Annotated in this window: 57 protein-coding genes and 1 tRNA gene (1 of these 58 only partly in view); 28 read left to right on the top strand and 30 right to left on the bottom strand. The window is 58.8% G+C overall.

What is annotated here, in order from left to right; translation table 11 throughout:
• The 4 genes from pncA to ACN0X0_RS13430 all read left to right on the top strand — a co-directional run.
• Positions 1-302: the 3' portion of a bifunctional nicotinamidase/pyrazinamidase gene (gene pncA / locus ACN0X0_RS13445; RefSeq protein WP_417279566.1), read on the top strand. Its footprint begins 298 nt before the window's first position; only the last 302 of its 600 coding nucleotides appear in the window; its start codon lies off the left edge, out of view; the stop codon is at positions 300-302.
• Between the two features lie 4 nt (positions 303-306).
• Positions 307-1,566 (top strand): SulP family inorganic anion transporter, encoded by a 1,260-nt coding sequence (locus tag ACN0X0_RS13440; RefSeq protein WP_417279565.1) that lies wholly within the window; start codon positions 307-309, stop codon positions 1,564-1,566.
• A 107-nt stretch (positions 1,567-1,673) separates the two neighbouring features.
• Entirely contained in the window at positions 1,674-2,966 is a 1,293-nt protein-coding gene (gene pncB / locus ACN0X0_RS13435) for a nicotinate phosphoribosyltransferase (RefSeq protein ID WP_417279564.1), read from the top strand.
• 81 nt (positions 2,967-3,047) lie between these two features.
• Positions 3,048-4,751, top strand: coding sequence for a hypothetical protein (locus tag ACN0X0_RS13430; protein ID WP_417279563.1), 1,704 nt, complete (start codon positions 3,048-3,050; stop codon positions 4,749-4,751).
• On the opposite strand, the gene arfB is transcribed toward ACN0X0_RS13430, so the two are convergent.
• The 6 genes from arfB to ACN0X0_RS13400 all read right to left on the bottom strand — a co-directional run bounded on the left by arfB (position 4,737) and on the right by ACN0X0_RS13400 (position 9,873).
• Positions 4,737-5,159, bottom strand: coding sequence for an alternative ribosome rescue aminoacyl-tRNA hydrolase ArfB (arfB, locus tag ACN0X0_RS13425; RefSeq protein ID WP_417279562.1), 423 nt, complete (start codon positions 5,157-5,159; stop codon positions 4,737-4,739). The two genes, ACN0X0_RS13430 and arfB, sit on opposite strands and share 15 nt — an antisense overlap.
• 243 nt (positions 5,160-5,402) lie before the next feature.
• Positions 5,403-6,044, bottom strand: a complete 642-nt coding sequence (locus tag ACN0X0_RS13420; RefSeq protein ID WP_417279561.1) for a queuosine precursor transporter — start codon at positions 6,042-6,044, stop codon at positions 5,403-5,405.
• Positions 6,045-6,136: 92 nt separating this feature from the next.
• Positions 6,137-7,015, bottom strand: a complete 879-nt coding sequence (locus tag ACN0X0_RS13415) for an esterase-like activity of phytase family protein (RefSeq protein ID WP_417279560.1) — start codon at positions 7,013-7,015, stop codon at positions 6,137-6,139.
• Positions 6,988-7,890 carry a penicillin-insensitive murein endopeptidase gene (mepA, locus tag ACN0X0_RS13410; RefSeq protein WP_417263383.1) on the bottom strand — a complete coding sequence of 301 codons (903 nt, stop codon included), beginning with the start codon at positions 7,888-7,890 and terminating at the stop codon, positions 6,988-6,990. Before mepA ends, ACN0X0_RS13415 begins: the two co-directional genes overlap by 28 nt.
• Positions 7,883-9,265, bottom strand: a complete 1,383-nt coding sequence (locus ACN0X0_RS13405) for an MFS transporter (RefSeq protein ID WP_417279559.1) — start codon at positions 9,263-9,265, stop codon at positions 7,883-7,885. The genes mepA and ACN0X0_RS13405 overlap by 8 nt, the downstream gene beginning before the upstream one ends.
• A 74-nt stretch (positions 9,266-9,339) precedes the next feature.
• Positions 9,340-9,873 carry an acyl-CoA thioesterase gene (locus tag ACN0X0_RS13400; RefSeq protein WP_417263381.1) on the bottom strand — a complete coding sequence of 178 codons (534 nt, stop codon included), beginning with the start codon at positions 9,871-9,873 and terminating at the stop codon, positions 9,340-9,342.
• Between the two features lie 129 nt (positions 9,874-10,002).
• On the opposite strand from ACN0X0_RS13400, the gene ACN0X0_RS13395 reads away from it, so the two are divergent.
• Both ACN0X0_RS13395 and recQ read left to right on the top strand, forming a co-directional pair.
• Positions 10,003-10,293, top strand: a complete 291-nt coding sequence (locus ACN0X0_RS13395; RefSeq protein ID WP_417263380.1) for a YggT family protein — start codon at positions 10,003-10,005, stop codon at positions 10,291-10,293.
• A 67-nt stretch (positions 10,294-10,360) separates the two neighbouring features.
• Entirely contained in the window at positions 10,361-12,400 is a 2,040-nt protein-coding gene (recQ, locus tag ACN0X0_RS13390; protein ID WP_417279558.1) for a DNA helicase RecQ, read from the top strand.
• 5 nt (positions 12,401-12,405) lie between these two features.
• Here recQ and ACN0X0_RS13385 read toward each other — a convergent pair whose 3' ends face one another.
• From ACN0X0_RS13385 to ACN0X0_RS13355, 7 genes are all read right to left on the bottom strand, one after another.
• Positions 12,406-14,571, bottom strand: a complete 2,166-nt coding sequence (locus tag ACN0X0_RS13385; protein ID WP_417279557.1) for an ATP-binding protein — start codon at positions 14,569-14,571, stop codon at positions 12,406-12,408.
• Between the two features lie 123 nt (positions 14,572-14,694).
• Complete coding sequence (locus ACN0X0_RS13380; RefSeq protein WP_417279556.1) at positions 14,695-15,870, bottom strand: acetyl-CoA C-acyltransferase family protein; 1,176 nt, start codon at positions 15,868-15,870, stop codon at positions 14,695-14,697.
• A 97-nt stretch (positions 15,871-15,967) separates the two neighbouring features.
• A complete protein-coding gene (locus ACN0X0_RS13375; RefSeq protein WP_417279555.1) occupies positions 15,968-16,714 on the bottom strand; it encodes a metallophosphoesterase in 747 nt (248 codons plus the stop codon).
• A gap of 56 nt (positions 16,715-16,770) precedes the next feature.
• A complete protein-coding gene (gene fghA / locus ACN0X0_RS13370; protein ID WP_417279554.1) occupies positions 16,771-17,610 on the bottom strand; it encodes an S-formylglutathione hydrolase in 840 nt (279 codons plus the stop codon).
• Between the two features lie 11 nt (positions 17,611-17,621).
• The gene (locus ACN0X0_RS13365; RefSeq protein ID WP_417263374.1) at positions 17,622-18,752 is read right to left on the bottom strand and encodes an S-(hydroxymethyl)glutathione dehydrogenase/class III alcohol dehydrogenase; all 1,131 of its coding nucleotides are present in this window, start codon (positions 18,750-18,752) and stop codon (positions 17,622-17,624) included.
• Positions 18,753-18,937: 185 nt separating this feature from the next.
• Positions 18,938-20,530, bottom strand: coding sequence for a phosphoglycerate dehydrogenase (gene serA / locus ACN0X0_RS13360; RefSeq protein ID WP_417279553.1), 1,593 nt, complete (start codon positions 20,528-20,530; stop codon positions 18,938-18,940).
• A 105-nt stretch (positions 20,531-20,635) separates the two neighbouring features.
• Complete coding sequence (locus ACN0X0_RS13355) at positions 20,636-21,778, bottom strand: phosphoserine transaminase (RefSeq protein ID WP_417263372.1); 1,143 nt, start codon at positions 21,776-21,778, stop codon at positions 20,636-20,638.
• A 254-nt stretch (positions 21,779-22,032) separates the two neighbouring features.
• Between ACN0X0_RS13355 and serB the strand changes: the two genes are divergently transcribed.
• The 6 genes from serB (at position 22,033) to ACN0X0_RS13325 (ending at position 26,422) form a co-directional block, all read left to right on the top strand.
• Positions 22,033-22,911, top strand: coding sequence for a phosphoserine phosphatase SerB (gene serB / locus ACN0X0_RS13350; RefSeq protein WP_417263371.1), 879 nt, complete (start codon positions 22,033-22,035; stop codon positions 22,909-22,911).
• Positions 22,904-23,662, top strand: coding sequence for a TSUP family transporter (locus tag ACN0X0_RS13345; protein ID WP_417279552.1), 759 nt, complete (start codon positions 22,904-22,906; stop codon positions 23,660-23,662). Before serB ends, ACN0X0_RS13345 begins: the two co-directional genes overlap by 8 nt.
• A gap of 239 nt (positions 23,663-23,901) precedes the next feature.
• A complete protein-coding gene (locus tag ACN0X0_RS13340; protein ID WP_404814975.1) occupies positions 23,902-24,441 on the top strand; it encodes an invasion associated locus B family protein in 540 nt (179 codons plus the stop codon).
• Positions 24,442-24,554: 113 nt separating this feature from the next.
• The gene (gene rlmN, locus ACN0X0_RS13335) at positions 24,555-25,742 is read left to right on the top strand and encodes a 23S rRNA (adenine(2503)-C(2))-methyltransferase RlmN (protein WP_417279551.1); all 1,188 of its coding nucleotides are present in this window, start codon (positions 24,555-24,557) and stop codon (positions 25,740-25,742) included.
• Positions 25,743-25,777: 35 nt separating this feature from the next.
• Positions 25,778-26,221, top strand: coding sequence for a hypothetical protein (locus ACN0X0_RS13330; RefSeq protein WP_417279550.1), 444 nt, complete (start codon positions 25,778-25,780; stop codon positions 26,219-26,221).
• Between the two features lie 12 nt (positions 26,222-26,233).
• Positions 26,234-26,422, top strand: a complete 189-nt coding sequence (locus ACN0X0_RS13325; protein WP_417279549.1) for a hypothetical protein — start codon at positions 26,234-26,236, stop codon at positions 26,420-26,422.
• On the opposite strand, the gene ACN0X0_RS13320 is transcribed toward ACN0X0_RS13325, so the two are convergent.
• Positions 26,419-27,273 carry a TIGR00730 family Rossman fold protein gene (locus tag ACN0X0_RS13320; RefSeq protein ID WP_417263366.1) on the bottom strand — a complete coding sequence of 285 codons (855 nt, stop codon included), beginning with the start codon at positions 27,271-27,273 and terminating at the stop codon, positions 26,419-26,421. The genes ACN0X0_RS13325 and ACN0X0_RS13320 overlap by 4 nt on opposite strands.
• Before the next feature lie 120 nt (positions 27,274-27,393).
• On the opposite strand from ACN0X0_RS13320, the gene dapD reads away from it, so the two are divergent.
• Together dapD and ACN0X0_RS13310 are read left to right on the top strand one after the other, a co-directional pair.
• Positions 27,394-28,221, top strand: a complete 828-nt coding sequence (gene dapD, locus ACN0X0_RS13315) for a 2,3,4,5-tetrahydropyridine-2,6-dicarboxylate N-succinyltransferase (RefSeq protein WP_417279548.1) — start codon at positions 27,394-27,396, stop codon at positions 28,219-28,221.
• 202 nt (positions 28,222-28,423) lie between these two features.
• A complete protein-coding gene (locus ACN0X0_RS13310) occupies positions 28,424-28,666 on the top strand; it encodes a GlsB/YeaQ/YmgE family stress response membrane protein (RefSeq protein ID WP_417263364.1) in 243 nt (80 codons plus the stop codon).
• A gap of 19 nt (positions 28,667-28,685) precedes the next feature.
• Here the strand turns inward: ACN0X0_RS13310 and ACN0X0_RS13305 are convergent, their stop codons facing one another.
• Positions 28,686-28,955 carry a DUF6525 family protein gene (locus ACN0X0_RS13305; RefSeq protein WP_417279547.1) on the bottom strand — a complete coding sequence of 90 codons (270 nt, stop codon included), beginning with the start codon at positions 28,953-28,955 and terminating at the stop codon, positions 28,686-28,688.
• Complete coding sequence (locus ACN0X0_RS13300; protein ID WP_417279546.1) at positions 28,952-30,157, bottom strand: GTP-binding protein; 1,206 nt, start codon at positions 30,155-30,157, stop codon at positions 28,952-28,954. The genes ACN0X0_RS13305 and ACN0X0_RS13300 overlap by 4 nt, the downstream gene beginning before the upstream one ends.
• 117 nt (positions 30,158-30,274) lie before the next feature.
• On the opposite strand from ACN0X0_RS13300, the gene ACN0X0_RS13295 reads away from it, so the two are divergent.
• Positions 30,275-30,625: a hypothetical protein gene (locus ACN0X0_RS13295; RefSeq protein WP_417279545.1), complete on the top strand. Its 351-nt coding sequence runs from the start codon at positions 30,275-30,277 to the stop codon at positions 30,623-30,625.
• Between the two features lie 32 nt (positions 30,626-30,657).
• Here the strand turns inward: ACN0X0_RS13295 and ACN0X0_RS13290 are convergent, their stop codons facing one another.
• Positions 30,658-31,710, bottom strand: coding sequence for a transporter substrate-binding domain-containing protein (locus tag ACN0X0_RS13290; protein ID WP_417279544.1), 1,053 nt, complete (start codon positions 31,708-31,710; stop codon positions 30,658-30,660).
• Between the two features lie 239 nt (positions 31,711-31,949).
• Here ACN0X0_RS13290 and dapE point away from each other — a divergent pair, with 239 nt between their 5' ends.
• The 5 genes from dapE (at position 31,950) to ACN0X0_RS13265 (ending at position 37,774) form a co-directional block, all read left to right on the top strand.
• Positions 31,950-33,095 carry a succinyl-diaminopimelate desuccinylase gene (gene dapE / locus ACN0X0_RS13285; protein WP_417279543.1) on the top strand — a complete coding sequence of 382 codons (1,146 nt, stop codon included), beginning with the start codon at positions 31,950-31,952 and terminating at the stop codon, positions 33,093-33,095.
• Positions 33,092-33,517 carry a GNAT family N-acetyltransferase gene (locus ACN0X0_RS13280; protein WP_417279542.1) on the top strand — a complete coding sequence of 142 codons (426 nt, stop codon included), beginning with the start codon at positions 33,092-33,094 and terminating at the stop codon, positions 33,515-33,517. Before dapE ends, ACN0X0_RS13280 begins: the two co-directional genes overlap by 4 nt.
• Entirely contained in the window at positions 33,514-34,104 is a 591-nt protein-coding gene (locus ACN0X0_RS13275; protein WP_417279541.1) for a TIGR04282 family arsenosugar biosynthesis glycosyltransferase, read from the top strand. Before ACN0X0_RS13280 ends, ACN0X0_RS13275 begins: the two co-directional genes overlap by 4 nt.
• A gap of 62 nt (positions 34,105-34,166) precedes the next feature.
• Complete coding sequence (gene rnr, locus ACN0X0_RS13270; RefSeq protein ID WP_417279540.1) at positions 34,167-36,422, top strand: ribonuclease R; 2,256 nt, start codon at positions 34,167-34,169, stop codon at positions 36,420-36,422.
• A gap of 176 nt (positions 36,423-36,598) precedes the next feature.
• A complete protein-coding gene (locus ACN0X0_RS13265; protein ID WP_417279676.1) occupies positions 36,599-37,774 on the top strand; it encodes a lytic murein transglycosylase in 1,176 nt (391 codons plus the stop codon).
• Positions 37,775-37,777: 3 nt separating this feature from the next.
• Here the strand turns inward: ACN0X0_RS13265 and ACN0X0_RS13260 are convergent, their stop codons facing one another.
• The 7 genes from ACN0X0_RS13260 to ACN0X0_RS13230 form a co-directional block, all read right to left on the bottom strand.
• Entirely contained in the window at positions 37,778-38,257 is a 480-nt protein-coding gene (locus tag ACN0X0_RS13260; RefSeq protein WP_417279539.1) for an RNA pyrophosphohydrolase, read from the bottom strand.
• Positions 38,258-38,323: 66 nt separating this feature from the next.
• Positions 38,324-39,649, bottom strand: coding sequence for a S41 family peptidase (locus tag ACN0X0_RS13255; protein ID WP_417279538.1), 1,326 nt, complete (start codon positions 39,647-39,649; stop codon positions 38,324-38,326).
• Between the two features lie 45 nt (positions 39,650-39,694).
• Entirely contained in the window at positions 39,695-40,816 is a 1,122-nt protein-coding gene (locus tag ACN0X0_RS13250) for a murein hydrolase activator EnvC family protein (RefSeq protein WP_417263353.1), read from the bottom strand.
• Positions 40,813-42,339 (bottom strand): 2,3-bisphosphoglycerate-independent phosphoglycerate mutase, encoded by a 1,527-nt coding sequence (gpmI, locus tag ACN0X0_RS13245; RefSeq protein WP_417279537.1) that lies wholly within the window; start codon positions 42,337-42,339, stop codon positions 40,813-40,815. The genes ACN0X0_RS13250 and gpmI overlap by 4 nt, the downstream gene beginning before the upstream one ends.
• Positions 42,340-42,443: 104 nt before the next feature.
• Positions 42,444-42,914, bottom strand: coding sequence for a 23S rRNA (pseudouridine(1915)-N(3))-methyltransferase RlmH (gene rlmH, locus ACN0X0_RS13240; RefSeq protein ID WP_417279536.1), 471 nt, complete (start codon positions 42,912-42,914; stop codon positions 42,444-42,446).
• Positions 42,914-43,315: a ribosome silencing factor gene (rsfS, locus tag ACN0X0_RS13235; protein ID WP_417263351.1), complete on the bottom strand. Its 402-nt coding sequence runs from the start codon at positions 43,313-43,315 to the stop codon at positions 42,914-42,916. The genes rlmH and rsfS overlap by 1 nt, the downstream gene beginning before the upstream one ends.
• Before the next feature lie 164 nt (positions 43,316-43,479).
• The gene (locus ACN0X0_RS13230; RefSeq protein ID WP_417279535.1) at positions 43,480-44,796 is read right to left on the bottom strand and encodes a mechanosensitive ion channel family protein; all 1,317 of its coding nucleotides are present in this window, start codon (positions 44,794-44,796) and stop codon (positions 43,480-43,482) included.
• A gap of 259 nt (positions 44,797-45,055) precedes the next feature.
• On the opposite strand from ACN0X0_RS13230, the gene leuC reads away from it, so the two are divergent.
• Together leuC and leuD are read left to right on the top strand one after the other, a co-directional pair.
• On the top strand, positions 45,056-46,477 hold the full coding sequence (gene leuC, locus ACN0X0_RS13225) for a 3-isopropylmalate dehydratase large subunit (protein ID WP_417279534.1): 1,422 nt from the start codon (positions 45,056-45,058) through the stop codon (positions 46,475-46,477).
• 12 nt (positions 46,478-46,489) lie between these two features.
• A complete protein-coding gene (leuD, locus tag ACN0X0_RS13220; RefSeq protein ID WP_417279533.1) occupies positions 46,490-47,095 on the top strand; it encodes a 3-isopropylmalate dehydratase small subunit in 606 nt (201 codons plus the stop codon).
• Positions 47,096-47,154: 59 nt separating this feature from the next.
• Here the strand turns inward: leuD and ACN0X0_RS13215 are convergent, their stop codons facing one another.
• A complete protein-coding gene (locus ACN0X0_RS13215; RefSeq protein WP_226551299.1) occupies positions 47,155-47,652 on the bottom strand; it encodes a hypothetical protein in 498 nt (165 codons plus the stop codon).
• A 176-nt stretch (positions 47,653-47,828) separates the two neighbouring features.
• Between ACN0X0_RS13215 and ACN0X0_RS13210 the strand changes: the two genes are divergently transcribed.
• On the top strand, positions 47,829-48,347 hold the full coding sequence (locus ACN0X0_RS13210; RefSeq protein WP_417279532.1) for an HdeD family acid-resistance protein: 519 nt from the start codon (positions 47,829-47,831) through the stop codon (positions 48,345-48,347).
• Positions 48,348-48,387: 40 nt separating this feature from the next.
• On the opposite strand, the gene ACN0X0_RS13205 is transcribed toward ACN0X0_RS13210, so the two are convergent.
• The 3 genes from ACN0X0_RS13205 to ACN0X0_RS13195 all read right to left on the bottom strand — a co-directional run bounded on the left by ACN0X0_RS13205 (position 48,388) and on the right by ACN0X0_RS13195 (position 50,230).
• On the bottom strand, positions 48,388-48,627 hold the full coding sequence (locus tag ACN0X0_RS13205; protein ID WP_226551304.1) for an EF-hand domain-containing protein: 240 nt from the start codon (positions 48,625-48,627) through the stop codon (positions 48,388-48,390).
• 281 nt (positions 48,628-48,908) lie between these two features.
• The gene (locus ACN0X0_RS13200; protein WP_417279531.1) at positions 48,909-49,565 is read right to left on the bottom strand and encodes a 3-oxoacid CoA-transferase subunit B; all 657 of its coding nucleotides are present in this window, start codon (positions 49,563-49,565) and stop codon (positions 48,909-48,911) included.
• A gap of 11 nt (positions 49,566-49,576) precedes the next feature.
• A complete protein-coding gene (locus tag ACN0X0_RS13195) occupies positions 49,577-50,230 on the bottom strand; it encodes a CoA transferase subunit A (protein WP_417279530.1) in 654 nt (217 codons plus the stop codon).
• Positions 50,231-50,588: 358 nt separating this feature from the next.
• On the opposite strand from ACN0X0_RS13195, the gene ACN0X0_RS13190 reads away from it, so the two are divergent.
• The 3 genes from ACN0X0_RS13190 to leuB all read left to right on the top strand — a co-directional run bounded on the left by ACN0X0_RS13190 (position 50,589) and on the right by leuB (position 53,631).
• A complete protein-coding gene (locus ACN0X0_RS13190) occupies positions 50,589-51,425 on the top strand; it encodes a hypothetical protein (RefSeq protein ID WP_417279529.1) in 837 nt (278 codons plus the stop codon).
• Entirely contained in the window at positions 51,422-52,465 is a 1,044-nt protein-coding gene (locus ACN0X0_RS13185) for an endonuclease/exonuclease/phosphatase family protein (protein ID WP_417279528.1), read from the top strand. The genes ACN0X0_RS13190 and ACN0X0_RS13185 overlap by 4 nt, the downstream gene beginning before the upstream one ends.
• Before the next feature lie 62 nt (positions 52,466-52,527).
• Positions 52,528-53,631 carry a 3-isopropylmalate dehydrogenase gene (gene leuB / locus ACN0X0_RS13180; protein ID WP_417279527.1) on the top strand — a complete coding sequence of 368 codons (1,104 nt, stop codon included), beginning with the start codon at positions 52,528-52,530 and terminating at the stop codon, positions 53,629-53,631.
• A gap of 56 nt (positions 53,632-53,687) precedes the next feature.
• On the opposite strand, the gene ACN0X0_RS13175 is transcribed toward leuB, so the two are convergent.
• Positions 53,688-53,975, bottom strand: coding sequence for a hypothetical protein (locus ACN0X0_RS13175; RefSeq protein WP_417279526.1), 288 nt, complete (start codon positions 53,973-53,975; stop codon positions 53,688-53,690).
• Between the two features lie 104 nt (positions 53,976-54,079).
• On the opposite strand from ACN0X0_RS13175, the gene ACN0X0_RS13170 reads away from it, so the two are divergent.
• Entirely contained in the window at positions 54,080-55,024 is a 945-nt protein-coding gene (locus tag ACN0X0_RS13170) for a DMT family transporter (RefSeq protein ID WP_417279525.1), read from the top strand.
• Between the two features lie 69 nt (positions 55,025-55,093).
• Positions 55,094-55,170 (top strand) — tRNA-Pro (locus ACN0X0_RS13165).
• A gap of 592 nt (positions 55,171-55,762) precedes the next feature.
• Here the strand turns inward: ACN0X0_RS13165 and ACN0X0_RS13160 are convergent.
• Positions 55,763-56,007 (bottom strand): integrase core domain-containing protein (locus ACN0X0_RS13160; RefSeq protein WP_417279524.1); only part of this gene is annotated, 245 nt, incomplete at its 5' end.

Below are 56,007 nucleotides of genomic sequence, written 5' to 3'. Positions count from 1 at the left end.
CCAGAGGTGATCTGATCATCCGCAAGGGGTTCAATCCCGCGATTGACAGCTATTCCGCGTTTTTCGAGAATGATCATGTGACGCCGACGGGGCTAGAGGGGTATCTTCGGACCCGTGGCATCGACACGCTCACCATGGTCGGTCTGGCCACCGATTTCTGTGTGAATTTCTCCGCCGTGGATGCCGCAAAACTCGGGTTCGACGTCACCGTGCGTACCGATCTGTGTCGCGCCATCGACATGGACGGCTCTCTCGCCACTGCCCTCGACGGCATGAAGGCCGCCGGGGTCGAGGTCCTTTAGGGCCATGACACCGAAGCTTTTCACCACACTGAAAACCTATACGCGGGCCGAGTTCGGCTCTGACCTTTTTGCGGGCATCACCGTCGCTCTGGTCGCCCTGCCGCTGTCCATCGCCATCGCCATTGCCTCCGGGGCCGCCCCCGCTGCGGGGTTCGTCACGGCGATTGTCGCGGGCTTTCTGATCTCCGCTTTGGGTGGCAGCCGCGTGCAAATCGGCGGCCCCACTGGCGCCTTTATCGTTGTCGTCGCCGGCGTGATCGCCACGCATGGCTATGACGGTCTCGTGGCCGCGACCTTCTTGGCCGGGATCGTGCTTATCATCGCCGGGCTGTTCCGTGCCGGGCAGTTGGTGCGCCATGTGCCGGAGGCGGTGATCAACGGCTTTACCATCGGCATCGGCGTGATCATCGGGACCAGCCAGCTTGCCGATCTTTTCGGACTGGCCGGACCTTTTCCCGCCGATTTCATTGAGAAAATTCCGGCGCTGATAGCCGCCTTGCCAGAGCTTAACCCCGCCTCTCTCGGCATCGGCCTCGCCACTATGGTTCTGATCCTGCTGTTGCGCCGCGTCTTTCCGCGTCTGCCCGGTTTGATCGTCGCCGTTGCGCTGACCTCGGCTGCGGTGGTTCTGTTCGATCTGCCCGTCGAGACCATCCAGTCGCGATTTGGCGACTTGCCGCAAAGCCTGCCCGCACCACATCTACCAGATCTGAGCTTTGCGACCCTGCGCGAACTGTTGCCCTCCGCACTTGTCATTGCCTTTCTCGCGGGGGTCGAATCCCTGCTGTCAGCCATGGTTACAGATCGCATGATCGGCGGGCACCACCGCTCGAACGCCGAATTGATGGCGCAGGGTTGGGCCAATATCGGCTCTTCTCTGTTTGGCGGACTGCCTGCCACCGGCGCCATTGCGCGCACCGCCACCAATGTGCGGGCGGGCGGCAAGACGCCCGTCGCCGGGATCGTGCACGCCGTGACGCTTTTGGCGATCATGATGCTCGCCGCCCCTTTGGCAGGCTATCTCGCGCTTCCGGCCCTCTCCGGGCTTTTGCTTTTGACGGCTTGGAACATGTCCGAACCGCATCGCTGGGGGGAATATCTGCGCGGGCGGCGCTCCGATCTGGTGCTTCTCCTGATCACCCTCGTCCTCACTGTGATCACAGACCTCACCGTGGCCATCGGCACAGGCATTGCGCTTGGGCTAGCCCTGCGCCTGTCCCGCCGCAATGCGGATGACCCGGACTGGACGCCGCGAGATAAATAGCCTTTCGCAACACTTGTGATCACAAAAGGCTTTCTTGCGCCTTTTCCTTGCCAAACCCTTATTTCCCCTGCTTTAACAAGGCGGCCATCTAAAGAGGGACCGTCAACATGGTCGATATCGCCACCCGCGTCTACAATCACAAATGGAAGATCGACCCGATCGTCCGCTCCCTGATCGACACGGATTTCTACAAGCTGCTGATGTGCCAGTCGGTGTTCCGCAATCGCCCGGATACCACCGTTACCTTCTCCCTCATCAACCGCTCGAAAGACATTCGCCTGGCCGAGATGATCGACGAGGGCGAGTTGCGCGAACAGCTTGACCATGTGCGGTCCCTGTCCCTGAAACGTGGCGAGAGCACCTGGATGCGCGGCAACACGTTTTATGGCAAACGCCAGATGTTCCGTTCGGATTTCATGGAGTGGTTCGAAAACTTACGCCTTCCGGCCTATCAACTTGAAAAGCGGGACGGGCAATATGAGCTGACCTTCGAGGGCAGCTGGCCCGAGGTGATGCTCTGGGAAATTCCCGCGCTGTCGATCCTGATGGAGCTGCGCTCGCGCGCCGTGCTCGGGCCGATGAAGAAATTCGAGCTTCAGGTGCTCTATGCCCGCGCGATGACCAAGCTTTGGGAAAAGGTGAAGCAACTTCAGCCGCTTGATGGCCTCAAGATCGCCGACTTCGGCACCCGGCGGCGGCACTCCTACCTCTGGCAGGACTGGTGCGTTCAGGCCATGGTCGAGGGGCTTGGCAACAAGTTCACCGGCACCTCGAATTGCCACATCGCCATGAAGCGCGATCTGGAAGCGGTGGGCACCAATGCGCATGAATTGCCCATGGTCTATTCCGCCTTGGCCCAAGACGATGCCACACTGGCCGCCGCGCCCTATGATGTGCTGCGTGACTGGCATGAGGAGCACTCCGGCAACCTGCGGATCATCCTGCCGGACACCTATGGCACCAAAGGCTTTCTGGACCGCGCCCCCGATTGGCTCGCCGGTTGGACCGGCATCCGCATCGACTCTGGCGATCCCGCGACCGGTGCTGAGGTGGCGATTGACTGGTGGAAAGCGCGTGGCGAAGACCCGACCAAAAAGCTCGTCATCTTCTCGGACGGCTTGGACACGGACAAAATCATCGAGCTGCATAACCAGTTCAAAGGCCGGGTGAAGACCTCCTTCGGCTGGGGCACTTTGCTCACCAACGACTTCCGCGGCCTGACCCCCGACGACGCGCTGGCGCCGTTCTCACTGGTGTGTAAGGCGATCTCTGCGAATGGCCATCCGACGGTGAAGCTGTCGGATAACCCGAAGAAAGCGATGGGGCCGGTGGGAGAGGTAGAGCGCTATAAGCGGGTGTTCGGGGTTGGCGAGCAGGAGGCGATGGAGGTTGTGGTTTGAAAATCAATCGTGCAGATTGGCCTAGCGGGTATAGTCGCGTCACTAAGACACGAAACAATCAAAAGATTATAAGGTTTACAAATGGATATTATTGTCGCTTGCACATCCAAAAGCCCTGAAATCTGTAAGAAAATTAAATCCATTTCTAAAACTCTCTATAACGTACCCTTAACTCAGGCCGTTAATCGGGCACACTTTAGCATCCTTCATTCAAATTCAGCTCAAACATTTGAAAATAAAGATACAATCGTTGCATTGGCCGGGTATCACTCATCACAACCTCAGGATGTTTTGGAAACAGCCGCCCAAGCTTTAGATGCCGCCCCCAAGCCGCTTAACGAACAGCTCAGCATAGGTGGCGTACACTCCTTAATCGCTACAAGACGCGATCAACTTGTTGCTTGGGCATCTATTCCTGCCTCTGGAACTCTTTACTATACCTGCATGGAAACGGGCATTGTTATTAGCAATCGCCCAAAACTGCTTGCCCTGCTTGTCGCGGCTGAAATCGACCCATCGTATATCTCTTACGCGCTGACTGTTGGCTATCCAATTGACGACACGACACCTTATATGGGTGTAAAGGCACTTTTGGCCGGCTACGCAATACACGCCCAAGGCAATCAAGTTCATATAGTAAGACGCCGTCTATCAAAAGCTTCGAATGCCCCTAAAAAACCCGAAGACAAATTAACCGCAGAAGAAAATTTCAGGAAAGAATTGGTGCGTGCCTGTTCAGTAGTGACGCGCTACAAGCAACCAGAACTCAGGTTAAGTGGTGGCAAAGACAGTCGCCTTATTGTCTCCGCCTTGTTTGCAGGGGGCTATAAAGTCATTTGCCATGCGCGAGGCCAAGGTGAGGATGCGGAAATTGCCGAAACCATCGCCAGAAAACTCAAGTTTGAGTTCAAAAATACGATTCCGAAACCTCTTGATGCGGTCGCATTTGAGGAGGGGGTCCGCACCTCTCTGAAACTTTCTGATGGTTTTGTTGAGACCGAAGCGCACGTCGGATTGACCATCCCCTTTAAAATATCGGAACGCCAAGATGCCATTCTCTACGGCCATAGCCACTTGCAAAAAGGTGGGTTTGCCCGAACGATGGCTGCATCAGATAAAGAGTATGCCTTAGATTTCCTCAAAAAAGCAGTTGTACCCGAATATATCCAGCAAAGTGAACGGGAAAATCTTTTGGGGAAGCTCGAAGAAATCATTTCCATGTTTAAATACAAGGCTCCAATCGACATTTTATACGCGCCATATGCCGTGCTGCGTGCAGGAAGATATCTTGAGCCGCTTTATCTCAAAACCGCGAGTGCTTATGTCCCTGTTTATCCTTTGAATGATGAACGCATGTATATTGCATCAGGCAGAGTTTGCCGCGCAGCGCGAACCAATGAGACCATTGTCTACAATACCATTAACAAAAACGCGCCACAGTTGGAGGGAATGCCTCTTTGCGAAGATAAGTGGCGCTTTCAGCCCGCAAATATGCTCCCCAAGCCAAAGGTGAATGAAGCGAATTTTGCAACAGAAAGCACTCCGAACGAATTTCGGAAGATGGTTCAAATGGCTCGCGAACGGGTCAAAGACTCAAGCGTTTTAGACTTGGCCAAGACTCTTTTAGACCCGGAGATCATCGGCAAATGTGGCTTGGGAGAAGTCACGGACACAGACAATTTCAAGTTTCTGAACAGGCACGCCGCCAAACTCATCATGCGCATGTATTTCCTGCAAACTCTTATCGACACATGGGAACATGAAAAAAGTCTAGTACTCACGTGAACTCCCCCTTAGTTTCTTAACCTCACTCCGCTCCTTCTTCGCCTTAATCCGCCGCTCCACACTGCCCTTCGTCGGTTTCGTCTTGATCCGACGTTTCGGCTTTTCCGTGGCTTTCAGGATCAGTTCTGCCAGCCGGTCCCGCGCGATCTCTCGGTTGCGGGCCTGCGAGCGGGTTTCTTCGACCTGAATGACGACGGCGCCTTCCTTGGTCCAGCGGCGTCCGGCCAGACGCCGCAAACGGTTCTTCACAGGTTCCGGCAAATTAGGCGAGCGGGCGGCCTCGAAGCGGAGTTCGACCGCCGTCGAGACCTTGTTCACGTTCTGCCCGCCGGGACCCGAGGAGCGGACAAACTGCTCGGTCAGTTCCCAATCGGCGAGGGTGATTTGATCTGTGACGGTCAGGGGCATGGTGAATAGATACCGCAAAAGGAAAAGGGCTGCCAGATAGAGCAGCCCTCCGAGATCTCAGGAGATGGGGTCAGTTAGGACACCCAATCAGGAGTGTTTCACACTAGATTTTTCCTCTAGGTGGCGGCCCCCCCGACTGTCTTGACCTCGCTCTCCAACATCACTCTAGACACTGGACCACCTCCTTTCGATGAATTGCCGATAAGATGATGGTGGCACAGATTTGGTATATAGCAAGTAAATTTATACCATACGTGCGGAGAGCCGCCCAACAATTAGGCGGAAAGGCACGAGAGCGATCAATGCGAGAGCGAATTTTAGACCCCAATCGGCCACGGCGAGCGAAATCCAGAGCGGAACCGGATGGCCGACCATGAGGAAGGGCACGGCGTCCCAGGCCCAGGAGACCTCCATGTCGGCAGTCTCGCCAAAGACGTGGATGCTTTGCGAAAACGCGATGGTAAAGAAAATCGCGGTATCGAGCGCGGAGCCGATGAGCGACGAGGTGAAAGGCGCTTTCCACCACGAGCCATCGCGCATCCGGTCAAAGACGAAGACGTCGACAAGCTGAGCAATGAGGAACGCAGTGGCGGAGCCCACAGCGACACGCAGAGCGACGGCCTGATAGGTGTAGCCCTCGCCTTGGAGCGTGATCTGCGTGCCGATGAGGCTACAGACGATGCCCGCGACAAAGCCCGCGAAGATGACTTTGCGCGCGGATTTGACGCCATAGACGCGGTTCATCACATCGGTGACGAGAAAGGCGAAAGGATAGGTGAAGGCACCCCAGGTCAGAAGCCCATCAAAAAGCAGGAACTGAACGAGGATGTTGGAGGCCACAACAATGGCGGCCATGGCAAGAATGCCAAGAAGAAGCTGTTTCATGATGTACCCGTTTTTTATCGAAGGTGACGGCAACTCGGCCCCATTATGGAGCGACGCGGCGGTCTAACCCCCGCCGGATCACAAAGCAAGTGTTATTCGATGACGCGATACTCGACGAACTCGGTGCGCTGGAAGAAACGGAAATTGTCGTCGGAGACCATGGTGAGGCGAATGCCTTCGTCATCGGCCCAGACCGCAATGCCTTCGAGGTTGTCATGAGTCGCGGTCAAAGTGCGCAACAGCGTGGCCTCGTTTTCCGGTCCATCCGGGCCGATATCAAAGCGCCGCACACGGGAGGCAAAGCCCAGCCCCATAAACCAGCGCTCCAAAAGATAGAGCCGACCATCCGGCCCGATGTCGAGACCGACGGGCAGGAAATCCGTGTCCTGATCGCGCGGGATGGACCATGAGTTGTCCCATTCCCCGCCCGAGAAACGATACAAGGGAAAGGGTCGCCCAACGGCCCCGGAGCGCTCCGGCAGGGTGTAGATCGTGCCGGCATCATCGACGGCCAGCCCCTCAAGCGAAGAGTTGTTTTGCATTGAGGCGAAATCAGGATGCTTGGGCAGATCCACAAGACGCCCTGTGTCCAGATCAAGCTGCGCCACCCTGTGATTGGCCTCAAAACTCACATAGGCCTGACCGTCTTTTGAAATGGCGATGCCTTCGGAGTCGTCGCTATATTGCGGCAAAGGGCCACCATCCTCGGCGACCAGCGCAACTGCGGCATCGAGAGAAACGGCCGAGACCACCCCCTCTTTGCCACGCGTCAGATGTCCCATGAAATAATGCGCACGATCTGACAGGGCGACGAATTGCGTTCCGTCTGCCGACAGCTCAAGCCCCGACAGCCCTCCAACGAGAGGATTGTCAGAAACCCATGTGTAGGACCCCAGATAGCGCACCTCAACGGCCAGCGCCGGATCAAAGGACAGGCTCGCGATCAGCGCGAGGACAAGACGGCGGAGCATTGAGCAGGCAAACTCGCAAGCGTGATCGGAGGTTTGGGCTTCGCCGGTTTGGCATTCGGGTCCGGCGGCGGCGGGTTCAGGATGTTGCTCACCCACTCCTGCGCATCGGCACAGCCATCGCCCGGCGGCGGCGCGGCCTGATCGACACAGGTTTTATCGCCGCGCGGACAGTTCAGCCGCACATGGAAATGATAATGATGCCCCCACCACGGACGCACCTTGCGCAGCCAGCTTTTGTCGCCTTTTTCGTCATTGCACATCTGCACCTTGGCACCGGGGAAGACGAAAATCCGCGCCACACGCGGGTCGGAGGCGGCGGCCTTGATGATCTCGTGATGCTGACGCGTCCAGCTGTCGTTCACATAAGCACCAGCCGCGCGGCGCATCGAGATCGACGACAGGCTCTCACGTTCGGCGCGGCTCAAATCGAGACGCGTCGCAGGCAGCATCCAGATGTCAGCGTCGAGGCCGATCTGATGGCTCGCATGGCCCGACGACATCGGACCACCACGGGGCTGGCTCATGTCGCCAATATAAAGCCCGTTCCAGCCGGGCTGAGCGGCGGCTTTGCGCGACAGGTCTTCGAGAAAATCGACCAAAACCGGCTGGCCCCAGTTGCGGTTCCGCGACAGGCGCATGGCCTGCCAGGTCGCGCCATTCTCCGGCAAGGCGACCGCGCCCGCCAGACAGCCTTTGGAATAACTGCCAAAGGATTCAGGCGTTTGCGAGGATGGAAGCGCGACAGGTCCGAACAGCTCCTTGGCCGGGCGGTGATCCGAGGAGGACACCGAGACTTTCGGAGGCGGGTTGCTGTCCCCGCCGCCGATGCAGGCGGCGAGTGTTGCGACCAAAGCCAAGCTGAACCATTTACGCATTTTCAGAAACCTTTGTACCCTCGGGATTGACCCAAGCTAGCAGCACCAGCCCCAGAATGAAAAGGGCGATAAGCGGAGTGATGCCGAGGCGTTGGGAATTGCTCAAATCAGAGACCAAAGCGATCAGCGCAGGCGCCAAAAATGTCGTCGCCTTGCCCGAAAGCGCAAAGAGGCCGAAGGCTTCGGTCATGCGCTCGGGATCGGCCTGACGCACCATCATCGTGCGGGACGCAGATTGGATCACACCGGAGACCGCCCCCAACACCGCGCCGCAGATATAGAATGCAATATCCGGCAGTTTGCTTCCAGCTTCGACCGACGTGAACAGCACGCTTTCGCGGGTGATCGTCAGGATCACGAGGCAGACGGAGACCAGAACGAGGATGCAAAAAATGATCACCGGTTTCGGGCCGAATTTCTGATCCGCGATACCGCCGAAGTAGGTAAAAACGGCGCCGGTGAAGGCGGCGAGAATGCCGAAGACGCCGATCTGCACGACGCTCCATTCCAGCGCCCCCAGCGCATAGATACCGCCAAAGGTGAACACACCATTGAGCGCATCGCGGTAGAACATCGAGGCACCGAGATAGGCAAAGAGAGATTGCCGCGACGGCAGGGTTTTCAGCGTCTTGATCAGATCGCTCATCCCCTTGCGCACCGCGCGGCCCATCGGCAGGCTTGCGGCCTTTGGCTCACGCACCCAGAGAAAAAACGGCACCATGGAGATCACAAACCACAGCGCCACAAAGGGGCCAACAAAGCGCGTGCCTTCGCGGGCCTCAGGATCGAAGCCGAACAAAGGCGCGATCCCCAAAAGCGTCACGCCAGCGGCGTTTTCGGCAAAAAGCAACAGCATGATCACCAGCGCAATGATCCCGCCCACATAGCCCCAGGCCCAGCCATTGCCGGAGATTTTGCCGATCTCCTCGCGCGTGCCCAAAGCGGGCAAAAGCGCATTGGTGAAAATCGTGGTAAATTCGACCCCAATCAGGCCCAATCCAAAGAAGATCAGCACCAACAAGGTTGGAAAATCTGCGGGCGAGGCGAGCCAAAGCCCCGCAGACCCGATCACATAGAGCGATGAAAAGAGCCAAATCCACGGCATCCGGCGTTTGTTTTCATCGGCGATGGAGCCCAGGATCGGCGCAAAGATCGCAATCGTCAGCCCCGCAACCGTGAGACCATAGCCCCAGATCGACTGCGCTTCGGCCTTGGCATGCGCCGCATCCATGCCGCCCGCGGTCAGATAGGCGATCACCTGTTCGGCAAAATAGGGCCCGAAAATGAAGGTCAGGATCAGCGTGTGAAAGGGCTGCGTCGCCCAATCGTACATCATCCAGCCCCAGATGCGCTTGCGATGGCTTGGCTCTGCCATGGTCCCTGTCCCTCTCACCTCAGTTGCGGCGATAGAACAGAGAAAGCGTGGCGGGCGCAACGCTTATTGCAGAGTTACCGTGTCGGCGGCCACGGACGTGTGTCATCCGCCGCAATCCAGTTTTGCACCCATGCAGGTAGCTCAGGGCTTTCGATCCCCGGCTCTAGCCGCTCCAAAAGCTCTTTCGGCGGCACCATCTTGCGTTTCTTGATCACCGCACCGCGCAACAGGATGTGATTGCAGCACTCGCCTTTCTGGTCCCACATGGATTGCTCGATGTAGAGAAACTTGTCGTCGAACCCGATGGGCGTCGTGACCATATCGACGGTCTGAAACGTCGTCACTCGCCGCCGATAGCGCACGGAGGCCCCCGCCACCGCCATGCCATACCCGCCCTCTTTCGCGGCCTTTGCCGTGCCATTGCGGATCGACATCGGCACACGGCCAAGATCAAAGATTGTTAAGGTTCTGCCGTTATTAAGCTCAAGCCATAGGTCAATGTCCCACGGCATACAGATATGCCGGGAGTGATGCGGCTCGAAGAGGCCGAGTTTCGGTGCGTTGCGGACTTTCCACGCTTGGTAGAACATGCGGACGAAGGGATACATGCGCGTCAGTGTGTTGCTGCGGGCGCAAAGGTCAAGACCGGACGTTGCGGCACAAACCGTCTCGGGCTTGCGTGACGGGGATTGAGACCTTAGGTGAGACTACGACCCGAGAAACAGAGAAAGTGAACCATGAACGCTCCTTTTCCAATTCAAGCAATCCTGCTTTTGATCACAGGTGTGGTTTACTATGTGATGATTGCTCATATCATCATGAGCTGGCTGATTAATTTCCAGGTCCTGAACACGCGCCAGCCTCTGGTGTACCAAATCTGGACTGGCCTCACGCGTCTCCTGGAACCGGTTTACCGTCCGATCCGGAACATCTTGCCCCCAATGAGCGGCTTGGATTTGGCACCCCTTGTTGCCTTTGTCGGACTGATGATCATCCGCATTCTCATTGCGGGCTACATCCACTTCTAAAGCGAAACGCCCTTGAGCCTCACGCCCCCGCGTGCGAATCTGTCGCCAATCACAATGAGCAGACAGAATGAGCACAACAAAGGCGCTTTTATCCTCCGTTTTCGGATTTGACGACTTCCGCCCTGGTCAGGCGGAGATCGTGGAGGCTGTTGTCGCGGGCCGCGATGTGCTCGCCATCATGCCGACGGGTGGCGGCAAATCATTGTGTTTTCAACTGCCTGCTTTGGTGCGCGACGGGTTGACCGTGGTGATCTCACCGCTGATTGCGTTGATGCGCGATCAGGTTCAGGGGCTGCAAGCCGCCGGTGTCGCCGCAGGCGCGCTGACGTCCGGCAACACCGAAGAGGAAAACGACGCGGTCTTTGCGGCGCTCTCCAATGGTGCGTTGAAACTTCTTTACATGGCGCCCGAACGCCTCGCCTCGGGTGGCACCTTGCCGATGCTGCGGCGCGCAAATGTGTCTTTGATTGCCGTCGACGAGGCGCATTGTGTCTCGCAATGGGGCCATGATTTCCGGCCCGACTATTTGCGCATCGGCGATCTGAAACGCGCGCTGAACGTGCCGCTCGCGGCCTTCACCGCCACCGCCGATGAAGAAACCCAAGCCGAGATCGTCACGCGCCTCTTCGACGGCACCCCGCCCGAAAGCTTTCTGCGCGGCTTTGACCGCCCGAACATCCACCTTGCCTTTGCTGTCAAAGACAGCCCGCGTCGTCAGATCCTTGATTTCGCGGCGGCGCGCAAAGGGCAGTCCGGCATCGTCTATTGCGGCACGCGCGCCAAGACCGAAAGCCTCGCTAAGGCGCTCTCCGACGCGGGTCATCTGGCGCTGGCCTATCATGGTGGCATGGAGCCGGACCGCAGGCGCGAGGTCGAACGGCGGTTTCAACAGGAGGACGAGTTGATCGTCGTCGCCACCATCGCCTTTGGCATGGGGATCGACAAACCGGACATCCGCTGGGTCGCCCATGCCGATCTTCCCAAAAGCGTCGAGGGCTACTATCAGGAAATCGGGCGTGCGGGCCGTGACGGTGCCCCTGCCGAGACGCTGACACTCTTCGGCCCCGACGACATCCGATTTCGCCGTACGCAGATCGACGAAAGCCTCGCGCCGCCTGAACGCCGCGCCGCGGATCATGCGCGTTTGAATGCGCTTTTGGGACTGGCCGAGGCCCAGGTCTGTCGGCGTCAGACGCTTTTGAAGTTCTTCGGCGAGGAGGCCGCGCCCTGTGGCAATTGCGATCTCTGCGATAGCCCGCCCGAGCTGTTCGACGGCACCACGGCGGTGCGAAAGGCGCTCTCTACAGTGCTGCGCTGTGATCAGGGGTTTGGCGCGGGGCATCTTATCGACGTTTTGACCGGCAAGATGACCGACAAAGTACGGCAGTGGAACCATGACCAACTGTCCGTGTTTGGCATCGGCAAGGACTATGACAAACGCCAGTGGAACGCGATTTTTCGTCAGATGATGGGCGCGGATTTGCTACGCCCCGACCCCGAGCGTCACGGCGCGCTGTTCATGACCGAACCGGCGATGCCGATCCTAAGGGGGGAGGCGGAGATGACACTGCGCAAGGATACTTTGGCGAAGGCGCGCAAAGGGCCGGTCGCCAAGGCGCTGGTCTCTGAGGAAGACGCGCCGCTCCTGTCCGCGCTCAAGGCAAAACGCCGTGCCTTGGCCGAAGAGGCGCGCGTGCCCGCCTATGTGGTTTTTGCCGACCGGACCCTGATCGAGATGGCCGAAAAACGGCCGCAAACGCTCGATGAGATGGGGCGGATCGGCGGGGTCGGCGCGAAGAAACTCGAACGCTTCGGCGATCTGTTTCTCTCCGTCATTCTGGGCGCGCCGGTGCCAGAGATGCACCCCGCCCGGCGCAAGTTGGCCAGCTCCGGCGGCGGCGATTTGTTTGACCGCCTGCAAGGCATTCACAACGATCTGACGCGCGGGGATTGCGGCACGCTCAAACCCATGAGCCTGACTGCGTCACAGATCACCAAGATCGTGAAACTGCGCCCTTCGGATATGACCAGCTTCGCCCGCATCGTCGGCGACAGATCCGCCGAACGGTTTGGCCCGGCGATGATCGAGGCCATCCACGCTGCCTGAGCCCCTCACTCGCCCGCCAGAACCTGTGCCGGTTCTTCGGGGAGGATCGGGCGGCAACCTTGGGGAAGTTCCTGAAGGATACGATCAATGATCGCTGCCTTGCGCAGCGGTTTCGTCATGTAGTGATCAAGGCCAGCCGCCAGAATTTCCTGTTCATCGCCCGCCATGGCATGGGCCGTCAGCGCGACAATCGGAAGATGCGTGCCCGTGTCGATCTCAAGCGCCCGGATTTGACGGGTGGCTTCTTTGCCGTCGACTTCGGGCATGGAAATATCCATGAAGATCAGATCAGGTTGAAAGCCCTGATAGAGTTCCACCGCCTCGCGCCCGTTGTGGGCAAAACGCAATTCGATGTCGAGGGATTTGAGCATTTTGCCAAAAACCAACTGGTTCGTCTTATTGTCCTCGGCGGCCAGAATACGCATCCGACGGCCCTCGATCTCGTGGAGTTCGTCCAGCTCGACCGGGATCAGGGCCGACAAGGTGCGCCAAAGATCGGCACGCAGCAGGGGTTTTTGCAGGCTCGTCGCGTCCTCGATCTCCAGCCGGTCGGCGGAGGTCGGGCCGGAGGTCATCAAGAGCACCGGCGCCGTGACGCCGCGCACGCGAAGGGTCGCGATGACCTTGGCGATATCCGTGTTGGGCAGCTTATTGTCGATCAGATAGACCTGCGCATCAAGCGGCGAGGCCAAAAGTGCCTCGGCAGAGGCAAAGGGAGAGACTTCGAATCCGAGCGCCGTCAATTGTTTTTCGAGAATGAGCGAATTGGCATTGATGTGATCGACCAAAGCCGCCTTATGCATCCAGGACGGCAGGGTAAGATGTTTCGTCTCTTCGACCACATCCATCGTGATGTGAAAGCCGAAACAGGAGCCGACGCCCTCTTCGCTATCCACCCAAATCTCACCGCCCATGAGTTGAACGAGTTGACGCGTGATGGCGAGGCCGAGGCCGGTGCCTTCGAACTTACGATTATGCGCCCCCTCGACCTGATTGAACTCGCCGAAAATGTGCTCGATCATATCGGCCGCAATGCCGATGCCGCTGTCCTCGACAGACACGTGCACGCGGTGACGTTTGCCCCCATCTTCGGGAAGCCCTACGACCCGCACGATGACATGGCCGGAATGGGTGAACTTGACCGCATTGCCGACAAGATTGGTCAAAACCTGCCGCATGCGGCCCGGATCGCCGATGAAATTGGTCGGCATGAACATGTCGTAATCGATGATCAGATCGACGCCTTTTTGTGCGGCGGAAGGCTGCAACAGCACCATCACGTCTTGAATACAGCGTTCGAGATCAAAGACTTCCGGGTGCAGAGACAGTTTCGACGCCTCGATCTTGGAGTAGTCCAACACGTCGTTGATCAGACTCAAAAGCGCCTCGCCCGAGGATTTGATCGTCTCGACATAAAGCGTCTGTTCGTCGTTCAGATCGGTCTCGGCCAAAAGGTCCGCCATGCCCACCATACCGTTCATCGGCGTGCGAATTTCGTGGCTCATATTGGCGAGGAAGGCGGATTTGGCACGGTTGGCGGCCTCGGCCTTGGTCCGGGCTTTTTTCAGGCGCTCCTCGTAGCGGATCGTCGAGGTGATGTTGAGGCCGAGAGACACCATATCGCCATCCGACGAGCGCCGGTCCACCAGCTTCACGAATTGATTGTTCCAAAGCCGCACCGTCTGCGGTTCGCGCACCGGCGCATGCCACCGCGTCACAGCCTGTTCGATGAAGGCTTCGCGCGTCAATTCACCGGTGTCGATCACACCTTCCTCGACGGCCAAACGCACGATTTCGGGATAAGAAATGCCCGGCCTGACGTCATCGAGCCCATCGAAAATGCGCAGATAGGCGGGATTGGCGGCGATCATGATGTCGGAAGGATCGAACACGGCGAACCCGTCTTGAATGGTCTCAATCGAATCCCAAAGCCGCCGTTCGGCGATATGCACCGCGACATTGGCCTTTTCCAAATCCTCCTTGGTGCGGATATTCTCATCGCGCAGCACTTCGGTCTCTTCACGCTTGACGATGATCTCATCCGACAGAGTGCGCGCGTGTTTCGACAGTTTGCGATTGGCCTCGAACAGTTCCGCCTGCTTGAGTTCCAACAACCGTTCCGCAGCGAGGCGGGCGCGACGTTCCTGAGACAGCGTATCCGACAGTGACATTGGGACCTCTTCCTATCCGGCCCGGGCCTTCTGACCCGAGATTTTGGCCAGAATGCCCTGAACAGGGTGAAAAGAATCTTAATCAACCCATGCAAATTGGCGGAAAATTGTCCGAAAGACCGCTCAGAGCCGCTCAATAGCCAAGGCAATGCCCTGCCCGCCGCCGATGCACATGGTGACAAGGCCATATCGCCCGCCCATGCGCTCCAGTTCATACATGGTCTTCACCACCAGAATGACGCCGGTCGCACCGACAGGGTGGCCAAGCGCGATGGCGCCGCCATTCGGGTTCACTTTCGCCACGTCCAGCCCAAGCGCGCGGTTGACCGCGATGGCCTGCGCCGCAAAGGCTTCGTTGCTCTCGATCACATCGAAATCGCCAACCGTCAGACCGGTGCGGGCGCATAGGCTTTCGACCGCAGGGATCGGGCCGATGCCCATGACTTCCGGGCGCACCCCGGAATGGGCATACCCGACGATGCGGAATTTGGGTTTCAGACCAGCGGCCTCCGCCGCCTCACGCCGTGCAAGCACCAAAGCCGCGGCACCATCGTTGAGACCGGAGGCATTGCCCGCCGTCACCGTGCCGTCTTTTTCAAAGGCCGGGCGGAGTTTGCCGAGGCCTTCCAATGTGGTGGGTTTCGGATGTTCGTCCGTGTCAAAGGCCACGAGATCGCGTTTCACTTTGACCTCAACCGGCACGATCTGATCGCGGAATAGCCCGGCCTCAATGGCCCTCGCTGCACGCGTCTGGCTTTCCAAGGCAAAGGCGTCCTGATCCTCGCGTGACACGCCATGTTCACGAGCGACGTTTTCCGCCGTCACGCCCATATGGCCAGTGCCGAAGGGACAGGTCAGCGCCCCCAACATCATGTCTTGCGCACCCACATCACCCATCTTTTGCCCCCAGCGCGCGGCGGGAAGGATATAGGGCGAACGGCTCATGACCTCGGTCCCGCCCGCCACGGCGAAATCGGCGTCGCCCAACATCAGGGACTGCGTGGCGGAGACCACGGCCTGGGCGCCCGAGCCGCAGAGCCGATTGACATTCATCGCGGACGTCGTCTCAGGGATACCCGCGCCCATGGCGGCGAGGCGGGAGACATACATGTCCTTGGGTTCGGTGTTGATGATGTGGCCAAAGAGGGCATGGCCGATTTGGGCGCCCTCGACGCCCGCGCGTTCCAGCGCGGCTTTGGTGACAAGCGCGCCAAGATCGGCGGGACGCACCCCGGACAGAGCACCACCAAAGGTGCCGATAGCGGTGCGGGCGCCGCCCAGAATGACGATGTCGGACATGTGTTCCTCCCTGTGATCTTTGGCCCGAGTGTACCCGAGCTTTGGATCAGAGAAAGGTGGAACGCTGCGTCTTACCGCGGATTGTTACTGCGGATTGTTACTGAGGATTGGCGTGGGTCAGATGCGCGCGCCCGGTTTCGGTGACGATCTCTTCGTGGCTGTTTTCGATCACCAACACAGAAAGAGGCCGCCCATAGCCCGCACCCGTGTCGATGTCGATCCGGTTGCCGAAATGTGTCGCCTCATCCAAAGCCGTATGACCGTGCACGACCGTAAACGGCAGCGGGCCGTGATAATCGAGCCAGCCTTCGCGAATCCAGATCAGGTCCTCTTCGCTCTGGTGCTCGACCGCGACACGGGGACGGATGCCCGCGTGGACGAACAGATAATCGCCCCAAGCATAGGTCAGCGGCAGGTTTTCCACGAAATCGAGGTGCGCCTCCGGCACCGCCTTTTTCGCCCGCATATGCGCGATCTCGAACTCGCCATCTACCGCCTCGACACCGTAAGAGGCCAAGGTCGTCGGACCGCCCAAAGCCGGGTGAAGCCAGCTTTTGCCGGATTTGATGTGCTGGTTGTCATGGGCGATGCCATGGCGCACGAAACGGGTGAACATCCGGTCGTGATTGCCGCGAATGGCCCGCCACGGTTTGCCCGCCGCGATGCCGTCCATCAGATATTGAATGACCTCTGCGCTGTCCGGCCCGCGATCCACGTAGTCGCCCAAATGGATGACGCGCGCGTCGGTATCGCCGACCCTTGCCTTATCTGCCTCGATCCGCGCGTGGGCGGCTTTGAGCATGTCGAGTTGGCCGTGAATGTCGCCGATGGCGTAAATGCGCAAGGGTGCCTCCTGTAGGTGTGTCGCGGGCGATTTTGACCAAACCGCCCCGCAACGGGTCAGGACTTCATGCGGATCGCATGCCACTCAAGGTGGTCGCGCATGAAGGTGGAGATGAAGTAATAGCTATGGTCATAGCCCTCTTGCATCCGAAGTGTTAGGGGCTGTCCGTTTTTTTCACAAACCTGTGTCAAAAGCTCCGGCTTCAGCTGACCTTCGAGGAAATTATCCGCCGTGCCCTGATCGACAAGGATCTCTGGCACACGCGCGCCATCCTCGATCAAAGCGCAGGCGTCGTACTCGCGCCAGCTCGATTTGTCGGCACCGATATAGCCGGTCAGAGCTTTCTCACCCCAGGGGCAATTCAGCGGGCTGACGATCGGCGAAAAGGCCGAGACGGATTTGTATTTTTCAGGATTTCTGAGCGCGATGGTCAGCGCACCATGGCCGCCCATCGAATGCCCCATGATGGAGACACGCGCCATATCCGCCGGGAATTCCGCGCCGATCAGCGCCGGCAATTCCGTTTCGATATACTCCCGCATGCGGTAGTTTTTCGCGAAGGGCTCTTCGGTGGCGTTCACGTAGAACCCGGCGCCCAGACCGAAATCATAGGCCCCTTCGGCGTCGTCCGGCACGCCTTCGCCACGGGGCGAGGTGTCAGGCGCGACGAGGATGAGACCGAGCTCCGCGCAGGCCGCGCGGAACTCGCCTTTTTCAGTGACGTTGGCCTGTGTGCACGTCAGACCCGAGAGATAGAACACCACGGGAAGCACCTCGCCCTCGGCGTGATCCGGCACGAAGACGGAAAATTCCATCTCGGTTCCAGTGGCCGTCGAGCTGTGTGTATAGACACCCTGAGTGCCGCCATGGCTTCGGTTGGTGGATTTGACCTGCATCACAGTTCCCCTCAGAATTCCACGACAGCGCGGATGGATTTGCCCTCATGCATGAGATCGAACCCGTGGTTGATCTCTTCGAGCTTGAGTTTGTGGGTGATCATCGGGTCGATCTCGATCTTGCCGTCCATGTACCAATCGACGAATTTCGGCACATCGGTGCGGCCTTTGGCGCCGCCGAACGCGGTGCCTTTCCAAACGCGGCCGGTCACCAGTTGGAACGGGCGGGTGGAAATCTCGGCGCCCGCTGCGGCCACGCCGATCACGACGGAGACGCCCCAACCACGATGCGAACATTCCAGAGCGTCACGCATGACTTTGACGTTGCCGGTCGCGTCGAAGGAATAATCCACGCCGCCGATCTGATCCGCGCCACGTTTGGTGAGGTTCACGATCTCTTCGACCACAGTGCCTTCGATCTTCGACGGGTTGATGAAATGGGTCATGCCGAACTTGCGGGCCATTTCCTCTTTGTCGTCGTTCAGATCGACACCGATGATCATGTCGGCACCTGCCATGCGCAGACCCTGGATCACGTTGAGGCCAATGCCGCCCAGACCGAACACGGCAGCAGTCGAGCCGATCTCGACACCCGCGGTGTTGATCACAGCGCCGATGCCGGTGGTCACGCCACAGCCGATGTAGCAGATTTTGTCAAACGGCGCGTCGTCACGCACTTTTGCCAGAGCAATCTCCGGCATGACGGTGTGGTTCGCAAAGGTCGAGCAGCCCATGTAGTGGTAGATCGGCGTGCCATCGAGCATGGAGAAGCGCGTGGTGCCATCGGGCATGAGGCCCTGACCCTGGGTGTTGCGGATCGCGGTACAAAGGTTCGTTTTGCCGGAGAGGCAAGACGGACATTCGCGGCATTCCGGCGTGTAAAGCGGGATCACGTGGTCACCCGGTTTCAGCGTGGTGACGCCTTCGCCAACCTCCAAAACGACACCTGCCCCCTCGTGGCCGAGGATACAGGGGAAGATGCCCTCCGGGTCCGCACCCGAACGGGTGAACTCGTCGGTGTGGCACAGACCGGTGGCCTTCACCTCGATCAGAACCTCGCCCTTTTTCGGGCCTTCGAGGTTTACTTCCATGATTTCAAGGGGTTTCCCGGCCTCAAGGGCCACAGCGGCTTTCGTTCTCATGGGGTCTTTTCTCCCTAAAGGGGCCTCGGCCCCGTGTCTTTGTCTGGGTACAATAGCGTCATGACGCTGCGGTAGGGCATAAAAAGACGAAGGGCCGCTGATTTGTCCAGCGGCCCTTCTGATAATTTTGTCAAAGACGCCTGTGCGATCAGACGTGCGCCCAAGGGCGCTTAGTCACCCGAATATCAGGCCTTGAAGTGCAGCGGATTGACCCGCTGGAACAGCCCGGAGTCCTTGAGCGCCTTGACGGTTTCGGCCTTCAGCGGCGTATCCAGAAGCGTCATGGCGATGGCGTCGCCACCTGCGGACGCCCGGCCCAAGGTGAAGTTCGCGATGTTTTCCTCATGCTCGGCCAGCAGGGTCCCGAGTTTCCCGATGATGCCCGGAACGTCCCGGTTCGTGGTGTAGAGCATGTGCTCGCCCACTTCGGCGTCGATGGTGATGCCTTTGATCTGGATGAAGCGCGGCTTGCCGTCGGAGAACACCGTGCCCGCGATGGTGCGGTATTTCTCGACAGTTTGAATGTCGAGCTTGATGTACCCGTCGAACACACCGGACGCATCCTGCGTGGTTTTCGAGATCTGGATGCCACGGTCTTTCGCGATCAGCGGCGCGGAGACCATGTTCACGTCCGGGTTCACGGCCTGCATGATCCCTGCGAGCACCGCACATTCGAGCGCCTTGAGGTTCATGTGGGACGCCACGCCGTCAAAGGTGATCTTGATGTCTTCGATCGCCTCTTCGGTGACCTGACCGATGAAGGCACCGAGGTTTTCGGCAAGCTGAACCCACGGGCCCATGACCTTGGCTTCTTCGGCGGTCATCGACGGCATGTTCAGCGCATTTTCAACAGCACCGTCCAAGAGGTAGTTGGACATCTGTTCCGCAACTTGCAGCGCAACGTTTTCCTGAGCTTCCGTGGTGGAGGCGCCGAGGTGCGGGGTGCAGACCACGTTCGGCAGATTGAAGAGCGAGTTCTCTTTCGCGGGCTCTTCGGCGAAAACGTCAAAGGCAGCGCCCGCGACGTGACCGGATTTCAACAGCTCAGCGAGTGCGGCTTCATCGACAAGACCACCACGGGCACAGTTGATGATCCGCACGCCTTTCTTGGTCTTCTCGAGGTTTTCTTTCGAGAGGATGTTGCGCGTCGAGTCGGTCAGCGGCACGTGCAGGGTGATGAAGTCAGCGCGGCGCAGAAGCTCGTCAAGCTCGACTTTCTCCACACCGATCTCAGTTGCACGCTCCTCGGAGAGGAAGGGATCGTAGGCGACCACTTTCATCTTCAGGCCCAGCGCACGGTTGCAGACGATGCCACCGATGTTGCCCGCGCCGATCACGCCGAGGGTCTTGGCGGTCAGTTCGACCCCCATGAATTTGGATTTCTCCCATTTGCCCGCGTGGGTCGAGGCGGAGGCTTCGGGGATTTGACGGGCAACCGCAAACATCATCGCGATGGCGTGTTCGGCGGTGGTGATCATGTTGCCGAACGGCGTGTTCATCACGATCACGCCTTTTTTCGACGCGGCTTCCTTGTCGACGTTGTCGGTGCCGATACCAGCGCGACCCACGACTTTCAGGTTTTCGGCATGCTCCAACAGGGCTGCTGTAACTTTGGTCGCGGAGCGGATTGCGAGACCGTCATATTTGCCGATCACCTCGGCGAGTTTGTCTTTGTCCTTGCCGAGATCGGGCAGGAAATCGACATCGATGCCACGGTCGCGAAAGATTTGGACGGCGGTTTCCGAGAGTTTGTCGGAGACGAGAACTTTGGGTGCCATGATTTTCAGGCTCCTGTCATTTGAGAATTCTGTGGGAAAACCGGGCGGCAGGCCGCCGCCCGTTGAAGTCCGTAAGCGCCTATTGCGCAGTCCGTTTGCGCGGAATTATTGCTCAGCAATGCACTCTTCGAAGGCCCATTTGAGCCAGAGCGTGAGCGCCTCGACATCGGACGCCTCGATCGTCGCACCACACCAGACCCGCAGACCGGCAGGCGCATCGCGGTACGCCCCAACATCATAAGCAACGTTGTGCTCTTCGAGTTTCTTGGCCACGGCTTTCGCAAAAGCGGCGCCGTCCTTGATGCGGTCATCGGTGAACTTCAGACACACGGAGGTGTTCGACCGCGTGGCCTCATCTTCGGCGAGATTGGCGATCCAGTCGTGACGATCACAGAAATCCCAAAGCACTTTCGCATTGGCGGTCGAGCGTTCGATCAAAGCCGGCAGACCGCCGATTTTTTGCGCCCACTCAAGAGCCACGAGGTAATCCTCAACCGCAAGCATCGAGGGCGTGTTGATCGTTTCACCTTTGAAGATGCCTTCGATCAGCTTGCCACCTTTGGTCATGCGGAAAATTTTCGGCAGCGGCCATGCGGGCGTGTAGCTTTCCAGACGCTCGACAGCGCGCGGACCGAGAACGATGATGCCGTGCGCCGCTTCGCCGCCCATCACCTTCTGCCAGGAGAAGGTGGTGACATCGAGCTTGTCCCAGGGCAGGTCCATCGCGAAGGCCGCAGAGGTCGCGTCACAGATGGTCAGACCTTCACGGTCGGCCGGGATCGCATCGCCATTGGCCACGCGCACGCCGGAGGTGGTGCCGTTCCAGGTAAAGACCACGTCGGTGTTGAAGTCGATGTCAGCGAAATCGACGATCTGACCGTAGTCAGCGGTTTTCACCTCGGCGTCGATTTTGAGCTGTTTGACAACATCGGTGACCCAGCCAGCGCCGAAAGATTCCCAAGCCACCATCGTGGCTTTGCGGGCGCCCAGAAGGGACCACATGGCCATTTCAACGGCGCCGGTGTCGGAGGCGGGCACGATACCGATTTTGTAATCGGCGGGGATGCCAAGGATGTCGCGGGTCGTCTCGATCGCGGCGTTCAGCTTTTCCTTGCCAATTTTGGCACGGTGCGAACGGCCCAAGGGCGCGTCAGCCAGCAGATCAAGAGAGAATGTGGGGATTTTGGCGCAAGGGCCGGACGAAAAACGCGGATTCGCAGGGCGCGCCTGCGGGTGCTTGGTAGCCATAATGCTATCCTTCCAGATAAATGCCTCTCGTTGGGGAGAGGTGTCCCGCGGATCGAATTAGTGGCTTTCTGAGCGCTCAGCAATATGGATTCGTAAAAATCTGTCGCATTTTTATCCGACATACGTCGCATATGCGCTGGATCGTTTCCGATTGGAAACTTCGGCACTGCCTCGGAAAACCATCAAAACCTGATCTCATAACGCTGGAAACCCGGCATTTCATTGCGTAGACAGGCGACAAACGGAGGCCCCCCATGTTCACCTGTATCCTTCTCACCAACCCCGCCGCACCGGCCCTCAATCTGACCACTGCGGACGCGCTTCGTTCGGCCTGGGGTGGGGGCGATCTCAAATGGCTGTCTCTGGGCGAGGCCGCGGAGTTCAGCGTCGAGACCGTTCCGTCGAATCACTGGGATGTCTGGGAAGGCCTGCAAACGCAGGGCATCGATCTGATCGTCGTACCAACCGAAGCGCGCCGCAAAAAGATGCTCTTGGCCGATATGGATTCGACCATGATCCAGCAGGAATGCATCGACGAGCTGGCGGATGTCGCAGGCGTCGGGGAGCGCGTCAAAGAAATCACCGCGAAGGCGATGAACGGCGAGTTGGATTTCGAAGGCGCGCTGACCGAACGCGTCGGGCTTTTGAAAGGCCTGCCGGAAAGCGTCATCCAAAAGGTGATCGACGAACGCATCACCTTCATGCCCGGCGGCAAGGAGCTGCTTGCCACCATGAAGCGCGACGGTGCCTATTGCGCGCTGGTCTCGGGCGGCTTTACAGCTTTCACCGGCTATGTCGCAGAGGCGCTTGGGTTCGATGAGAACCGTGCCAACACTTTGCTGGTCGAGAATGGTGAGCTGGTCGGCAAACCGGGTCTGCCGATCCTCGGGCGCGAGGCCAAGGTCGCCGCGCTCGAAGAGATCACCGCGCGTCTTGGCCTGTCGCATGACGATGTGATGGCGGTCGGTGACGGGGCGAATGATCTCGGCATGTTGAAACTCGCGGGGGCGGGTGTGGCGCTTCATGCGAAACCCTCTGTCGCCGCCGAATGCGACATCCGCATCAACCACGGCGATCTGTCCGCGCTCCTCTTCGTTCAGGGCTACGCGCGATCCGATTTTGCAGATGTTTGAGGTCTCGCTTGATCTACTGCTGATTCTCATGGCGGCAGGCTTCATCGCCGGTTTCGTCGACAGCATCGCCGGTGGCGGCGGCCTGATCACCGTCCCTGCCCTCATGCTCGCGGGCATTCCTCCGGTGCAAGCACTGGCGACCAACAAGGTGCAGGGCCTCTTTGGTGCGGGCATGGCCGCGATCAACTACGCCCGTGCCGGTCACGTCGATCTGCGCAAACAGATCGGCCCGGCGGCGCTGTCCTTTGCCGGCGCCATGCTCGGCGCGCTTTTGGCAAGCTCTCTGCCGACCGATGTGATCCGTCTCGGACTGCCTGTCCTACTCATTGCCATCGCGCTGTTCTTTGCCTTCAAACCCGGCCTCAACGACATGGACCGGACCCAACGCATTACGCCCTTGCTCTTTGCCACCACCTTTGTGCCGTTCATCGGATTTTACGATGGGCTATTGGGGCCGGGCACAGGCGCATTTTTCATGCTGGGCTTCGTGAGCCTTGCGGGCTACGGCATCCTCAAGGCCACGGCGCACACGAAACTGTTGAATTTCGCCTCGAATATCGGCGGGCTCTTGGGGTTTGTCTTGGTCGCCAAGCCTTTGTGGATGCTCGGCCTTGCCATGGGCGCGGCGCAGATCGCAGGCGCCTATGTGGGGTCTACACTGGCCACGAAAGTCGGTGCCAAGCTGATCAAACCGGTGCTGGTGGTGGCTTCGACGACCCTGGCGCTCAAACTGATTTCCGAGTGGTTTTGAGTATTTTTAGCAACAAAGGAAACCCACGCGTTTCGAGCTGTTTTGACGTCTTTTCACGTTTCAGCGAATTTCTGCCAAGGGTCTTTCCCAAATCGGCGGAATTGCGTTACTGTGCCCGCAGATGATGGAATTTGGCCTGACCCCTTCTCGAAACCGCGGCTATAGACAGCGGAAGATGTGGTCAAGACAGGCCTGAAATGGTCGCAATCGACCGAAAGTTGAGAGGCAGCGAGAGTTCAATGAGATTTTTCGTGAAACAGACCCTGTTTGCAGCGACCCTGTTGGGTCTGGCAGGTCCGGCATTCGCGCAGGAAAGCACCAATCAGGTCGGGTCGAACACCGATTGGTATGTCTATGAGGAAAGCCAGCCGAACAAGACCTGCTGGGCGGTTTCGGTGCCGAAAGAGACGCTGAACACCGACAGCTCGGGTCGCCCTAAATCGGTGACGCGGTCCGAAATTTTGCTGTTCGTGACCTACGGTCCGGGCAATGGCGTCAACGGTCAGGTGTCGTTCTTGGGCGGCTATCCATTCGAGCCGGGCTCCAACGTGACGATGGAAATCGGCGGCACGGAGTTCACGCTGTTCACCAATTCGGATGACGAGACCGCCTGGGCCGTCACCCCCGAGGATGACGCCAAAATCATCGCAGCGATGAAACGCGGTGCCACGGCGACGCTGACCGGCAACTCGTCGCGCGGTACGATCACCAAAGATACCTTCTCGCTTTTGGGCTTTACCGCTTCTGTCGAAGAGGCAGCGAACCGCTGCGGCAAGTAAATATTGCCAAAGATGTGAGGTCAGGCCCTGCGGTTGCGGGGCCTTTTCTTATGGCTTTCCGGGCGGGAATCCTGTAGAGCCCCCCCTTAATCACCACACTCAAGAGACCTACCATGGCCCCCAGCGCACCGATCACGCAGGATGTAATGACCTTTCCGCGCAAGGAAACGCCCTCTGACAAGATCAATCTTGTCGGGCTGACCCGTGATGCGCTTCGGCAGGTTTTGATCGAAAACGGCACGCCGGAGAAACAGGCCAAGATGCGCGCAGGCCAGATCTGGCAATGGATCTACCAATGGGGCGTGCGCGATTTCGCGGAGATGACCAATCTGGCGAAAGACTATCGCGCCATGTTGGCGGAAAAATTTGAAGTGCGCGTTCCGGAGGTTGTGTCGAAACAGGTCTCTGAGGATGGCACCCGCAAATACCTCGTCCGCATTGATGGCGGGCATGAGGTCGAGGTCGTTTACATCCCCGAAGAAGGTCGCGGCACGCTCTGTGTGTCGTCGCAGGTGGGCTGTACGCTGACCTGTTCCTTCTGTCACACCGGCACGCAGAAACTGGTGCGCAACCTGACGGCGGGCGAGATTGTCGGCCAGGTGATGATGGCGCGCGACGATCTGAACGAATGGCCGGAGCGCGGCGCGCCCAAAGACGAGACCCGCCTGTTGTCCAACATCGTTCTGATGGGCATGGGCGAGCCGCTCTACAATTTCGAGAACGTCCGCGACGCGATGAAGATCGTGATGGATGCCGAAGGGATTCAGCTCGGCCGTCGGCGCATTACGCTGTCGACCTCGGGCGTTGTGCCGGAAATTCACCGCACCGCGCAGGAGATCGGCTGTTTGCTGGCCGTGTCCTTCCACGCGACCACGGATGAGACCCGCGACGTCTTGGTGCCGATCAACAAGAAGTGGAACATCGAGAAGCTCTTGGAGGCTCTGCGCGAATATCCCAAGGCGACGAACTCCGAACGCATCACGTTCGAATATGTGATGCTCAAAGATGTGAACGACAGCGATGAAGACGCGCATCGTCTGGTGAAACTTCTGGACGGCATTCCGGCCAAAGTGAACCTCATTCCCTTCAACGAATGGCCCGGAGCGCCCTACAAACGCTCGTCGAACAACCGCATTCGTGCCTTTGCGACGATCCTGATGCAGGCAGGTTACGCGTCGCCGATCCGCACCCCGCGGGGCGAAGACATCATGGCCGCCTGTGGCCAGCTCAAATCCGCGACAGAACGCGCCCGCAAATCGCGCCGTCAGATCGAGGCAGAGGCGGGCATTCAGGCGCCGTAACCTCATCTTAACCATGCCCGAGTGAACATTCGGGCATGGACTGGATAACGATCAGATTCGAAGACGACCTTGGCACCCGCATCGAGCGGGCGGCGGACCGTGCGGGTCTGCCGATCGGGACGTTCATTCGCGACAGGCTGCGCGACAGGTTGGATGAGGCCGTGCGCCCGTTAGAGGGCGCGTTCGGCTATAAAGGCCCTCGCAAACCCCATGCGTTGCAGGCCTATCTCGCCCATGACTTCGCCTATGCGACGGGCTGGACCGACCTGCAAGGGGCCCTGCGTGCCAAAGGCTATGAATTGGCGGAGCGCGGCGGCGGTTTGATCCTTCAGACCGTTGAAGGAGACCGGCTTTGCAAGGCCTCCGATCTTGGTCAGCCCTATTCCGCCTTGATGAAACGCTTCGGCACACCCTTTCCCGGCCATGCGCATCATCATCTCGTCACGCGTCATCTGGCGCAAAAGCCCCTTCCCTTTTGAACTGAGGCCCCCATGGAAAAGCTCACCCTGCTCTTGCCGAAAACCACTGTCGAAATGATGCATCTTCTGGCCCGGACCGAAGGCCGAACCATTGGCGCCATCATGCAGGAGATGGCACTGGATCGCTACATGCAGCAGATGATGTCATCGAAGCACGGCGCGGAGACGCCATTTAAGGCCTCCAAAGCGCAGGAAGCTTAGGCCTCGCGCCCGTCGATTTCCTCGCGCGGACCTTGGTTCGGCCACTCATCAATCGCGCGCACGGCCTCTTCGGCGGTTTCCACAAATTTGAACAGCTCAAGATCTTTGGGAGAGATTGTGCCCGCTTCGGCCAGCGCCTCCCAATTGATGATGTTTTGCCAGAACGCCTTGCCGAACAACAAAAACGGCACGCGGTTCATCCGGCCCGTCTGGATCAGCGTCAGGCTTTCGAACATCTCATCGAGCGTCCCGAAACCGCCGGGGAACACCACGATGGCCTTCGCCCGCATCAGGAAATGCATCTTGCGGATGGCGAAATAGTGGAAGTTAAAGCACAGCTCCGGCGTGACATATTCATTCGGCGCCTGCTCATGCGGCAAGACGATGTTGAGGCCGATGGAAATTCCGCCCGCATCGCGCGCGCCGCGGTTTCCCGCCTCCATCACACCGGGCCCACCGCCCGTGACGATGATATTGTCCTTATGGCCATTGTTGCGCGCCGTCATGATCCGAGAAAATTCGCGCGCCTCATCGTAGTATTTCGACAGCTCGGCCAAGGTCTTGGTCTTCGCCGTGTCCTTTTTGTCGGGCGCCGGAATGCGGGCGCCACCAAAGAGCACAATGGTGCTTTCGACGCCGAATTCCTCCATCAGGATCTCCGGTTTCAACAGCTCCAACTGCAAGCGCACCGGCCGCAATTCGTCCCGAAACATGAAATCATTGTCGTTGAAGGCAAGCTTATATGACGGCGAGCGCGTTTGCGGCGTGTCTGGGATATGTTGCGCCGTATCGCGGTCGACCCGGCTGTCGCGCAACGGGTGGCGGCGGTCGGTGTGTTTCGTCTCAGTCATCGTAATCCTGCCTTATGTCGTTTTGTCTCGCCGCCTGTGCTCTCTCGCGCGTTGCGCGGGCGGGTTTGAGCCATTATAGCCTGCGGGACCATATATTCCACGATGACCTCGGAGACCAACATGTCGAATGCACAGCTCGAAGCCGCCATCGAAGCCGCGTGGGACGCGCGCGATACGATCACCCCTGCAACCGGCGGCGAAACCCGCGAAGCCATCGAGTCCACGCTCAATGCGCTCGACAAAGGTGAGCTGCGCGTTGCCGAGAAACAGGACGACGGCAGCTGGCATGTGAACCAATGGGCCAAGAAAGCCGTGCTTTTGGGCTTCCGTATCAAGGATATGGAACTGCATGACGGCGGCCCGCAAGGCTCCGGCTGGTGGGACAAGGTCGACAGCAAGTTCAAAGGTTGGGGCACCGCCGAGTTCAAAGAGGCCGGGTTCCGCGCCGTGCCGAACGCCGTGGTCCGCAAATCTGCCTATATCGCGCCGGGCGTCGTGTTGATGCCGTCCTTCGTGAACCTCGGCGCACACGTCGACACCGGCACCATGGTCGACACCTGGGCCACCGTTGGCTCCTGCGCGCAGATCGGCAAGAACGTGCACCTCTCCGGCGGAGTGGGCATCGGCGGCGTGCTTGAACCGATGCAGGCCGGTCCGACCATCATCGAAGACAATTGCTTCATCGGCGCGCGCTCCGAGGTCGTCGAGGGCGTGATCGTCCGCGAAGGCTCCGTGCTGGGCATGGGTGTTTTCATCGGCCAATCCACCAAGATCGTCGACCGCGAAACCGGCGAAGTGATGTACGGCGAAGTGCCGCCCTACTCCGTCGTCGTCGCGGGCACCATGCCGTCGAAGAACGGCGTGAACCTCTACTGCGCGGTGATCGTGAAGCGCGTGGACGCGAAAACCCGGTCCAAAACCGGCATCAACGAGCTGCTGCGCGACTGAGTTTCAGAGATTTGAATTTTGCGGGCGTCGTGAGGGGAACCTTTCGGCGCCCGTTTTCGTTTAGTGATGTACCTAAAGCGTTTTTCGTTTAATCTGAATCAGATTGAGCGAAAAACGTTGCCACACTGAATTGATATTGCTGCGTTTCTCAAAAATTGAGTGCCTCAAGTTTTTTTGAGAAACGCTTTAAAAGGAGGGAACCATGGGACTTGGACTTATCGCATCAATCATCGTTGGCGGGCTTGCTGGCTGGATTGCCAGCAATTTCATGAAGGCCGACACGGGTCTTCTGGCCAATATTCTGTTGGGGATCTTGGGCGCCTTTGTGCTGAACCTGATCTTGTCGCTTGTCGGCATCTACGCCGCCAACAGCTGGGTGCCGCAGCTCATCGTCGGTATTTTCGGCGCGAGCCTTTTGATCTGGCTGGCCCGGCGCCTGCGGTAAAGCCGCGCCGGGACTGATTTTAAACCTGAGGAAAACGCGCGCCCCACACCCGGGGCGCGTCATGTGTCAGGCGCTTGGCCTCAATCTCCGAGAGATGCGCCAAGGCACGGGCCTCGCACCCGCCGCTTTGCTGCAACGCCTTTGACCAGAGCCTGCGCACGGAACGCGGCGACCACGGCAAAGCGGCCTCCGCCAGCCAAATCCGCAACGTGCGCGGCAGATGGTCAAACTCTCGCATCGGATCACTCGCCCGTCTGCGTTTGCGCAGGGAGGTGTTGAGATTGCTCATGCCGCGGCCCGGCCCCATTTCGGGAAGGGGTCTTTGAGGGTTTGGGCCAGATTGGGGTCGATTTGATCCTCGGGGCCGATCAAAGCCGAATCGAGTTTCGCCCGGATCAGAGCCTCATCCATACCCGATCCGATAAAGACGATCTCTTGGCGGCGGTCGCCAAATCCATCGACCCAAACCTCGGCAATTTGCGCCCGGCCTTCGGGGTGATTGGGCCAATATTTCTCCGGCACGGCGGCCCACCAATTGCCCAAAGGTTTGATGGTGCTGAGCGCGCCAGCCATGGAAAACTCGGCCGCCCAGTCGGGGCGGGTGGCCATCCAGAAATGGCCTTTGGCACGGATGACGCCGGGCAAATCGCCGTTCAGAACGATCTCAATCGCGGTCGGATCAAAGGGACGGCGCGCACGATAGACGAAGGACGTCACATCGTATTCATCGGTTTCCGGGACGTGATTGGCGAAACCGTAGAGCTCCTTAGCCCAAAGCGGGTGCTCATGGGCGTGGTCGAAGTCAAACAGTCCGGTGCCGAGGACCTCCTCTGTGGCGACCTCTGAGAAGTCCGCTTCGATCACCTTGGCGTCGGGGTTCAATGCGGCGACGATTTTGCGCGCGGCGAGAACCTTGTCAGGACCGGCGTCCGTGATCTTGTTCAGAATGATCACATCGGCAAATTCGATCTGATCGACCAGCAGATCGACGATACGGCGCTGATCGCCCTCGCCCGCCACCTCGCCGCGATCTTCGAGAAAATCGTGGCTGGAATAGTCGTTCAGCATGTTGACCGTGTCGACCACCGTCACCATCGTGTCGAGGCGCGCGATGTCGTCGAGGCTTTCGCCATGTTCGTCCCGGAATTCAAAGGTCGCGGCCACAGGCAGCGGCTCCGCGATGCCGGTCGATTCGATCAGCAGGTAATCGTATTTATTTGCCTCTGCGAGCCGGCGCACCTCGGTCAAAAGATCATCGCGCAGGGTGCAGCAGATGCAGCCATTGCTCATTTCGACAAGCGTTTCTTCGGTCCGGGACAGATCAGCACCGCCTTGGCGCACGAGATCGGCGTCGATGTTCACCTCGGACATATCGTTGACGATCACCGCCACACGCAGACCGGCGCGGTTGTTCAGGAGGCGATTGAGCAAAGTGGTTTTCCCGGAGCCGAGAAAGCCGGAAAGGACAGTGACGGGCAAGCGTTCGGACATAGGTAAGTTCCTTCGTGGAGAGACGGGGGTGAGTTTTAGATATGTAATAACATAACGTCAATCCCATATGAAAAGCCCCCGCTTGACTTTTGCCCGCGCCCTCCGCAAAGGAGAGGCATGTCGAAAGCATCCAAACCCTCCCGCCAAAAAATCTACACGCTCCTGGTCGAGATCGGCCGCAAGGAGGGCGATGGCCTGCCCAAAGGCGCCACGGGCGGAGCGTTGATGATCTACGCCTCAGGCGTGGACGAGGCCGAAGCCGTCCGGGAAACCGTCGCGATCCTGAAGCAGGCCGACGTCGCGCCGCTGGATGTCACGGGCTACGGCACGCTCGAAGAGCGCCTCGAAGAGGGCCACGAGATTTCCGATGAGGAAAAAGAGCTGATGCAGCGCGCTCTCGATGAGAACTCGGTGATCGTCGCACAGATGACGCCGTTTTTCGAGGATGACACCGGCACGCGTCACTAAGGCATTTGGCGCCTATCGCGCTGGATTAGAGCCTATTTGGCCCCGAACCATTTGCGATAAATCGTGTCATAGGTCCCGTTTTCGCGAAGCTTCAACAGGCTGTGGTTGATCTGATCGGCATAGGGAGAGCTGGTCGGCAAAGCGATGCCGTAGTTTTCCGGCAAGAAAATCGGCCCCACCATGCGCCCCACACCCCGGCCCTCGTGGTTCACATAATAGGCCAGGATGGGCGCATCGAAGACGACAGCATCAATATCGTCATTCTCAAACGCCTCGATCAGCTCCCCGGGATTCGCGTAATCCACAAAATTGAGATCGCGACGCATAAGGAATTCGGCCGCCGTCGAATTGGCAACGGTGCCAATGGATTTGCCATAGAGATCGCCAATGCCGGAGACGTTCGACTGGATCGCCTCGACTGTCAGCACGGCTGTGATCCGGGCAACGAAGACAGACACAATAAACAGAGACGAAATCACCAGAAAGACGCCAAAAACGCGGCCCATCGGGGAGCGGGGCTGACGTTCTTCGAAGCCGCCATTCACAACGAGGTTCAGGGCCCACCAAAAGGCCGGGAACATCGCCTTGCGCGCGGGCATGTTGAAATACTCTTGGTGGTGCTTTTCGAAATACCACATCAACATGCCACCGCCGAACAACAGGGCGAAGGCGCCAGCAATGTACAAAAGCATGTCTGTTGAGAGGATCGCGGACCAAATCGTGACCTCGCCGCCATCGGCCCGCGTCATGATCTGAAGCCCGGCCTCGAAGATCGGCTGGGTGAAGTCCATGACCAATTCACGGTTCGAAGTGATCGAGATATTCGCAATGGCGGCATCCGCCTCGCCGGTCTCGATTTCCCCCAGCATCTCCACAAAACTGTCGACACGCGAGATGCTATAGCTCCAGCCAAGGTCCTCGGCCAGCGCCTCCCACAGCTCCATGGAAAAGCCAGTTTGCTCGCCATCGACTTCCATCGAAAATGGCACACGCGTGATGGTCATGACCCGGTGGTCCTGAGCCGCGGTCATGTGGGGGGCAAACAGCACAAAGAGTGTCGCAAAAACGCGAAGAACATGTTTCATCGGATTCCCTCATCTATCTGCGCATATGGCATAGCCCACGGGTCTCTTTCAATCGTCGATCATGAGAGGAGGCCCGCATTAAAGGTCAGAAATACCGAGGTGACATAAGTGCAACGACTTCGTGTCGCATAAGCCTCATGGTCGTCCTGTTCGGTATCGCCCTCACGGCACAAGCTTCGCATTGCCCCTCGGCGCTGGCCTCGGTAACTCTACAGGGGAACACTGCCAAAGGACGCCTCATGCCCCTAGACCCCGTCGATTTGACCGCCGCCCTCATTCGCTGCCCAAGCGTGACGCCGATTGAAGGTGGTGCGCTGGAGCTGCTCGATAAAACTTTGACGGAGGCCGGGTTTGCCTGCACTCGGGTGGACCGCAACGGCACGCCAAACCTTTTTGCTCGCTGGGGCGATAAGGCCGCTCCGCGCACACTGGGCTTTAACGGCCATACGGATGTGGTTCCGGTGGGGGATGAGGCGGCTTGGACCTGCAACCCCTTTGGAGGCGAAATCAAGGACGGCAAGCTTTGGGGACGGGGAGCGACCGATATGAAGTCCGGGGTCGCCGCTTTCGTGGCCGCGGCCTGCGATTATGCGACCCAAACCCCGCCGAAAGACACTGCAATCATCATCACCATCACGGGCGATGAGGAAGGCGATGCGACAGACGGCACCATCGCGCTGTTGGACTTTATGGACGCGACAGGAGAGGTGATGACCGACTGTATCGTTGGCGAACCGACCTGTCCGAACACCATGGGCGAGATGATGAAAATCGGACGCCGTGGGTCGATCACAGGCTACTTTACCGCGCGCGGCACGCAGGGGCATGTCGCCTACCCGCAGCAGACCAACAATCCCGTCCCCGTTCTGGCCAGCCTCATGGCGGAGCTGTCGGCGCATAGTCTTGATCAGGGAACGGAGCATTTCGATCCTTCCAACCTCGAAGTCACGACCTTTGATGTTGGCAATGCCGCCACCAACGTCGTGCCCGCGCAGGCCCAGTCCACCGTCAACATCCGCTTCAACGATGCACATAGCGGCGCCTCTCTCAGCGATTGGATGCGTGCAAAGGCCAAGACCGCCACTGAGCGCACCGGCATCGAGATCGATGTAGAGTTCCAGATTTCGGGCGAAAGCTTTTTGACGCCGCCCGGGGCGTTTGTCGACATGGTGGCGAATGCCGTTGCCAAGGAAACGGGTGTGACCCCGATCCTGTCCACGACGGGCGGAACATCGGATGCGCGCTTTATCAAAAACCACTGCCCCGTGGTTGAATTCGGGCTGGTTGGCAAGACCATGCATAAGGTCGACGAGCATGTGGAGGTCGAGCACATCAATGCGCTCAAGACTGTCTATTCCCGCCTGATGAGAGACTATTTTGCATGACCGTCACAATCTCAAAGACTGAAGATGTCCAAGCCTGCCTCGATCTCAGAATGACCGTTTTTGTCGAAGAGCAAAAGGTTCCTGTCGAGGAAGAACTCGACGATCTGGACCCCGTCTCCACACATTTTCTGGCCACCGATGAAAACGGCACACCTGTCGGCACCGCACGCGTCTATGAAGCTGGCGAAATCGGCAAAATCGGCCGGGTTTGTGTCGAAAAATCGCAACGCGGAACGGGTCTTGGAGCACGTTTGATTGAAACATGCCTCACAGAGCTCAAACAGCGTCCTCACCTCAAACAAGCCAAACTCGGCGCCCAGACCCATGCCATCGGGTTTTATGAACGCTTCGGATTTCACGTCATCGGCGAGGAATATCTCGACGGCGGCATCCCGCATCAGGATATGGTGTTGGTCCTGTGAGACCCTGCCTGATCGTCATGGTGAAAGAACCGCGTGCAGGTCGGGTAAAAACCCGTCTTGCGCGGGATTCGGGTCTTATTCAGGCGACATGGTGGTATCGGCATCAGGCTCTGAGGACACTCCGCAACCTGACCGATCCGCGATGGGACACGGTCCTCGCCGTCACACCAGACCGTGACGGGGTGCAAAGTTCATTCTGGCCAGAGCATTTTCCCCGCATTCCACAAGGACCGGGACATCTCGGCCAACGCATGGCGCGTGCCTTGCGCCGCATGGCGCCACGCCCGACCTGCCTCATCGGGTCAGATATACCCGACATCGAAAAGTCCCATATTGCCGCCGCTTTCGCTGCATTAGGGTCGCATACTGCCTGCCTCGGGCCCGCCACGGATGGTGGATATTGGCTGATCGGCCTACGTCATCCTGCGCAACAACCGACCGGTTTTCTGGATCATGTGCGCTGGTCGACAGAATGGGCCAAAGCAGACACGATTGCCTCAGCCAAATCTCTGAATTGGGCTGAATTAGAGACGCTTTCCGACATCGACACCGGCGCGGATTATGCGCAATGGGTGGCCCGTCTGTGAAATCCTCGCGACAGCGTGCTTTGCCAGTGGTGAGGCGCATCGGCTCATGGTAGAATCACCGTATGAGCAGGATCCCGACTAAGGACGAAATCCTCCAATGGATTTCCGACAACCCGACCCAAACCGCAAAACGCGATATTGCCAAGGCTTTCGGCATCAAAGGCGCCGCGCGGATCGATTTGAAACGCGTTCTCAAGGAGCTTGAGGACGAGGGACATCTTCGCAAACAGCGCAAGACCTATCGCGATCCCGATAAATTGCCGCCCGTCTCCGTGCTTTCCATCTTGGCGCCTGATCGCGATGGCGATTTGTTTGCGCGTCCGCTGGAATGGGCTGGCGACGGCCCGGAGCCCCGCGTTTTGATGTCTCTTCGAGAGAGTGATCCCGCGCTTGGAGAGGGCGAACGCATCCTTGCCAAACTTCAAGAGGTCAAAGGCGAAGACCATCAATATGTGGCACGTCTGATCCGGAAAATAGGCTCTAATCCACGTAAAATCCTTGGAATTTACAGAAAAGATGCCGAAGGCGGTCGCGTTGTGCCCATCGACAAGGGGAGCGACAAAGACTTTCTCGTGCGGTCCGGCAACGACTACGGCGCCAAGGACGGCGAGCTCGTCGAGGCCGAACAGTCCGGCCCGAAAAACCGGATGGGGCTGCCGCAAGCGCGGATCATCACCCGTCTGGGTGATCCGTCGGAACCCAAAGCCGTCTCTCTCATCGCGATCCATCAACACGGCATCCCGGATGATTTCCCGGACGAGGTCATTGCGGAGGCCGACAAGGCCAGACCTGCAGGGTTGAAGGGGCGCGAGGACCTTCGTGACCTGCCGCTTGTGACCATCGACCCGGCGGATGCGCGGGACCACGATGACGCAGTTTGGGCCGAGTTCGACCCTGATCCGAAGAATGAAGGGGGCTTTATCCTTTGGGTCGCCATTGCCGATGTCGCGCATTACGTGACGCCCGGTTCAGCGCTGGATCGTGAGGCCTGGAATCGGGGCAACTCGACTTATTTCCCGGACCGCGTCGTGCCGATGCTGCCGGATCGTCTGTCTGGCGATCTCTGTTCGCTTCACGAAGGTGTGCCGCGCGCCTGCCTTGCTGTGCGGATGGTCATCGATGCGGATGGTAAAAAGCTATCGCATCGCTTTCTGCGCGGCTTGATGAAATCTGCCGCCTCTCTGAACTACGCCGAGGTCCAGGCCGCCCGTGACGGTCAGATCAACGAGGCCTGCGGCCCGCTGATGGACAAGGTGATCAACCCGCTGTTCGAGGCCTATGAGGCTCTCAAACGTGCCCGAAAAGCCCGTCAACCGCTGGATTTGGATCTTCCCGAGCGCAAGATCGTGCTGGGTGAAGATGGGCGAGTCAGCTCCGTGGCGCTGGCAGAGCGTTACGATGCACATAAGCTGATCGAAGAGTTCATGGTGCTGGCCAATGTGGCCGCAGCCGAGGAGCTGTTCCATCGCAATCGGCCGCTTTTGTATCGTGTGCACGAGGAGCCCTCGGACGAAAAGATGGATGCGCTGCGTGAGGTGGCCCAGTCTTCCGGCTTTACGCTGGCCAAAGGTCAGGTGATCCACACCTCCCATCTGAACAAGCTTTTGGCACAGGCCGAGGGCACCGATCATGACGAGCTGATCAACATTTCGACCCTGCGCTCGATGACACAGGCCTATTACCACCCTGAGAACTACGGGCACTTCGGGCTGGCGCTTCGGTCCTACGCGCATTTCACCTCGCCGATCCGGCGTTATGCCGATTTGATCGTGCACCGCGCGCTAATCTCGGCGCATGGTTGGGGCAAGGATGGGCTGTCTCCCGAAGAGATAGACAGGCTCGAATCCACCGCAAAACACATCTCAGAGACCGAGCGCCGGTCGATGACGGCGGAGCGTGACACGAATGATCGCTACCTCGCCGCCTATCTGAGCGAGCGTGTTGGCAATGAGATGACCGGGCATATTTCCGGCATTCAAAAATTCGGCGCCTTCGTCAAACTGGATGAAACCGGTGCCGATGGGTTGGTGCCCGTGCGCACCATGGGCGCGGAGTTTTTCCATTTCGATCCGGAAGAACAGACCCTCATGGGCGCCGATACGGGCATTGTAATTTCCATCGGGCAAAAGGTCACCGTTCGGATCGCCGAGGCTGTGCCTGTGACCGGGGGGCTGGAGCTGGAACTTCTGTCCGTCGATGGCGCCATGTTGCCCCGTGGCCCGCGTCGCGCCAAAGGTCGACCAGTATCGCGCAAGTACAACAAGAGCAAAGCCAAAAAAGCCAAGATACAGAAAAAGGTACAGCGCCGCAGGAAATAAGATCGCAGCGGAAATTTGCCGCCCGCGATTTGTCCTGTTCAAGCCACAGGCCGATTCAGTTTAGCCTGAGACAAAATTAAAATGGAGCAGTCAGTATGCGTTCTCTTGTTCTTGGTGCCGCCGGTATTTTTCTCAGCCTTGGCCTGTCCTCAATGTCGGCGCAAACGCCGGGTCGAATGATCGAAACCCCGCCCCAACTTCCAGGAGCTCATTTGGTGCAAAATGTGGCATCTCAGGCCGGATTCGAGACTTGGATCACGAATTTCAAACAGCGTGCGCGGCGCGAAGGCATTTCCGAAACAGTGCTGACGCAGGCGTTTCGCGGCGTTCACTACAACACGGATGTGATCGCCAAAGACCGTCGGCAATCCGAGTTCACCCGGCAGATCTGGGACTATCTCGACAGCGCCGCCTCCCCCACCCGCGTCTCGAACGGCCAGAAAGCGATGCGCCAACATGCACGCACGTTGGATGCGATCGAGCGCCGCTTTGGTGTCGATAAATATGTCGTGGCGGCTGTCTGGGGGCTTGAAAGCGCTTACGGCGAACATCGCGGCGACATCAATGTGATCGAGGCGATGGCGACGCTGGCCTATGACGGGCGGCGCGGCGCGTTTTTCGAGCAACAGCTCATCGCAGCTCTGAAAATTCTTCAAAAAGGCGACACGCATCCGCGCAATATGAAGGGCAGCTGGGCGGGCGCCATGGGGCACACCCAGTTCATTCCGACGTCCTTTGAGGCCTTCGCGGTCGATGGCGATGGCGATGGCAAGCGGGACATCTGGTCGGATGACCCGACGGATGCACTGGCCTCCACCGCCGCCTATCTCGCGCGGCATGGCTGGAACAAGGGTCAGCCTTGGGGCGTCGAAGTACGTCTTCCGCGTGGATTCGACTATAGTTCCGCGCGTCGGAACAATATGCGCAGCCCCGCGGATTGGGCCGCTTTGGGCGTGGTTGGGGTCGATGGCAAGGCTGTGCCGAACTATGGCCGCGCCTCGATCCTCTTGCCCGCAGGCTCTGCAGGGGCCGCTTTCATGATCTTTGACAACTTCGCGGTGATCGAACGGTACAACAAAGCCGATGCTTATGTGATCGGCGTCGGTCACCTGTCGGATCGGCTCAAGGGCGGGCCTGCTATTCAGGCCTCCTGGCCGCGCGGGTATCAGCCGCTGTCCTTCGATGAAAAGAAGAAAATGCAGCGGATTTTGACGCGCAAAGGCTTTTTGGACGACAAGGTGGACGGCATCATCGGTCCGAACACGATCAATGCCATCCGTGCGTTTCAGACCTCCATCGGGGTCACCCCCGACGGCTATCCGTCACAGGAATTGCTGAAACAACTGCGCTGATTTCTAGGCAAGGTGGCCGGAGAACTCGGCCACCAATGCCTCGTAGATGTCACGCTTGAACGGCACGATATCAGAGACCAATTCGGCCGAATTTGACCATTTCCACTGACCGAACTCCGGGTGATCCGTCTCGATATTGATCATGGTTTCCGACCCCGTCAGTCGCAGCACGAACCAGAGCTGTTTCTGGCCGCGATATTTGCCCTTCCAGACCTTCCCCAAAAGGTAATCCGGCAAATCATAGGTCAGCCAATCCGAGGTCTGCGCAACGACCTCGACCTGATCCGCGGTCACCCCGATCTCTTCCCACAACTCCCGCAGCGCCGCCTCTTGCGGCATCTCGCCCGGATCAATCCCGCCCTGCGGCATTTGCCAAGCACCCGGCGTGTCGATGCGCTCGCCAACAAAGACCTCGCCTTTGTCGTTCAACAACATGACGCCCACACACGGGCGATAGGGAAGCGTGGAGAAATCTGTGCTCATGGGTCTTCTTTGCCTTCAGTAAAAGGGGCGCTCAATGCGCCCCCTTATAAGTTCAGTTGTGTGGGATCAGTTGCCGATTTTCGACAGACCTTTCAAAAGGTCGATCGCATAGGCCAGTTGGAAGTCCTCATCGCGCAGTTTCGCGGCCTCTTCGGCGGCGGCGCGTTCCTCTTCGATCTTGGCACGTTCGTCTTCGGTCAGGCTGTCATTGTCCAGCGCCCCACGCAGATCGGCCTCGGAGCGGAAGGTTGGCGTGTCCTCCGTCTCTTCCGTGACAGGCTGGCGCGGCGGTTGCTGTACAACGATGTCGGGCGAAATGCCCAGCGCCTGAATCGAACGACCCGACGGCGTATAATAGCGCGCGGTCGTGAGACGCATGGCGCCCTCGGAGCGCAGCGGCATGACGGTCTGAACCGAACCCTTGCCGAAAGATTTGGTGCCTACCACAACCGCGCGGTGATGATCCTGAAGCGCGCCGGACACAATCTCGGACGCCGAGGCAGAGCCGCCGTTGATCAGCACGACAATCGGTTTGCCCTCGGCCAGATCGCCCGCTGTGGCGTTCACGCGCGTGCTTTCTTCGGGGGAACGGCCACGGGTCGAGACGATCTCACCCTCGTCGAGGAAGGCGTCAGAGACCTTGATCGCCTGATCCAAAAGACCGCCCGGGTTGTTGCGCAGATCGACGATGATGCCGTCGACATTGTCGATGCCACCCAGTTCTTCAATCCCCTCTTTCAACCCGCTTTCCAGGTTCGGATAGGTCTGGTCGTTAAAGGTCGTGACACGCAGCACGATAGCATGATCTTCGACACGCGAGCGCACGGCGGTGAGTTTGATCGTGTCGCGGATGATCGAAACGTCAAACGGCTCTTCGACGCCTTCGCGCACCACGGTGATAATAATCTCGGAGCCGACCGGCCCGCGCATCATCTCCACAGTTTCGTCCAAAGTCATGCCCAGAACGCTTTGACCGTCCACGCCGGTGATGAAATCACCCGCTTCGATGCCGGCGATGTCCGCGGGCGTCCCATCCATGGGCGCGACGACTTTGACAAAGCCCTCTTCTTGGGTCACCTCGATACCAAGACCGCCAAAGGAGCCGGAGGTCTGCACCCGCATGTCTTCGGCGTCTTTCGGCGACAGGTAAGACGAATGCGGATCGAGCGAAGAGAGCATGCCGTCAATCGCCGCCTCGACCAGTTCCTCTGCATCGACCTCTTCGACATATTGCGCGCGGATGCGTTCGAACACATCGCCGAACAGGTCGAGCTGTTCATAGACATTCGACGATTTTTCCGCCTCCTGCGCCAAAAGCGGCCCCGCGAACTGGGTCGAGATCAACGTGCCTGCAAGGATGCCGGCCACGCCAGCCATCATGTATTTTTTCATCTCATTCCTCTCTCACGAACCCACATCTGCAAGTTCTGGATCGTCTCAAAGCGGACCACCAGCGAACCACCGTTCCGGGTTCACGGGCCGACCGCCCTCTCTTACCTCTATATAAAGCGTCTCCGACAGACTCGCGCCAGTGCCTTGGGTGGCATTTTTGACAAAGTCGTCGAGATCGGGGGATGCGCCCCCCATGAGACCCACGGCCGTCCCAGCGGGAATAACCGCGCCGACATCACCATAGACCTCATCCAGCCCGGCCAGAATGAGCAATAGATCATTTCCGGGCTCAAGGATGATCACGTTTCCGTAGTCGAGAAACGGTCCCTTATAGCGCACGGTGGCGGGCCAAGGTGTGGTCACCAACGACAAGGGCCGCGTCGCCCAGAGCCAGCCCGGACGTTTTACCCCCGCCGCATCGGCCTCTTCATAGCCCCGCAACGGTCGCCCCGGCACGGGGGCCTCCCATGTGCCCGGCTCCATCGCTGGCATGGGCGCAATCCCATCCACCACATCCATCACAGCCAGACCCGAGGCAAAGGCTTCGAGCGTTTCCGAGCTGTCAATGAGCGTCTTGATCCGTTCTGGGTCCATCGTGAAACGGCGTGGCAGATCGGTGCGATCCGACATGGCCTGCGACAGATCGGTGCGCGCCTGTTGCACGTCCTGAAGGCCTTGCGACAGAGTCGCCAAGGCCTCGCTCTGCAACTCGCGCAGGATTTGCACCTCTTCGAGCCGGATGCGCATGTCTTCGACCTCGGCCTGAACCGAGGGCGCAACGGAGGCCACCAACATGCCCGCGCGCGCCTGCCCCAGAGGACCGTTCGGATGCACCAAAGCTTCGGGCGAAGCGTCCGGTTTCATGCCGATGAGAATACCCAAAAGCTGGGCATATTGCCCGCTTTCATCGGTGAACTCACGCGACAGCTCACTTTCGCGCAAAGACACCTGTCTTAGACCCGAACGCATGGCTTCGAGACCATCTTCGTAGGCGCGCACGACACCTGTCAGGGCCTTGACCCTGTCCGGCGCGGACTCTGCGGCTTCCAAGCGGCTATGCGCATCGTTGAATTGCGCAACCGCCAGCTCGGCCAGAGCCGCCGGGCTTTCCTGGGCCATGACCGGCGTGGCCAGCACCAAGGCAAAGGCTGCGATCAGGGTCTTCATTTGACGATGAGACTCACACCCGTCATTTCCTTCGGCTGCGGCAATCCCATCAGCTCAAGGATCGTCGGCGCCACATCGGCCAGCCGCCCGCCATCGCGCAGCGACACGCCTTTGGGTCCGCCAAACAGGATCACCGGCACCGGGTTCGTGGTATGCGCGGTGTGCGGCCCGCCGGTCACCGGATCGACCATGGTCTCGCAATTGCCGTGATCCGCGATTATCAACATCGCTCCGCCAACTTTTTCCAGCTCAGCGACCACCTTGCCCAGACCGTCATCCACCGCCTCACAGGCGGCCATCGCGGCCTCCAGAATCCCTGTGTGCCCGACCATATCGGGGTTGGCGAAATTGGTGACAATCAGGTCGTAGCCCTCATCGATGGCCCAGACGAATTTCTCTGCCACTTCCGGCTCGCTCATCTCCGGCTGAAGATCATAGGTCGCGACTTTCGGCGATTGCGGCATGAAGCGGTCTTCGCCCTCCTCCGGCACTTCCTTGCCGCCATTGAGGAAGAAGGTGACATGCGGATATTTCTCGGTTTCGGCCAGACGGAACTGTTTCAACCCGTGTTTCGCGACCCATTCCCCCAGCGTGTTCTTGATGTCACGCGGCGGGTAGGCGGTCTGCATATAGGCGTTGTGGCCGGTGGAATATTCCACCATGCCCAAGAGCTCCGAATAGGTCGGACGCGGGCCGGTGTCGAAATCCGCGAACTCCGGCTCGCCAATCGCACGCAAAATCTCACGCGCCCGGTCGGCCCGGAAATTGTTGCAGAAAAAGCCGTCACCATCGACGATGCCGTCATAGCTCCCGATCACGGTCGCCTTGACGAACTCGTCGGTATCGCCGCGCGCGTAGGAGTTTTCCACCGCCTCAAGCGCCGTCGCGGCACGCTCCACGCCGATGCCTTTGGCCATCGCCTCATAGGCCTGAGACACGCGCTCCCAACGGTTGTCGCGGTCCATCGCATAATAGCGCCCGATCACCGTGCCGATGGTGGCGAATTCCGGCAGGCGACTTGCAAAGTCGGCCATGAACTTGGCGGCGGATTGCGGCGCCACATCACGCCCGTCGGTGATTGCGTGGATCACAACCGGCACACCGAGATCGGTGATTGCCTGCGCGGCGGCCAGCGTATGTTCGATATGCCCATGCACGCCACCGTCGGAGATCACCCCCATCAGATGCGCCGTGCCGCCCGCCTCTTTAACGGTCTTGGCAAAGCGCACAATGGCCTCGTTTTTAAAGAAAGATCCGTCTTCGATGGCCAGATCAATCTGACCCAAATCCATCGCCACCACGCGCCCTGCACCGATGTTGGTGTGCCCCACTTCGGAGTTGCCCATCTGTCCGGTCGGCAGCCCCACATCCGGCCCGAAGGTGATCAAGGTGTTGTTCGGACACTCCGCCATCAGCCGATCGAAATTCGGCGTCTTCGCCAGAACCGGCGCGTTGGCTTCAGGCGTCGGACCAATACCCCAACCATCGAGAATGCAAAGAACAACGGGTTTCGGCGCGGCCATGGCGGGCTCCTTTACAATAAGAGAACGACCTCTTTGCCCCTATCTAACGCGCCACCGCGCGCGTTTGAACCGCTTTGCGCTTCTTCTTGGCAAAAATACTCTCACTACACCCGATGATAGGGCGATCCGGCCAGAATAGAGGCGGCGCGATACAGCTGTTCGGTCAGCATCGCGCGGGCCAGCATGTGGGGCCAGACCATTTTCCCCAGCGAGATCGAGAAATCCGCCTGCGCGCGCAGGCTCGGGTCGATGCCATCCGCGCCACCGATGACGAAAGCCACATCAGAGCGCCCAGCATCACGCCATTCCGCCAGTTTGCTGGAAAATTCGGGCGAGGACACAATCTTGCCGCGCTCGTCCATCGTGACGATGACGGCCCCTTTCGGCAGGGCGCGCTGCAACAGATCGGCTTCGGCCTTCATGCCGCCGCCTTTCTTGTCTTCGACTTCCGAGATGGTCAGAGGGCCGAGGCCCAGCGCGCGCCCGGTGCGGTCGAACCGGGTGGTATAATCGTCGATCAGCGCCGCCTCAGGACCGGCACGCAGCCGGCCCACGGCGCAAATATGAACGCGCATCAGCTCTCGGTCGACACTTCGGTGGCTTTGCCCTTAAGCGCCTCTTTGGCCTCTTCCGGGGACATCCACATTTTCTCGAGCTGGTAGAAATCGCGCACTTCCGGACGGAAGATGTGAATGATCACATCGCCTGCGTCGATCAGCACCCAGTCGCCCTGTTCCTTGCCCTCGACACGCGAGAAAATACCGAACTGCTGTTTCAGCGTGTCGGACAGTTTTTCCGCCATCGCGGACACCTGACGCGTCGAACGACCCGAGCAAATGACCATGTAATCGGCCACTTCGGATTTGCCCTTAAGGGCAATGGACACGAGGTCTTCGGCTTTGTCTTGATCAAGGAAAGAGGTAACGAAATCGAGCAGTTGCTCGCCTCCGATCTTCACCGGCATGGCTCCCGTCATGGGCGCCTCCGGGGTTGCGGCGCTGTTTGCCGCGCTCTGTGCGTGAGACAGGACATAGTCCTCCTTGGGATACGCGCCGGTCGGCCCCGGCACTGGGCATAGGTTAAAGATAGCATCGCTCTGGTGAAATCTCAATATTTGGGCGCAACTTCCCCATCAGACGTTCAGTCCAACGCCTTCGTCGCAAGGGTCGAGCCATCCAGCACGCGCACTTCGCGTTGCGGGAAGGGGATGGAAATATCGTTGGCTTTGAACGCATCCCATAGCGCCAAATAGACATTGCCGCGCACATTGGTGAGCCCGCCCGTGGGATCGGTGATCCAGAACCGCAGGATGTAATCCACCGAGCTGTCGCCAAAGCCCACGATATGACAGACAGGCGGCTTGGTCGTCAGCACACGGTCCACAGTCTGCGCGGCCTCAATCGCCACCTTGCGCACCAGATGCGGGTCGTCGCCGTAAGCCGTACCGAAATAGATGTCGAGCCGCACAAAATCATTCGTATGCGACCAGTTCACCACCTGACCGGTGATCAGATCTTCGTTCGGGATCAGGTATTCCTTACCGTCCCGCGTGGTGATCGAGGCATAGCGCGCGCCCAGCGCGTTGATCCAGCCAAAGGTCTCGCCCAGAGAGATCACATCACCGGGCTTGATCGACTTGTCCAAGAGAATGATCACACCCGAGATGAGATTCGACACCACCTTTTGCAGACCAAAGCCCAAACCGACCCCAATCGCGCCCGAAAGCACCGCAAGCCCCGTAAGATCAAACCCCACGGCCTTGAGCCCGATGAAAAACGCCGAACCGAACAAAGCGAGCTGCACCACCTTGATGATCAGCTCTTTCATTGAGGGCGAGATATCCTCATTGCGCCGGATTTGGGTCGATGTTTGCCCCGAAATGAGCCGTGCGAAGGTAAAGAGCACGCCGGTGACCACCAGTGCCTTGAGCACCGCCAACGCAGACATGCGGAAGTTGCCAAAAGTGATGGCGACAGAATCGAGAAACTCCGCCGCCCACTCGATGCCGCCAAAGAAATAGAGCGTCACATAGGCCCAAAGCCCCCAGCGCACCAAGCGCCGCAAGGCACGGTTTTTCACCAACTGCACGACCAGCTCGACCGCAACCCAGGCAGAGACGATTCTGGCCAAAATCGCGATCAGATAGGAGCGAGAGGGCCAGGTGACCTCATGCATCACGGCGTAAATGCTCCAAAGCAGCATCGCCCAGACGATCAGCACCAGCCGCTTTTCAATCGCCAACAGCCAGCGGAGTTGCCATTTCGGACGCCCTTCGAGGCCGCGCATCCAATCGCGCATTCGGGTTCGCAGATATTTCCCACAGACCAGCGCAACACTCAGCGCAACCAGAGAAATCCCGATCTGATAGAGATTCCAGCGCCGGAGCAGCCCCTCAAGAAAGGTCAGCACATCGCTGCCCGTCTCGCCCAAAAGGGTGCTGATCTGTGTTGGATCCACGCCGTTCTCCCGTTTTCTTTTCAGCTTTGCATAGCCCTGCGCGTGGCCGCAAGCGCATCTCTCTTGCGAGACTCGCGGGCAAGCTATATGTCAGCGCCATGGAACGTATGTTTGAGATCGCAGACCGTGCATGGTTGCCGTGGCGTTTCCACGGCGCAATGCAATCCGTGCTAGCCCGACTTTGATGTCGGACCTTTCAGCGTGTCCGCGCGCCTGATCCAAAACTTCCAATTTCAAAGCACATCCACGGGAGAGCGAAATGACCGCCCCGAAGACACTCTATGATAAAATCTGGGACGCCCATGTGGCCCATGAGCAAGAGGATGGCACCTGCCTGCTCTATATCGACCGCCACCTCGTCCACGAAGTGACCTCGCCTCAGGCCTTTGAAGGCCTGCGCATTGCGGGCCGCCAAGTGCGCGCGCCGGAAAAAACCATCGCCGTGCCGGACCACAACGTGCCGACCACTTTGGACCGCGTGTCCGGTGTGATCGCCAACGAAGAAAGCCGCATTCAGGTCGAAGCCCTCGACAAGAACGCGAAAGAGTTCGGCGTGAACTACTACCCGGTCTCTGACGTGCGTCAGGGCATCGTGCACATCGTCGGCCCGGAACAGGGTTGGACCCTGCCCGGCATGACCGTTGTTTGCGGCGACTCCCATACCGCGACTCACGGCGCGTTTGGCGCGCTGGCCCACGGCATCGGCACCTCTGAGGTGGAGCACGTTCTGGCAACGCAAACGCTGATCCAGAAGAAGTCCAAGAACATGAAGGTGGAAATCACCGGCAAGCTGCGCCCCGGCGTGACCGCCAAGGACATCACGCTCGCCGTGATCGGCGAAACCGGCACCGCCGGTGGCACCGGCTACGTGATCGAATATTGCGGCGAAGCGATCCGCGATCTGTCGATGGAAGGCCGCATGACCGTCTGTAACATGGCGATCGAAGGCGGCGCCCGCGCCGGTCTCATCGCGCCGGACGAAACCACGTTCGAATACGTCAAAGGCCGCCCGCACGCCCCGAAAGGCGCGCAGTTCGAGGCCGCTCTGAACTGGTGGAAGACCCTCTACACCGACGAAGGCGCGCATTTCGACAAGGTCGTGACGCTGAAAGGCGAAGAGATCGAGCCGGTTGTGACCTGGGGCACCTCGCCCGAGGACGTTCTGCCGATCTCTGCTGTTGTCCCTGCGCCCGAGTCGTTCAAAGGCGGCAAGGTGGACGCGGCGAAACGCGCCATCGAGTACATGGGTTTGGAGGCGGGTCAGAAACTGACCGACATCCAGATCGACACCGTGTTCATCGGCTCCTGCACCAACGGTCGGATCGAAGACCTGCGTGCCGCCGCCGCGATCCTCAAAGGCAAGAAGATCAAGGACGGCATGCGTGCCATGGTCGTGCCGGGCTCGGGTCTTGTGCGTGCGCAGGCCGAAGAGGAAGGTCTCGCCGAGATCTTCAAAGAGGCCGGGTTTGAGTGGCGTCTGGCCGGGTGTTCCATGTGCCTTGCCATGAACCCCGATCAGCTGTCCGAGGGTGAGCGCTGTGCCTCCACCTCGAACCGCAACTTCGAGGGGCGTCAGGGCTATAAAGGTCGCACGCACCTCGTGTCGCCCGCCATGGCCGCCGCTGCCGCCGTCACCGGTCACCTGACCGATGTGCGCGACATGATGACTGAAAACGCCTAAGGAGCCGCTACAATGGAAAAGTTCGAAAAACTGACCGGCATCGCGGCCCCCATGCCGCTGGTGAACATCGACACGGATATGATCATCCCGAAAGTGTTCCTGAAAACCATCAAACGCTCCGGCCTTGGTGTGAACCTGTTCGACGAGATGCGCTATGACCGTCAGGGCAATGAAATCCCCGATTTCGTCCTGAACAAACCGCAATATCGCGACACGCAGATCCTCGTGGCGGGCGACAACTTTGGCTGTGGCTCCTCGCGTGAACACGCGCCGTGGGCGATTGCGGATTTCGGCATCAAATGCGTGATCTCCACATCTTTCGCCGACATTTTCTACAACAACTGCTTCAAGAACGGCATCCTGCCGATCGTGATGCCGCAAGAGGTTGTGGATGTGTTGATGAAGGACGCCGAGAAAGGCTCGAACGCTCGTATGGTCGTCGATCTGGAAGCCCAGACCGTCACCACCTCGGACGGCGAAAGCTTCGCGTTTGAAGTCGACGCGTTCAAGAAACACTGCCTGCTCGAAGGTCTCGACGACATCGGTCTGACCATGGCACATGTCAAAGACATCGACGCCTTTGAAGCCACTATGGCACAGGCACGTCCCTGGGTCTGAGGCCGACAGGAATTAAGATCAAAGAACGGCGGCCCTTCGGTCGCCGTTTTTCATTGAGTTTACTTGGCTCGCATCAGGCGGCGTATCTCGGCCAGGCTGTCCAATTGCTTTGCACTCGGCGCCTCACCGACGCCCGCATAGACCGACGTCAGGATACCCTCGACCGGACCGTAGCCCTCCGAGCCCGAGAGCTTATAGAGCTTGCGCGCCAGACGGGTGATGGCTGGGCTGGTGCCATGACAGGACGCAATCAGCCAATCGGAAAGCGTCTTGATTTCCTCTGCATCCGTAAGGGTAAATTGCAGATCCTTTTGTAAACGGATCACATATTGCAGGATCAGCTCAGAGGTCGGATAGCCCGCCTCATCGATGAGTGCTTTGACCAAAGCGGCAACGGCGATCCGAGCATCGTCGATTTGCTCGACGGGATGCGTGCCCGATTTGCGGGTAAAGCCGAAACGCCGAATGGCGAGGCGAATATCATCCGCAACACCGACCAAATCCGACGCCGCATTCGCCGCATTGCGGGCCCGGTTCATGTAAAAAAACGCTGTCACGGCAGCTCCGAGAAGGGCCAGTAAGATTGGCATATTGATACTCCGAAAATATGTTCGGCGGATTATCGAAAGTTCAATTGCGTCGCACAACGGGAAAAATCCCTTACAAAGACCTTTTTACAGGGCAGCGTCATGTTTACCTAAGCCAAGCAAGATGCGCGGCACAGGAGAATAAGATGACGAATTGGAAAACATGGGTCGCAATCGGCGTTTTGACTTTTTTCTTCGGCCTTCTGGCGCTCGGCAATGTGGTTGCGACCTCGCTTGCGATCACCGTTTTGCTCGGCACGTTGTTTATCGTCGCAGGGGCGGCGAAACTTTGGGCCGGGTTCTCCGGCGTCGCGCATGAGAACCGCGTCTTTTCGATGATCTGGGGGCTGATCAGCCTGATGATCGGCGTCAGTTTCGTGGCCAATCCGATGGACGGTACGGTCTCTCTGACCCTCGTCATCACATTCTTCCTGCTGATCTCCGGGGTGGTCCGGCTTTTGATGGCCTGGCGGATGCGGGAAAGTCGGCTGTTTTGGATGCTCTTGCTGTCGGGCGCCGTGACGGTGCTTTTGGGCGGCTATATCCTCGGGAATTTCGCCGCGATCTCGCTGTCGCTTTTGGGTCTTTTGCTCGGCATCGAGCTTTTGGTCGATGGCGCGGCTCTGGTCGGATTTGGTCTTTTCCTGCGCAAGTTCCGATCGTGATGAGAGCGGCGACCCATTCGGGCCGCCGCATCCATGATCCTTACTCCATCGCGGGAAGCAGGCCCTGCGTCTGGGCATCCGCCAGCTCTTCGATGGTCACCTCGCCATCGCCATCGGCATCGATCGCGGCAAAGGCATCTTCCGTCAGGCTGGGATAAACCATTTGCATCTCCTCCATCGAGTAGGTGCCATTCCCGTCCGTATCCATCAGCGAGCCCTGAGCAAAAGCCGGAGCGGCCATGAGGGTCAGTGCGCCAAGGGTCAAAGCAATCGGTTTCATGTCATATTTCCTTTCAGTTTTGTTGTGCCCCTATCGGGCTATTCAAAACGACCGTGGGCCGTTGCCCTGAGAGATACGCCCAAAATGAAATGGCTCAAGACGCTGAAACTATTGGAAAGATTTTGCGCATAGCCCCGCCATACAGCTGCGCATTGTCGCCCAGATTTGGGCGGATTGCGGCACATCGGCGGGTTTTGATGCCGAAAACCGGCGACAAGATGCCAGAATTGAAAAGAGGGGCCGAAGCCCCTCTTGATCCGTGCACAGTTGTGCCTACTGCCTCAGCACCCGATCTGCATCTCCGGCACATCAGCGCCATGAATGAGCTTGGCCTCCGTCATCTCAAGGATCACTTCGAGCGGCACATTGGGCGCACGTTCAATGAGATGCAGCCCATCGTCCTCTGGTTTCAACACGGCCAGTTCCGTGACGATCAGGTCGACACGACGCTCAGAGGTCAGTGGCAGGGTGCATTCCGGCACGATCTTGGCCTCGCCTTTCGCGGTGTGCTGCATCGCGATGATTACCTTTTTCGCACCCGTCACCAGATCCATCGCGCCGCCCATGCCGGGGGTGTAATGGCCGGGGATCATCCAATTCGCCAGATGCCCCTTTTCATCGACCTGCAAAGCGCCCAGCACCGTCAGATCAAGATGCCCGCCGCGGATCAGCCCAAAGGAAAAGGCGGAATCGATGGTCGACGCCCCCGGCACGAAGGACACAAAACGCCCACCTGCGTCGGTGAGGTGACGGTCCGTCATGCCCTCGGGCGGGCGATGCCCCATGCCGACAGCACCGTTTTCGGCCTGAAAGAACACGCCCATGTCTTCGTCGAGATAATCCGACACCAGGGTCGGGATGCCGATGCCAAGATTCACAAGGCTCCGAGGGGTGATTTCCTGCGCCACGCGGCGCGCAATGAGGATTTTCGGGTCCATGATTGTCGCTCCTATGCCGAGGTCTTGATGACGTGATCCACGAGCACGCCGGGGGTTTTGACCAGATCGGGCGGGATCATCCCGACGGGCACGATCTCTTCGGGTTCGCAGATCACCGTATTGCCCGCGAGTGCCATGATCGGATTGAAATTCGTGGCGGTGAGCATGTAGGCGAGATTGCCAACATAATCACAACTCCGCGCCGCGATCAGCGCAAAATCGGCCGTGAGCGGTTTTTCCAGCAGGAAGGATTTGCCATCGACCTCGATGATCTCCTTGCCCTCCGCAACCTTGGTGCCCACGCCCGTCGGCGTCAAAATCCCACCGAGGCCAACGCCCGCCGCGCGGATGCGTTCGACCAGCGTGCCCTGCGGCACCAATTCGACCTCCAATTTGCCCGAGGCGAATTGCGCCTGAACGATGGTGTTGAGGCCCATATGGCTACAAATCAGTTTGCGCACGCAGTTTGCGGCGAACAGCGGGCCGGGGCCAGTGGTGTCGCGCGCCGTGTCATTGGAAATCAGCGTGAGATCCTTTTTGCCCGCCTCCGCCAGCCCGCGGACAATCCTGTCCGGCACGCCGACGCCCATGAAGCCCGACAACATGACGGTCGCGCCATCCGGGATGAGATCGACCGCCTCGTCGATTGATATGGCCAGATGCATGTCTTCTCCTCCAAGGCTTGCTCTGTTGCCGGGGAGGTAAAGCGTTTCCATGCTTTCGGTCAAGAATGTGAAAAAGCGCCATTTTTCACGAGAAGCCGAGGCCGGTGAGAAAGCGCCCTAGATATGGTATCTCGCCCAAAGCGCGCCACAAGCGCGGTCCACAATGATGCAAAATCGCACCGCTTTGTCCACGAAACCGCCCAAATTCAACGATTAACCTTAACCATTCCTTGCTGGCAGATACGAAAGAAGGCAAAAGTTGGGCAAGATTGAGGCAATCCGTCATAGTTGGCGGGATCAAAATGGGAAAAGAGCGCGGCATCGTATCGCACTCAACCAGTTTGAAGGGAAATGGGCAGTGGTTCATCGCATGCTGGGAGCGCTTTTGCGTGCATTCTTGGTGGTCGTTCTGATCATCATGCCGTCCATGCTATTGCCGAATGTGTCCAACGATGCCGCACAGGTCGTCGCGCTCATCGCTTTCTTTGGCGCGGCTCTGACCTTTTTCGAATATGTCTCCGCCTATCCGGGCCTCGTGGAATTTCGCGACGCACCGCCATTTAACCGGGTGCGTTTCACCTCGCTTTTCATGACCATCGTGCTGCTGTCTCTGATCGCACGCGGCACCCACAGCCCCACCATCGTCACCGAATTCGTCACCGCCATCGGCGCGCTGATCGGCTATGTGCTCGATTTCCCCTATTCGCCCGTGCGACTGATGATCCTCGCGATGCCGGAGGGCAGCTCCGCGCAAGAGCTTGAAATGATGCGCGAAGCGGCGGGGATGAGCTATTTGATTTCGCTTTTGGCGCTGTCGATCTTTCTGATCACGCTGCGGGTCGGGCATTGGCCCTCTCGCTCCGGCTCCTTCAATGTCTGGATCAACCTGCCGACGTTCGATCCGACCGCAGGAGGCGATGTGGTCGAGCGGCTGAAACGCGACGCGCGTTTCAACATCGTGATCGGGTTTGTGTTGCCCTTCCTCATCCCTGCGGTGTTAAAATCGGCCTCAAGCATCTTTGGGGGCCTTGGCGTCACCACTGACCAATCCATGATTTGGGCCGTTGCAGCATGGGCATTCCTGCCGTCATCTCTCTTCATGCGGGGCATCGCCATGGGGCGGATCGCCTCGATGATCGCGGAAAAACGTCGCCAGACCTACGCCCGCGTCGATCTCGACCACCTGCCGGCGTGATCCGCCTCGCCATTTTCATCCTATGCCTGTTGCCCGTCTCTTTGGCCGCTGAAGCGCCATTGCGCGTCGCCACATGGACGGTCGAACTGACCCGCAAAGGCCCCGGGCTTTTGCTGCGCGACATCTTGGAGGGCGACGATCCACAGGTCATGGCCGCAATCCAGCACATCGACGCGCTCGCGCCGGATGTGCTTTTGCTCACAAGTTTCGACACCGATCTCGACGGTCATGCGCTCAGGGCTTTGGCGGATCAACTTGGCTATCCCTATCATTTCACGCGACTCGGCAATTCGGGTCGGCCGACGGGCCGCGATCTTGACAAGGACGGGCGCTTAGGTGAACCCGAGGATGCGCAATCCTATGGCGAGTTCACCGGCCAAGGCGGCCTGGCGCTCCTGTCGCGCCTTCCGATCGTGACCGAGGACATCCGGGATTTCTCCGAAATGTTGTGGCGTGATCTGCCCGACGCGTCTCTGCCGGAGGGGTATTTCGACGCCGAGGATTTGGACGTGCTGCGCCTGTCGTCTCATGCGCATTGGGATGTGCCTGTGCTTTGGAACGAGACAGCTCTGCACCTCTTTGCCTACGCCGCCACCTCGCCGGTGTTCGACGGAGATGAGGATCGCAACGGGCGCCGCAATGCCGATGAAACGCGGTTCTGGTCGCTCTACCTCGATGGTGCCCTGGCGGTGCCGCCGCCCGAAGGAGCGTTTATCCTGTTGGGTGACAGCAATCTCGACCCCATGGACGGCGACGGACGGCGCGAGGTGATGCAAGCGCTGCTTTCAGACCCGCGTTTTAAGGACGTAGAGCCCCGCTCTGACGCTGGCCCAGAAGCGAATCCAGACCATCTTGGAGACCCCGCACTGGACACCGCCGACTGGACAGACCCCCTGCCCGGCAATCTGCGCGTGGACTATGTTTTGCCCTCTTCCGAGCTGGCGGTCGTGGACGCCGGTGTCGCCTGGCCCCAAGTGGAGCTGAAAGAAAACGACTTTCGCCACGGGCTTGTCTGGGTTGATATCGCTCCCATTCCTTGACGAGGCGGCAAGCAGTCGTTACGCCGCTTTCAACCTTAAAAAACCAAGGACTGGACGCGACCATGAGCACGCCTTCTCTTCTCATTCTCCCCGGTGACGGCATTGGCCCCGAAGTGATGGCCGAAGTCACCCGGATCATCGACTGGTTCGGCGACAAGCGCGGTTTGAAATTCGATGTGACCATGGATCTCGTGGGCGGTGCAGCCTACGACAAACATGGCGTGCCGCTCGCGGATGAGACCATGGCGAAGGCGCAAGAGGTCGATGCCGTTCTTTTGGGTGCCGTGGGTGGTCCGAAATACGACGTGCTCGATTTCTCCGTGAAACCGGAACGCGGCCTGTTGCGTCTTCGCAAGGAAATGGACCTGTTCGCCAACCTGCGTCCGGCACAGTGTTTTGACGCGCTGGCCGATTTCTCCTCGCTGAAGAAAGACATCGTCGCCGGTCTCGACATCATGATCGTGCGCGAACTGACCTCTGGCGTTTACTTCGGCGAGCCGCGTGGCATCACCACGGTGGACGGCGAGCGCATCGGCATCAACACCCAGCGCTACACCGAATCCGAGATCCGTCGCGTCGCCATCGCCGCTTTTGAGCTGGCGATGAAGCGCAACAAGAAACTCTGTTCGATGGAAAAGGCCAACGTGATGGAGGCCGGCATCCTATGGCGCGATGTGGTCACCGAAGTGTCCGCCGATTACCCCGAGGTTGAGCTGTCCCACATGTATGCCGACAACGGCGCGATGCAGCTGGTCCGCGCGCCGAAACAGTTCGACGTGATCGTAACCGACAACCTGTTCGGCGACATTCTCTCCGATTGTGCGGCGATGCTCACCGGCTCGCTGGGCATGCTGCCCTCTGCGTCGCTGGGCGCGCCGATGGAAAACGGCCGTCCGAAGGCCATGTACGAGCCGGTGCACGGCTCCGCGCCGGACATCGCAGGTCAGGGCAAAGCCAACCCGATCGCCTGTATCCTGTCTTTCGCCATGGCGCTGCGCTACTCCTTCAATGAAGGCGCTGAGGCAACCCGTCTCGAGCAAGCGATTGAGAAAGTGCTCGCCGATGGTGTGCGCACCGGCGATCTTTTGGCAGACGAAGGGGTCACCCCGGTGTCCACCTCCGGCATGGGCGACGCGATCCTCGCCGCTCTGGACGCCTCGCTCTAAGCCTCGCCACATCTTATGCAAAAGGGCGTCTCCATCGAGGCGCCCTTTTTATGTCATCAGTCGAAAATGTCGAAAATATCCTCGGCCATATCGAACAACCGATGCGCCGTGGATTTGCGTTTCTTTTTCTTCTTCGAGGTCTTCTTCGGACCAGACAGTTTTTCTTGAAACGCCTTCTTGCCTTTGATCGCCACGGGCGCCTGCGGTTTGTGTAACGCCTTCATCCGCGACAAAGGCGCCCCGCAGGCCGAGCATTTCAGCTCGTGCCGGGTCGTTCCGCCCAATGTCAAAACCGTTTTCGACCCACAATAGCAGCAGGTTGCAGATTTCTGTGTGTAATACATGGGCAATCACATGGGGACGCACGTCACAGGACACAAGGCTTTGCGCCGCCTTGAAAGCTCCGTCTCACATGCTACCGTGAATGGCGAAACAGACAGGACAGCGCATGAATATCACCGGAGCCTTCTACGCCCTCGCCGCTTTTGCGGTGTTCTCGACCCATGACGTGGTGATCAAATTCCTGGGCGGCTCCTATGCGCCGTTCCAGATCATCTTTTTCTCGACGCTGTTCTCATTCCCTCTGGTGATGTTCATGCTGATCCGCGACCGGACCGAGGGCCACCTACGCCCCGTCCATCCCTGGTGGACGCTGTTTCGCACCATTGCGGCGATGATCAACACGGCCTCTGCGTTCTACGCCTTTTCCGTCCTGCCGCTGGCACAGGTCTATGCGCTGATCTTTGCCACGCCGCTGGTCATTACCATCCTGTCGATCCCGGTGCTGGGAGAACGCGTGGGCTTTCACCGCTGGGCCGCTGTCATCGTGGGCCTGATCGGCGTGATCGTTGTGCTGCGCCCTGGCGGGACCGAATTCACTCTGGGCCATATGGCGGCGCTGTCCTGTGCGGGCTTTGGCGCATTCGCCTCCGTCGTCGTCCGCAAAATCGGCCGCGAAGAGCGCACGGCCGTGTTGATGCTCTATCCTTTGATCGCCAATTTCGTCGTCATGGGGCTGGCGATGAGCTTCTTCTACCGCCCCCTCCCCTTGATGGATCTGGGCTCTATCGGCCTTGTATCGCTTTTGGGCTTTACGGGCGGTGTGGTCCTTATCCTCGCCTATCGCGCCTCCGAGGCCGCCATCGTCGCCCCGATGCAATATTCCCAGATCATCTGGGCCACGATTTTCGGCTATTTCATCTTTGGCGAAACCGTCGATATGCCAACCATCCTGGGCGCAGGAATCATCATCCTTTCCGGCCTCTACATCGTCTTCCGGGAAGCCAGCGGCGGACATTCGGAGAATACCCCGGTGCTCAGAACCCGCTCGCGCGCCTCGTCCGCAGCCTCTTTCCGCATTTCACCCTTTGTCAGACGCGGAAAACTTCAATGATATTGGAGTCAAAAGCGCGAATTCTCTCTTGCCAAACCCCGCCTGTCGCTATATTCCGCCCGTCACGGTCGGAGCGTAGCTCAGCCTGGTAGAGCACTGTCTTCGGGAGGCAGGGGCCGGAGGTTCGAATCCTCTCGCTCCGACCAATTAAAACATGGGGTACGCCCCATAGTTTTGCCACTTTGCCCCCCATAGTTCTGCCTCTGGCTCATAAAATAGGCACCTTTTCTCGTCAGATGGTTTCGGGGGTCGAGCATCTTATGAACTCAATCCCTTGTGAAGCTTTTTTATAAGAGTGGGCGGATTGCGGACCTTCGCCCCGCCGGGAAACTGCCCAACACGCGTTGGCGAAAGCTGACATTGGCGATTGAACAAATTCACATACACAGGCTTAGAAACACATCTAAACTGATCCGTGGGTTACCAATCCAATTTTGGATCAGAAGGCACATACCAAAGGTCTCGAATTTCAGTGTCATTACTATTGGGGGTCGGAGTGGCATCACGCACCCTGAACGTCGTCGGTATGTTAACAGCGTTGCCAAAGATGAGGGCGTATTGCTTTGGCAAGGAGGGAAGCCTCCTGAGGACTGTATCAGATATAAAGGGCGTCATTTGCCTGATCTGTCCGAGGTCATCAGGATTCTGAATCCGATGGATGATGTGTCCGTCGTCAGAGTTTTTGGGGCAGTTAGCGGCCTGATCTAAGAGAGGGTCTGGCTCATCTGGTTGGTTTGATTATGCGGCGGATTTGCGGTGAAGCAAGCGTCGCGTTTCGATGGTCTTCCGTTTGATCCTTTCTCGTTGTTTCAGAATGGTCTGGCCGCGCCCGAAGTAGACATCGGCCGGAGTAAGGTTCTGCAGGCTCTCGTGGTAACGCCGGTGATTGTAGTGATCGACAAAGGCGTCGATCTGCCGCCGGAGATCGCCGGGCAGGTAGTAGTTCTCCAGCAGGATGCGGTTCTTGAGCGTCTGGTGCCATC

Source organism: Celeribacter sp. (genome assembly GCF_048270365.1).
In the GTDB taxonomy this organism is placed as follows: Bacteria; Pseudomonadota; Alphaproteobacteria; order Rhodobacterales; family Rhodobacteraceae; genus Celeribacter.
The sequence above is the reverse complement of the archived record's forward strand: the minus strand, read 5'-3'. Positions and strand labels throughout refer to the sequence as shown.

Bases quoted from the DNA above. Each gene is read 5' to 3' on its own strand.
- ACN0X0_RS13440 (WP_417279565.1), top strand. From the start codon at position 307: ATGACACCGAAGCTTTTCACCACACTGAAAACCTATACGCGGGCCGAG.
- pncB (WP_417279564.1), top strand. From the start codon at position 1,674: ATGGTCGATATCGCCACCCGCGTCTACAATCACAAATGGAAGATCGAC.
- ACN0X0_RS13430 (WP_417279563.1), top strand. From the start codon at position 3,048: ATGGATATTATTGTCGCTTGCACATCCAAAAGCCCTGAAATCTGTAAG.
- arfB (WP_417279562.1), bottom strand. From the start codon at position 5,159: ATGCCCCTGACCGTCACAGATCAAATCACCCTCGCCGATTGGGAACTG.
- ACN0X0_RS13420 (WP_417279561.1), bottom strand. From the start codon at position 6,044: ATGAAACAGCTTCTTCTTGGCATTCTTGCCATGGCCGCCATTGTTGTG.
- ACN0X0_RS13415 (WP_417279560.1), bottom strand. From the start codon at position 7,015: ATGCTCCGCCGTCTTGTCCTCGCGCTGATCGCGAGCCTGTCCTTTGAT.
- mepA (WP_417263383.1), bottom strand. From the start codon at position 7,890: ATGCGTAAATGGTTCAGCTTGGCTTTGGTCGCAACACTCGCCGCCTGC.
- ACN0X0_RS13405 (WP_417279559.1), bottom strand. From the start codon at position 9,265: ATGGCAGAGCCAAGCCATCGCAAGCGCATCTGGGGCTGGATGATGTAC.
- ACN0X0_RS13400 (WP_417263381.1), bottom strand. From the start codon at position 9,873: ATGTATCCCTTCGTCCGCATGTTCTACCAAGCGTGGAAAGTCCGCAAC.
- ACN0X0_RS13395 (WP_417263380.1), top strand. From the start codon at position 10,003: ATGAACGCTCCTTTTCCAATTCAAGCAATCCTGCTTTTGATCACAGGT.
- recQ (WP_417279558.1), top strand. From the start codon at position 10,361: ATGAGCACAACAAAGGCGCTTTTATCCTCCGTTTTCGGATTTGACGAC.
- ACN0X0_RS13385 (WP_417279557.1), bottom strand. From the start codon at position 14,571: ATGTCACTGTCGGATACGCTGTCTCAGGAACGTCGCGCCCGCCTCGCT.
- ACN0X0_RS13380 (WP_417279556.1), bottom strand. From the start codon at position 15,870: ATGTCCGACATCGTCATTCTGGGCGGCGCCCGCACCGCTATCGGCACC.
- fghA (WP_417279554.1), bottom strand. From the start codon at position 17,610: ATGCAGGTCAAATCCACCAACCGAAGCCATGGCGGCACTCAGGGTGTC.
- ACN0X0_RS13365 (WP_417263374.1), bottom strand. From the start codon at position 18,752: ATGAGAACGAAAGCCGCTGTGGCCCTTGAGGCCGGGAAACCCCTTGAA.
- serA (WP_417279553.1), bottom strand. From the start codon at position 20,530: ATGGCACCCAAAGTTCTCGTCTCCGACAAACTCTCGGAAACCGCCGTC.
- ACN0X0_RS13355 (WP_417263372.1), bottom strand. From the start codon at position 21,778: ATGGCTACCAAGCACCCGCAGGCGCGCCCTGCGAATCCGCGTTTTTCG.
- serB (WP_417263371.1), top strand. From the start codon at position 22,033: ATGTTCACCTGTATCCTTCTCACCAACCCCGCCGCACCGGCCCTCAAT.
- ACN0X0_RS13345 (WP_417279552.1), top strand. From the start codon at position 22,904: ATGTTTGAGGTCTCGCTTGATCTACTGCTGATTCTCATGGCGGCAGGC.
- ACN0X0_RS13340 (WP_404814975.1), top strand. From the start codon at position 23,902: ATGAGATTTTTCGTGAAACAGACCCTGTTTGCAGCGACCCTGTTGGGT.
- rlmN (WP_417279551.1), top strand. From the start codon at position 24,555: ATGGCCCCCAGCGCACCGATCACGCAGGATGTAATGACCTTTCCGCGC.
- ACN0X0_RS13330 (WP_417279550.1), top strand. From the start codon at position 25,778: ATGGACTGGATAACGATCAGATTCGAAGACGACCTTGGCACCCGCATC.
- ACN0X0_RS13325 (WP_417279549.1), top strand. From the start codon at position 26,234: ATGGAAAAGCTCACCCTGCTCTTGCCGAAAACCACTGTCGAAATGATG.
- ACN0X0_RS13320 (WP_417263366.1), bottom strand. From the start codon at position 27,273: ATGACTGAGACGAAACACACCGACCGCCGCCACCCGTTGCGCGACAGC.
- dapD (WP_417279548.1), top strand. From the start codon at position 27,394: ATGTCGAATGCACAGCTCGAAGCCGCCATCGAAGCCGCGTGGGACGCG.
- ACN0X0_RS13310 (WP_417263364.1), top strand. From the start codon at position 28,424: ATGGGACTTGGACTTATCGCATCAATCATCGTTGGCGGGCTTGCTGGC.
- ACN0X0_RS13305 (WP_417279547.1), bottom strand. From the start codon at position 28,955: ATGAGCAATCTCAACACCTCCCTGCGCAAACGCAGACGGGCGAGTGAT.
- ACN0X0_RS13300 (WP_417279546.1), bottom strand. From the start codon at position 30,157: ATGTCCGAACGCTTGCCCGTCACTGTCCTTTCCGGCTTTCTCGGCTCC.
- ACN0X0_RS13295 (WP_417279545.1), top strand. From the start codon at position 30,275: ATGTCGAAAGCATCCAAACCCTCCCGCCAAAAAATCTACACGCTCCTG.
- ACN0X0_RS13290 (WP_417279544.1), bottom strand. From the start codon at position 31,710: ATGAAACATGTTCTTCGCGTTTTTGCGACACTCTTTGTGCTGTTTGCC.
- dapE (WP_417279543.1), top strand. From the start codon at position 31,950: ATGCCCCTAGACCCCGTCGATTTGACCGCCGCCCTCATTCGCTGCCCA.
- ACN0X0_RS13280 (WP_417279542.1), top strand. From the start codon at position 33,092: ATGACCGTCACAATCTCAAAGACTGAAGATGTCCAAGCCTGCCTCGAT.
- rnr (WP_417279540.1), top strand. From the start codon at position 34,167: ATGAGCAGGATCCCGACTAAGGACGAAATCCTCCAATGGATTTCCGAC.
- ACN0X0_RS13265 (WP_417279676.1), top strand. From the start codon at position 36,599: ATGATCGAAACCCCGCCCCAACTTCCAGGAGCTCATTTGGTGCAAAAT.
- ACN0X0_RS13260 (WP_417279539.1), bottom strand. From the start codon at position 38,257: ATGAGCACAGATTTCTCCACGCTTCCCTATCGCCCGTGTGTGGGCGTC.
- ACN0X0_RS13255 (WP_417279538.1), bottom strand. From the start codon at position 39,649: ATGAAAAAATACATGATGGCTGGCGTGGCCGGCATCCTTGCAGGCACG.
- ACN0X0_RS13250 (WP_417263353.1), bottom strand. From the start codon at position 40,816: ATGAAGACCCTGATCGCAGCCTTTGCCTTGGTGCTGGCCACGCCGGTC.
- gpmI (WP_417279537.1), bottom strand. From the start codon at position 42,339: ATGGCCGCGCCGAAACCCGTTGTTCTTTGCATTCTCGATGGTTGGGGT.
- rlmH (WP_417279536.1), bottom strand. From the start codon at position 42,914: ATGCGCGTTCATATTTGCGCCGTGGGCCGGCTGCGTGCCGGTCCTGAG.
- rsfS (WP_417263351.1), bottom strand. From the start codon at position 43,315: ATGACGGGAGCCATGCCGGTGAAGATCGGAGGCGAGCAACTGCTCGAT.
- leuC (WP_417279534.1), top strand. From the start codon at position 45,056: ATGACCGCCCCGAAGACACTCTATGATAAAATCTGGGACGCCCATGTG.
- leuD (WP_417279533.1), top strand. From the start codon at position 46,490: ATGGAAAAGTTCGAAAAACTGACCGGCATCGCGGCCCCCATGCCGCTG.
- ACN0X0_RS13210 (WP_417279532.1), top strand. From the start codon at position 47,829: ATGACGAATTGGAAAACATGGGTCGCAATCGGCGTTTTGACTTTTTTC.
- ACN0X0_RS13205 (WP_226551304.1), bottom strand. From the start codon at position 48,627: ATGAAACCGATTGCTTTGACCCTTGGCGCACTGACCCTCATGGCCGCT.
- ACN0X0_RS13200 (WP_417279531.1), bottom strand. From the start codon at position 49,565: ATGGACCCGAAAATCCTCATTGCGCGCCGCGTGGCGCAGGAAATCACC.
- ACN0X0_RS13195 (WP_417279530.1), bottom strand. From the start codon at position 50,230: ATGCATCTGGCCATATCAATCGACGAGGCGGTCGATCTCATCCCGGAT.
- leuB (WP_417279527.1), top strand. From the start codon at position 52,528: ATGAGCACGCCTTCTCTTCTCATTCTCCCCGGTGACGGCATTGGCCCC.
- ACN0X0_RS13175 (WP_417279526.1), bottom strand. From the start codon at position 53,975: ATGTATTACACACAGAAATCTGCAACCTGCTGCTATTGTGGGTCGAAA.
- ACN0X0_RS13170 (WP_417279525.1), top strand. From the start codon at position 54,080: ATGAATATCACCGGAGCCTTCTACGCCCTCGCCGCTTTTGCGGTGTTC.